At 35.4% G+C, this 57,671-nt stretch carries 49 protein-coding genes and 1 tRNA gene (2 of these 50 running past the window's edge); 17 read left to right on the plus strand and 33 right to left on the minus strand.

Annotated features, from left to right (window positions below; translation table 11 throughout):
* The 4 genes from BLS98_RS04950 to BLS98_RS04965 form a co-directional block, all read left to right on the plus strand.
* On the plus strand, positions 1-671 hold the 3' portion of the coding sequence (locus BLS98_RS04950) for an SDR family NAD(P)-dependent oxidoreductase (protein WP_089734117.1). It extends 73 nt beyond the left edge of the window; only the last 671 of its 744 coding nucleotides appear in the window; the start codon falls outside the window, past its left edge; its stop codon occupies positions 669-671.
* A 116-nt stretch (positions 672-787) separates the two neighbouring features.
* Positions 788-1,390: an NADPH-dependent F420 reductase gene (locus BLS98_RS04955; protein WP_089734119.1), complete on the plus strand. Its 603-nt coding sequence runs from the start codon at positions 788-790 to the stop codon at positions 1,388-1,390.
* Positions 1,391-1,509: 119 nt separating this feature from the next.
* Positions 1,510-2,991 (plus strand): amidohydrolase family protein, encoded by a 1,482-nt coding sequence (locus tag BLS98_RS04960; protein WP_089734121.1) that lies wholly within the window; start codon positions 1,510-1,512, stop codon positions 2,989-2,991.
* 74 nt (positions 2,992-3,065) lie between these two features.
* On the plus strand, positions 3,066-3,989 hold the full coding sequence (locus BLS98_RS04965; protein ID WP_089734122.1) for a helix-turn-helix domain-containing protein: 924 nt from the start codon (positions 3,066-3,068) through the stop codon (positions 3,987-3,989).
* A gap of 61 nt (positions 3,990-4,050) precedes the next feature.
* On the opposite strand, the gene BLS98_RS04970 is transcribed toward BLS98_RS04965, so the two are convergent.
* The 4 genes from BLS98_RS04970 to BLS98_RS04985 all read right to left on the minus strand — a co-directional run bounded on the left by BLS98_RS04970 (position 4,051) and on the right by BLS98_RS04985 (position 6,965).
* Positions 4,051-4,122: transfer RNA gene (locus BLS98_RS04970), tRNA-Arg, on the minus strand.
* Positions 4,123-4,477: 355 nt separating this feature from the next.
* A complete protein-coding gene (locus tag BLS98_RS04975) occupies positions 4,478-4,915 on the minus strand; it encodes a carboxymuconolactone decarboxylase family protein (RefSeq protein ID WP_089734124.1) in 438 nt (145 codons plus the stop codon).
* Positions 4,916-4,982: 67 nt separating this feature from the next.
* Positions 4,983-5,420, minus strand: a complete 438-nt coding sequence (locus BLS98_RS04980; RefSeq protein ID WP_089734126.1) for a GNAT family N-acetyltransferase — start codon at positions 5,418-5,420, stop codon at positions 4,983-4,985.
* Positions 5,421-5,501: 81 nt separating this feature from the next.
* A complete protein-coding gene (locus BLS98_RS04985) occupies positions 5,502-6,965 on the minus strand; it encodes an aminotransferase-like domain-containing protein (RefSeq protein ID WP_089734128.1) in 1,464 nt (487 codons plus the stop codon).
* A 76-nt stretch (positions 6,966-7,041) separates the two neighbouring features.
* Between BLS98_RS04985 and BLS98_RS04990 the strand changes: the two genes are divergently transcribed.
* The 4 genes from BLS98_RS04990 to BLS98_RS05005 all read left to right on the plus strand — a co-directional run bounded on the left by BLS98_RS04990 (position 7,042) and on the right by BLS98_RS05005 (position 13,512).
* Positions 7,042-7,704: an FMN-dependent NADH-azoreductase gene (locus BLS98_RS04990; RefSeq protein WP_089734130.1), complete on the plus strand. Its 663-nt coding sequence runs from the start codon at positions 7,042-7,044 to the stop codon at positions 7,702-7,704.
* A gap of 82 nt (positions 7,705-7,786) precedes the next feature.
* Positions 7,787-8,902 carry an efflux RND transporter periplasmic adaptor subunit gene (locus tag BLS98_RS04995; protein WP_089734131.1) on the plus strand — a complete coding sequence of 372 codons (1,116 nt, stop codon included), beginning with the start codon at positions 7,787-7,789 and terminating at the stop codon, positions 8,900-8,902.
* Between the two features lie 14 nt (positions 8,903-8,916).
* Positions 8,917-12,066, plus strand: a complete 3,150-nt coding sequence (locus tag BLS98_RS05000; RefSeq protein WP_089734134.1) for an efflux RND transporter permease subunit — start codon at positions 8,917-8,919, stop codon at positions 12,064-12,066.
* A gap of 57 nt (positions 12,067-12,123) precedes the next feature.
* On the plus strand, positions 12,124-13,512 hold the full coding sequence (locus BLS98_RS05005) for a TolC family protein (protein ID WP_089734136.1): 1,389 nt from the start codon (positions 12,124-12,126) through the stop codon (positions 13,510-13,512).
* Positions 13,513-13,827: 315 nt separating this feature from the next.
* On the opposite strand, the gene BLS98_RS05010 is transcribed toward BLS98_RS05005, so the two are convergent.
* The 4 genes from BLS98_RS05010 to uvrA form a co-directional block, all read right to left on the minus strand.
* The gene (locus BLS98_RS05010) at positions 13,828-14,601 is read right to left on the minus strand and encodes an alpha/beta hydrolase family protein (RefSeq protein ID WP_089734138.1); all 774 of its coding nucleotides are present in this window, start codon (positions 14,599-14,601) and stop codon (positions 13,828-13,830) included.
* A 125-nt stretch (positions 14,602-14,726) separates the two neighbouring features.
* Positions 14,727-15,614, minus strand: coding sequence for a hypothetical protein (locus tag BLS98_RS05015; protein ID WP_139166078.1), 888 nt, complete (start codon positions 15,612-15,614; stop codon positions 14,727-14,729).
* Positions 15,615-15,618: 4 nt separating this feature from the next.
* On the minus strand, positions 15,619-16,485 hold the full coding sequence (locus BLS98_RS05020) for a hypothetical protein (protein WP_089734141.1): 867 nt from the start codon (positions 16,483-16,485) through the stop codon (positions 15,619-15,621).
* 343 nt (positions 16,486-16,828) lie between these two features.
* A complete protein-coding gene (uvrA, locus tag BLS98_RS05025; protein WP_089734475.1) occupies positions 16,829-19,621 on the minus strand; it encodes an excinuclease ABC subunit UvrA in 2,793 nt (930 codons plus the stop codon).
* Between the two features lie 638 nt (positions 19,622-20,259).
* Between uvrA and BLS98_RS05030 the strand changes: the two genes are divergently transcribed.
* Positions 20,260-22,071, plus strand: coding sequence for a TonB-dependent receptor plug domain-containing protein (locus BLS98_RS05030; protein ID WP_089734478.1), 1,812 nt, complete (start codon positions 20,260-20,262; stop codon positions 22,069-22,071).
* 71 nt (positions 22,072-22,142) lie between these two features.
* Positions 22,143-22,859 (plus strand): DUF2490 domain-containing protein, encoded by a 717-nt coding sequence (locus tag BLS98_RS05035; protein WP_089734143.1) that lies wholly within the window; start codon positions 22,143-22,145, stop codon positions 22,857-22,859.
* On the opposite strand, the gene BLS98_RS05040 is transcribed toward BLS98_RS05035, so the two are convergent.
* The 13 genes from BLS98_RS05040 to BLS98_RS05100 form a co-directional block, all read right to left on the minus strand.
* Positions 22,856-24,907: a M48 family metalloprotease gene (locus tag BLS98_RS05040; protein ID WP_089734146.1), complete on the minus strand. Its 2,052-nt coding sequence runs from the start codon at positions 24,905-24,907 to the stop codon at positions 22,856-22,858. The genes BLS98_RS05035 and BLS98_RS05040 overlap by 4 nt on opposite strands.
* Before the next feature lie 10 nt (positions 24,908-24,917).
* Positions 24,918-25,364: a phosphohydrolase gene (locus BLS98_RS05045; protein WP_089734479.1), complete on the minus strand. Its 447-nt coding sequence runs from the start codon at positions 25,362-25,364 to the stop codon at positions 24,918-24,920.
* 80 nt (positions 25,365-25,444) lie between these two features.
* Positions 25,445-25,780: a YegP family protein gene (locus tag BLS98_RS05050; RefSeq protein WP_089734148.1), complete on the minus strand. Its 336-nt coding sequence runs from the start codon at positions 25,778-25,780 to the stop codon at positions 25,445-25,447.
* 151 nt (positions 25,781-25,931) lie between these two features.
* Entirely contained in the window at positions 25,932-27,707 is a 1,776-nt protein-coding gene (locus tag BLS98_RS05055; protein WP_089734150.1) for an acyl-CoA dehydrogenase family protein, read from the minus strand.
* 50 nt (positions 27,708-27,757) lie between these two features.
* Complete coding sequence (locus BLS98_RS05060; RefSeq protein WP_089734152.1) at positions 27,758-28,114, minus strand: four helix bundle protein; 357 nt, start codon at positions 28,112-28,114, stop codon at positions 27,758-27,760.
* Positions 28,115-28,149: 35 nt separating this feature from the next.
* A complete protein-coding gene (locus BLS98_RS05065) occupies positions 28,150-29,328 on the minus strand; it encodes an acetyl-CoA C-acyltransferase (protein WP_089734154.1) in 1,179 nt (392 codons plus the stop codon).
* A gap of 105 nt (positions 29,329-29,433) precedes the next feature.
* Positions 29,434-29,898, minus strand: a complete 465-nt coding sequence (tnpA, locus tag BLS98_RS05070) for an IS200/IS605 family transposase (protein WP_089734155.1) — start codon at positions 29,896-29,898, stop codon at positions 29,434-29,436.
* 102 nt (positions 29,899-30,000) lie between these two features.
* Positions 30,001-32,394 (minus strand): 3-hydroxyacyl-CoA dehydrogenase/enoyl-CoA hydratase family protein, encoded by a 2,394-nt coding sequence (locus tag BLS98_RS05075; protein ID WP_089734157.1) that lies wholly within the window; start codon positions 32,392-32,394, stop codon positions 30,001-30,003.
* A gap of 54 nt (positions 32,395-32,448) precedes the next feature.
* Positions 32,449-32,901 (minus strand): MarR family winged helix-turn-helix transcriptional regulator, encoded by a 453-nt coding sequence (locus BLS98_RS05080; protein WP_045502437.1) that lies wholly within the window; start codon positions 32,899-32,901, stop codon positions 32,449-32,451.
* A gap of 165 nt (positions 32,902-33,066) precedes the next feature.
* The gene (locus tag BLS98_RS05085; RefSeq protein WP_089734159.1) at positions 33,067-33,990 is read right to left on the minus strand and encodes an ABC transporter ATP-binding protein; all 924 of its coding nucleotides are present in this window, start codon (positions 33,988-33,990) and stop codon (positions 33,067-33,069) included.
* A 103-nt stretch (positions 33,991-34,093) separates the two neighbouring features.
* A complete protein-coding gene (locus BLS98_RS05090) occupies positions 34,094-34,471 on the minus strand; it encodes a GxxExxY protein (RefSeq protein WP_089734482.1) in 378 nt (125 codons plus the stop codon).
* 518 nt (positions 34,472-34,989) lie between these two features.
* Positions 34,990-35,961, minus strand: coding sequence for a FecCD family ABC transporter permease (locus tag BLS98_RS05095; protein WP_181575081.1), 972 nt, complete (start codon positions 35,959-35,961; stop codon positions 34,990-34,992).
* An 18-nt stretch (positions 35,962-35,979) separates the two neighbouring features.
* Positions 35,980-36,540 (minus strand): TlpA family protein disulfide reductase, encoded by a 561-nt coding sequence (locus BLS98_RS05100; protein WP_089734163.1) that lies wholly within the window; start codon positions 36,538-36,540, stop codon positions 35,980-35,982.
* 32 nt (positions 36,541-36,572) lie between these two features.
* Between BLS98_RS05100 and BLS98_RS05105 the strand changes: the two genes are divergently transcribed.
* On the plus strand, positions 36,573-37,697 hold the full coding sequence (locus BLS98_RS05105) for a ferredoxin--NADP reductase (protein ID WP_089734164.1): 1,125 nt from the start codon (positions 36,573-36,575) through the stop codon (positions 37,695-37,697).
* A gap of 56 nt (positions 37,698-37,753) precedes the next feature.
* Positions 37,754-38,311, plus strand: coding sequence for a SanA/YdcF family protein (locus BLS98_RS05110; RefSeq protein ID WP_394331774.1), 558 nt, complete (start codon positions 37,754-37,756; stop codon positions 38,309-38,311).
* On the opposite strand, the gene tamL is transcribed toward BLS98_RS05110, so the two are convergent.
* On the minus strand, positions 38,308-40,908 hold the full coding sequence (tamL, locus tag BLS98_RS05115; protein ID WP_089734168.1) for a translocation and assembly module lipoprotein TamL: 2,601 nt from the start codon (positions 40,906-40,908) through the stop codon (positions 38,308-38,310). The genes BLS98_RS05110 and tamL overlap by 4 nt on opposite strands.
* On the opposite strand from tamL, the gene BLS98_RS05120 reads away from it, so the two are divergent.
* Positions 40,894-41,619, plus strand: a complete 726-nt coding sequence (locus BLS98_RS05120; protein ID WP_089734170.1) for a TrmH family RNA methyltransferase — start codon at positions 40,894-40,896, stop codon at positions 41,617-41,619. The genes tamL and BLS98_RS05120 overlap by 15 nt on opposite strands.
* Positions 41,620-41,668: 49 nt before the next feature.
* Here the strand turns inward: BLS98_RS05120 and BLS98_RS05125 are convergent, their stop codons facing one another.
* The 5 genes from BLS98_RS05125 to porQ all read right to left on the minus strand — a co-directional run bounded on the left by BLS98_RS05125 (position 41,669) and on the right by porQ (position 44,745).
* On the minus strand, positions 41,669-42,166 hold the full coding sequence (locus BLS98_RS05125) for a phosphoribosyl-ATP pyrophosphatase (RefSeq protein WP_089734173.1): 498 nt from the start codon (positions 42,164-42,166) through the stop codon (positions 41,669-41,671).
* Positions 42,159-42,479, minus strand: a complete 321-nt coding sequence (locus BLS98_RS05130) for a phage holin family protein (protein ID WP_045496351.1) — start codon at positions 42,477-42,479, stop codon at positions 42,159-42,161. Before BLS98_RS05130 ends, BLS98_RS05125 begins: the two co-directional genes overlap by 8 nt.
* 80 nt (positions 42,480-42,559) lie before the next feature.
* A complete protein-coding gene (locus tag BLS98_RS05135; protein WP_089734174.1) occupies positions 42,560-42,910 on the minus strand; it encodes a YtxH domain-containing protein in 351 nt (116 codons plus the stop codon).
* A 95-nt stretch (positions 42,911-43,005) separates the two neighbouring features.
* Positions 43,006-43,680: a (d)CMP kinase gene (gene cmk / locus BLS98_RS05140; protein WP_089734176.1), complete on the minus strand. Its 675-nt coding sequence runs from the start codon at positions 43,678-43,680 to the stop codon at positions 43,006-43,008.
* A gap of 72 nt (positions 43,681-43,752) precedes the next feature.
* Entirely contained in the window at positions 43,753-44,745 is a 993-nt protein-coding gene (gene porQ, locus BLS98_RS05145; protein WP_089734178.1) for a type IX secretion system protein PorQ, read from the minus strand.
* 168 nt (positions 44,746-44,913) lie between these two features.
* Here porQ and pyrH point away from each other — a divergent pair, with 168 nt between their 5' ends.
* Positions 44,914-45,621 carry a UMP kinase gene (gene pyrH / locus BLS98_RS05150; RefSeq protein WP_089734180.1) on the plus strand — a complete coding sequence of 236 codons (708 nt, stop codon included), beginning with the start codon at positions 44,914-44,916 and terminating at the stop codon, positions 45,619-45,621.
* Between the two features lie 159 nt (positions 45,622-45,780).
* Here the strand turns inward: pyrH and BLS98_RS05155 are convergent, their stop codons facing one another.
* Both BLS98_RS05155 and BLS98_RS05160 read right to left on the minus strand, forming a co-directional pair.
* Complete coding sequence (locus BLS98_RS05155) at positions 45,781-46,620, minus strand: ETX/MTX2 family pore-forming toxin (protein WP_089734181.1); 840 nt, start codon at positions 46,618-46,620, stop codon at positions 45,781-45,783.
* A gap of 77 nt (positions 46,621-46,697) precedes the next feature.
* Positions 46,698-48,041: a lipase family protein gene (locus BLS98_RS05160; protein ID WP_089734183.1), complete on the minus strand. Its 1,344-nt coding sequence runs from the start codon at positions 48,039-48,041 to the stop codon at positions 46,698-46,700.
* Positions 48,042-48,741: 700 nt separating this feature from the next.
* On the opposite strand from BLS98_RS05160, the gene frr reads away from it, so the two are divergent.
* Together frr and BLS98_RS05170 are read left to right on the plus strand one after the other, a co-directional pair.
* Positions 48,742-49,296: a ribosome recycling factor gene (gene frr / locus BLS98_RS05165; protein WP_089734185.1), complete on the plus strand. Its 555-nt coding sequence runs from the start codon at positions 48,742-48,744 to the stop codon at positions 49,294-49,296.
* A gap of 176 nt (positions 49,297-49,472) precedes the next feature.
* Positions 49,473-50,534, plus strand: a complete 1,062-nt coding sequence (locus BLS98_RS05170) for a 3-oxoacyl-ACP synthase III family protein (protein ID WP_089734187.1) — start codon at positions 49,473-49,475, stop codon at positions 50,532-50,534.
* A gap of 75 nt (positions 50,535-50,609) precedes the next feature.
* Here BLS98_RS05170 and BLS98_RS05175 read toward each other — a convergent pair whose 3' ends face one another.
* The 4 genes from BLS98_RS05175 to BLS98_RS05190 all read right to left on the minus strand — a co-directional run bounded on the left by BLS98_RS05175 (position 50,610) and on the right by BLS98_RS05190 (position 56,594).
* On the minus strand, positions 50,610-51,407 hold the full coding sequence (locus BLS98_RS05175; protein ID WP_089734189.1) for a hypothetical protein: 798 nt from the start codon (positions 51,405-51,407) through the stop codon (positions 50,610-50,612).
* Positions 51,408-51,701: 294 nt separating this feature from the next.
* Positions 51,702-53,159 carry an LptF/LptG family permease gene (locus BLS98_RS05180; RefSeq protein WP_089734191.1) on the minus strand — a complete coding sequence of 486 codons (1,458 nt, stop codon included), beginning with the start codon at positions 53,157-53,159 and terminating at the stop codon, positions 51,702-51,704.
* Between the two features lie 108 nt (positions 53,160-53,267).
* The gene (locus tag BLS98_RS05185; protein WP_089734193.1) at positions 53,268-53,915 is read right to left on the minus strand and encodes an outer membrane lipoprotein periplasmic chaperone LolA1; all 648 of its coding nucleotides are present in this window, start codon (positions 53,913-53,915) and stop codon (positions 53,268-53,270) included.
* Positions 53,916-53,981: 66 nt separating this feature from the next.
* Positions 53,982-56,594, minus strand: a complete 2,613-nt coding sequence (locus tag BLS98_RS05190; protein ID WP_089734195.1) for an FtsK/SpoIIIE family DNA translocase — start codon at positions 56,592-56,594, stop codon at positions 53,982-53,984.
* Positions 56,595-57,189: 595 nt separating this feature from the next.
* Between BLS98_RS05190 and BLS98_RS05195 the strand changes: the two genes are divergently transcribed.
* Positions 57,190-57,671: the beginning of a hypothetical protein gene (locus tag BLS98_RS05195; protein ID WP_089734197.1), read on the plus strand. The gene runs 2,479 nt beyond the window's last position; 482 of the gene's 2,961 nt are visible here — the first part of the coding sequence; its start codon is at positions 57,190-57,192; its stop codon lies off the right edge, out of view.

The following is a 57,671-nucleotide window of genomic DNA, read 5'->3' on the forward strand; positions in this document are numbered from 1 at the left end:
GGCTTGCGCTTGAAGGAGCTTATGTTATCCTGCATGATCTTGAAATCCATTTACTTGAAGAAACGGCCAATGAAATTCGTGCTGCTGGAGGTATTGTTCAACAGTTGATCCAGTCGGATCTGTCTGATCATGACGCTGGTGATACCATTACACAGAGGCTGAACGTTGAGAAAATTGATATTTTAGTTAATAATGCCGGTATTGCTCCGGTGAGATCATTTCAGGAAGTTGACCAAAGTATGTTTAATGCTATGGTTGATATCAATATGAGGGCTGTTTTTTTTATCTCACAAAAATTACTTCCTTATATGAATGATGGAGGCCGAATTATCAATATTTCATCATCGTTGAAAAAGACCTATGCGCCAGGATTTATTACGTATGTTTCTATTAAAGGTTTTATTGAAGCTTTTACCAAATATCTGGCTGGGGAAATTGGCGGGCGTGGAATTACGGTGAATGCCATTTCTCCAGGAGCCATCAATACCGGATTAAATCCATGGTTTGAAACAGAAGAAGGAATAAAAGTACTACTGAATGATCAGGCTTTAAAGAAGTTGGGGCAGCCTTCATACATTAGTGATGCCGTAGCATTTTTGGCAAGTGAACAGGCCAGTTGGATTTCAGGAGCAATCATCGATGTGGATGGAGGTTTTAAGCTGGCACCCTGATGAAGTCTGATTGACATTGATACAGAATACCCATTGGGTGTTGTGCTAAAGAAGTAATTTTATATACAACACACAGTGGGTTTATTAATTATAATAACAATCATCAAAAAAAGAATATGAAAAAAACAGCTGTAATTGGGTTGGGTAATATGGGTAAAATCATTGCCCTAAACCTGATTAAGAATAACCAGGTAGTTATTGTCGCTTCAAGAGCGATTGATGACGCTATATCGTTCTCTCTTAAGCCTGAAGCTAATAATCTTGCGGTTGCCAGAGAGATTCGTGATGCCATTCATGAAGCAGAGATCATTATTCCTGCTATTTGGTTTACAGGATACAAAGACTTTTTTGCAGAATATGGATCATTGCTAAAAAATAAAATAATAATAGATATTTCCAACCCCGTTATTCCGGATGGAAGAGGAGGTTTGAAAAGAGTTCTTGAAGAAGGGAAGTCAGCAGGGGAAATAAATGCTTCAATTCTTCCCAAAGGAGCAAAGCTAGCTAAAGCATTGGGTTCTTTGACTGCTGAAAGCTTTCAGACCAAGGCCAATCAGAATCCTGAAGCCATTCTGTTTTATGCTTCGGATGATCTTGAAATTAAAAATGATATTGAAGAGGTCATTAGGAGTAGTGGCTTTAGACCAGTTTATATAGGTGGAATAAATAAAACCATACAGATGGAAGTTGGTGGAGATTGTCATGAAATTCATCCTTGATCATACAAATGTATGGTTTACCGAAAAAAGGACTAGTATTCCCGACTTTATAGTCCTATAGATTAAGATGCCGGACACTAATTTTGTTTTAGAAAATCAACACTATAATTCAGTCTTATATGGAAAGGAGAAATTTCTTTAAAATAGCAGGGATGGCTACTATTGCCGGTCTTATAGATACTCAATTGGGTTGGGCTCAGAAAGCAGTAGAGCATGGGCAAAAATATATTCATGATAAAGAGGGTGATAAATTATTGATCAAAGGTGCCCAGATTATTACTATGGATCCCGGAAATACAATTCTTCTGGGTGATATTCTCATTCAAAACGGGAAAATAAAAAAAATAGCAAAGCATATCCAGGAAGAGAATTGTAGGATTATTGAGGCAGATGGGAAATTTGTTCTTCCCGGATTTATTAATACACACAATCATATGTGGGAGGGGATTACAAGAGGTTTTTCTGCAGCGATGACAATGCCTGAGTATATGGATTGGCTGATAAAGAAGATTGGTCCGGCCTTAACTCCTGAAGATGTTTATCTTGGGACTTTGATCGCTGCATTGGAGCAAATTAATGCAGGAGTAACAACGGCTCTGGATTGGGCCCATGCTACTAATTCCCCAGAATTTGCAGATGCAGGAGTAGATGCTTTGCAGGAGTCTGGTATAAGAGCAGTTTATGCCTATGGCTTATTAGGACCGTCTTTTCGTTATCCTTATTCAGACGGAGCGGGAGGGAAAAAATACCTGGAAGACCTCTATCGGATGAAAAAAGAAAGGCTTACTTCAGGAGATGCTTTGGTGACCCTTGGTATAGCAACAACAGTACCGGAAAATAAAGACGTCAATAAGTTGAAAACAGAAGCCAGAGTAGCGGAAGAATTAGATGCTTTGCTGACAATGCATATTGGACCATTACCATCCAGAGATAGTGGAGCCATGAGAATTTCGGATCTACATGCCATGGGAATCATGAATAGACGGTTCAATTTCGTACATGGGAATGATATTACTGAAAAAGAATTTCTTTATATAAAAGAGGCTGGGGCCTCTTTGTCCGTAACTCCTGAAGTAGAATGGCAAATGGGACATGGGGTACCTCCTTTGTTACAATCTTCACAGGCAGATATTATCTTAGCACTGGGGACTGATGTATCTGCAAGTGTAAGCAATGACATGTTTGCTCAGATGAGATCTGCTTATTCTACGACTCTTGGGATGGCTCATCAAAAAGCTGCCGGAGAAAATAAAGTCTATGCCCACAAGCTTCCTGTTGCTTTAAAAGATATTCTTGCATGGGGAACTGTTGGAGGTGCAAGAGCATTAGGCCTCGATCATATCACAGGGAGCCTGGAAGTTGGAAAACAGGCAGATCTGATCCTGATAGAAAATAAAGCGATGAATATGATTCCAGCTATAGATCCGATTGCTGCTATTGTTTTACAGGCACACCCCGGTAATGTGGATACGGTAATTATAGGAGGGCGGATACTGAAAGAGAAAGGCAAACTTCTGCATCATCAGATTAGCTCAGATATGATGTTGAGCAAGATTCAGTCCGCTTCTGAAAGATTATACACAAAAAGTATGAAGTCATAATAAATCTTTACTTTTATTGACTCAAATATATTCATGGTAAAGTTGAGTGTAAAAGTATTAATTACAATGTGTTTATGACAAAACCAATTATCCCACTTCTTACTATGCAAGAGGTACACAGGTTATTTGATGCAAATATATTGTCAAAACCGGAGTTGAACTTCGGAAAAATTTTTGCCGATCATGCCCCTTTTTTGCTATTGGAGGTTGTTGGAAATAATAAAGAATCAATTGTTTTCCGGGCTGAATATAATGCTTTGGTATTGTGTGTTTCAGGAACTTGTGACAAAGAAGTTGGGATGCACTCTTTTAAAATGAAGCCTAAAAGTATTCATTGGGTGAAAGCGGGCCAGCTTCAGAGCTTTAATAATCAGACAGAAGATGTACATTGTTTTATTCTTTGCTTTTATACCCATATTTGGAAAGATTTTCCTGTGGTTGTTTCTACAATGGAGCAACTGTTGAATCTGGAGTATGATCAGGTTCCCAATTTTAATCTGGATGATCATACTTTTGATCAGATTTTTGAACTATACCAAAAGATTGATAGGGAACAAAGGCAGAAAGCCTCTTTTTATACTGCCATGTCAGGTTTGTTTATTCTTGAAATTTTATATCTTATTAAAAGATCATCCTTGCAGGCTTTTACCAAGGATAAAGAAAAGAAAACTTCTGCACAGCAAGATAAATGGTTGGCTTTTAAGAGATTGGTAGAAGAGCATTTTCAGACTCATAAATCAGTTAAAGAATATGCCAATCAATTGAACATTAGTCCTAAGTATTTAAATGAAATCGTCAATAGAGAAACCGGAAGCTCACCCATGAAACACATTCAGCAGCGTATACTTGCAGAAGCCAGATACCTGTTAGCTTATACAGATTTGTCTGTTAAGGAAATTGCATATTTACTGCAGTTTGAATCATCTGCTTACTTTGGGAAATTTTTTAGAGCCAGAACAGGAAGTTCACCTTCTGTCTTTAGGCAAGAAAGAAAATGAGTATACCTCTAGTAAAATGATCTATGGGTTCGTTGTGATTTTACATGAATAGATGAATCTGTAGCCACACCAAGAATCGAACTTGGATCTAAAGTTTAGGAAACTTTTGTTCTATCCATTGAACTATGTGGCCATTAGAAAAATAAAATTACAAATTATTCTCTTAAAAATTTAAAAATCAGAATGTTGATGCTTTAGGTTTGTTTGACCACAGATTGCAGAGATTTTCACAGATGTTTGTGTGGTGTTTTATACCCGAAACTTTTGTTGATTAACCTGAGTTTGGAATTTTAATAAAGTAAGGAAGTCTGAAGCTGGAAGAGGGGAATTATTGAAGTCCGAAAGAACAGCTATACCTGGGCTTTATTAATTTTCAGAAACAACCTCCCTCTTTCAGTTCCTTATTTTTCTTGACCTGAAAATAGGTTAAATAGCAAATACATGCATACACAAATGTTGTTTATCCTGATTTCTTTGAACGTCTAGAGCTAATCTAAAGGTTTATGAGTGCTGATTGCCACTCTATTCCAGGCATTAATGGTAATAATTGCCATAATAATCAAACCTATATATTCTTCGGGAAACAACTGAACTGCTATCTGATAAGTATCCTCAGATAATCCGTTTTTGCTGATCAGCGTAATTTCTTCTGTCATGGCTAAAATAGTACGCTCTTCTTCTGAAAATAACTTGGTCTCTCTCCAGGCGTTTAACAGGAAAATTCGCTGTGCAGTTTCTCCCTGATTAACCGCATCGCGAGTATGTAAATTGAGACAATAAGCACATCCGTTTATCTGGGAAGCCCGGATTTTTATAAGTTCAAGATGAGTTTTGTCTAATCCTGAATTTTGAATAGTAGTATCTAAAGCAATAATTCTTTTGTAAGCAGCGGAAGATACACTGGATAAATCAATACGTTTTTTCATTTTCCAAATTTTTAGTTTATATCATTTATTACGTCTTATAACAGACAACTTTATTGTCCCAAAAAAATTATTTTAAATGAGCGTGTAAATGGACCGCTGAAAATTCAAATCCATTATTAAAGTATAATTTTTGGGCAGTATGATTGTCAAAACCTGTATCTAAAACTACGGCATCCATATTTTTGTATTCCGCTACAGCTCTCACATGTGATAATAATTTGCCGCCAAGCCCTCTGCCTCTATAGTGTTGTAAAGTACACAGATCGTCAATATAGATGATATTTCCACTGTGTAGAGTGGTCATGATGCGATATCCAACAAAGGCAACAATTTTTTCTTCATGAAAAACTCCCATTAAGGTATATTTCTCAGTTGAAACCATTTCAGCTATCGTACCTGACCATTTACTCCTGTCTAAATGGGGTCTGAGTACCAGAGCGACCTCGAAGCACTGTTGAATCTCTACATCTGATGTAATGGTTTTAATCTCATAAGTATCGTCCATATTTTATTTTTTTTGTAAAATTAAAACACATTGAACAGAACTAAACACACCAGATTAGTAATTATATACAGCCCAGTTCACTTACCCTATAACTTTTTTTAAGATAGAGACAGCTTCTGACATCTCTTTTTCATCTAATGATGCAAACCCCATTCTAATGCCATTTGTAGAAAATAACTCATTTTTATAAAACAAACCGTTGTCCATATAAAGTCCATTTTTTAAAGCTCTATCAGATAATTTTATGAGATCAATATCAGGATCAAAAACAGACCATACCGCCAATCCTCCCTCCGGAACTTTAAATTCTATTTCATTGGAAAAATTCACCTTTAATAATTCGCAAAAGATGTCTCTGCGTTGTTTGTAAATCTTCAGTGCTTTTCTGTAATATCGATTCATTTCTCCCTGATTAAATAATAAAGCAAAGGCTTCTTCCAGAGTAGTATCTCCCTGTCTGTCTATAAGCTCCCTTAAGGCTGTAGCTGAATGAATAAAACTGGATGGTCCTGTCATAAATCCTATTCTTAAAGCAGGTGCAAAGGTCTTGGTAACCGATCCTAAATAAATTACGTTTTCATTATGATCTATACTGGCCAAAGGTAGAAAAGGTTTGTTCGCATAATGAAAATCAAAGTCATAATCATCTTCAATAATGGCAAATTTATACTCCTTAGCAAGCTTCAGAAATTTCAACCTGCGTTCCATGCTCAAAGTAACGGTAGTTGGGCTATGATGGTGGGGGATTAAATATACCGCTTTTATCTTCTTTTTCTTAAGTACCTGTTCAAGATAATCCGCATCCATTCCGTACTCATCGATCGGAATTCTTAATAACTTAGCTCCAGTTTGTCTAAAAATCTCATCAGCAGTAGAGTAGTTGGATACTCCTACCGCAATATGATCTCCCTGTTCAAGAAGTAGCTGGGCAGATAAATAAATTCCCATCTGGCTGCCTTTGGTAATCAGCATATCATTAATATCAACATTTAATCCTCTGGTCGTAGAAAGATATTTACACAATGACTCTCTTAAATGTTCCGAACCTTTTGCATTACCGTATTTTAAGAAATTACGGCCATAGAATTTTCTTGATATGCTTCTGTATTCACGCATCAATTCATCTATAGGAGCAAGCCGGACATCAGGAAAGCCGTCATCTATAGCTAGCTGGGGTTTTTGAAAATTTTTGCTGAGAATTGCATGACTGAACTTATTGGTCCAAATAAAAGCCTCCTGCTTTATTCCTACATTTTTTGCATCATTGCTATTCTTTTGGGTAAGAATTGGAAGACTGGATAAGACATATACTCCTTTTCGTTCTATAGATTCTGTCCAACCTTGACTGGTTAATTCTTCATACGCTAATTTGACTGTATTCCGATCAATTCCGATTAATAGGGCAAGATTACGGGTGCTGGGTAACATTTCAGAGGGTGGTAAAGTACCATCAGTAATTAATGAAATAAAATAATTACACACCTGAATATACAAAGGTATAGAAGACGTTCTGTCAATTTCAATCAAGGATTTATAAGGTAACATCTGGGCTGTATGTTTTATATTAATTGGTATACAAATGTAAGCCAATATCCCGCTATTTTTGTCAAAAAAATTAAATATGGATGTACAAAACAAGAAACTGAAAAACTTGTTGGTTATTAATTCAAGTGCAAGATTTACAGGTTCTCAAAGCAGAAAGTTGGCAGAAGCCTTTATCAATCACTGGAAAGAAAAATATTTAAATTCCAATATTCATCTTCGGGAACTGGGGAACCAAATCATACCTCATATAACAGAGGAATGGATTGTTGCAGCATTTAAACCTTTGGAAAATAGAACTCAGAAAGATGTAAAATCTTTAGAACTCAGTGATGAATATATCAAAGAGCTAAAAGATGCAGATACCATAGTTATTGCTTCACCCATGTATAATTGGTCAATACCAAGCAGCTTAAAAGCTTATATCGATCAGGTAGTGCGTGTTAACGAAACCTGGAAACACAATCCTGATAATATTCAAAATCCATATATCGGGCTATTAGAAAATAAAGAGGTTGTTTTGTTACTTACAAGAGGGTCTCAAGGGTATGAACAAGGGAACTATAATGAACATAAAGATTTTCAAACTAATTATTTAAAATGGGTTTTCAATGTAATGGGAATTTCTGAGATTCATGTCATAAATCTTGATGGAGAGGCAGATGGTAAAGAAAATTACAGCTTAGCTATACATTCAGCACATCAAAGGACTATTGACGTAATAGACACAAAACTCTCTTAGTTTTTTCAAGACTTAATCTATCATATCAAAGAATACTGATTTTTTGATAGGTTTTATGTGCTAATGTAATAATGAATAAAAAATGAATATAATAAAGAAGTTGTTACCCTTGTCTTCATTGATTTTTTTGGTTGCCTGTCAAAAAAAAGAGGCGGAGACGGTAAAAGAAGCCGCAGCATTCTATCCAACTCTTTCTATTGTAAAAGAGGAGGCCGTAGTATACAGTGATTATCCAGTAGTGCTTCAGGGGAAAAAAGATGTTGAATTAAGACCTAAGATTGATGGCTTTATAGAAGCAATATTAGTTGAAGAAGGGCAAAAGGTTAAAAAAGGACAGGTATTGTTTCGCATTTATGCTCCTCAGTTTAAAGAAGAAAATGTTGCTGCTGTAGCAAATTTAAGTCGTGCTGAAGCAGAATTAAATGATGCCGGAATGAAGGTGAAAAAAGTGAAGCCTCTGGTAGAAGAGAATATCATTAGCAATTATGAATTAGAATCAGCTCAATATAACTTAAAGACTAAGAAAGCCTTGTTCGCGGAGGCAAAAGCAAATCTGAGCAATGCAGAAGCAAATCTGAGATATACACAGATTGTAGCTCCATTCGATGGAGTGATAGGACTTATTCCTTTTAAAGAAGGAGCATTAGTAAATAGTAGTTCAATAAAACCCTTGACTGTTATATCAGATACTTCATCTATCCACACGTATCTGTCGATGAATGAGAAGCAGTTTTTTGATTTTACTCAACAGGGAATTCATGGGAGTGTTCAGGAACAAATAGACTTATTACCACAAGTAAGCTTGATTTTGGCAAATGAAACTGAATATTCTGAAAAAGGAAAAATTACGACCGTTAGCGGGCAATTTGACCCATTAACCGGGAGTATTAATTTTAGAGCAGTCTTTGGCAATAAAGCGGGATTGCTGCGAAGTGGTAACAGTGCTAGTATAAGAGTATATGAAAAAGTGAATAATACCATTCTGGTTCCACAAAAATCAACGTTTGATCTTCAGGGAAAGAGATTTGTTTATGTTGTTGGAAATAATGCAGTAGTAAAGAGCAGGGAAATCCAAATTATGGAAAAAGAACCTTCCGGTCAACAGTATATTGTGATGTCAGGTTTAAATGCCGGTGATAAAATAGTGAGCGCAGATATTGGAGGCTTGAAAGATGGAGTGAAAATTAAATTAAAATAAGGAGAGCGTAGATTATGTTGAAGAAATTTATTGAAAATCCAATATTATCAGCTGTAATATCCATTATTATAGTTATTCTGGGATTATTAGGATTGTCTACTCTGCCAATGACACAATACCCGGACATTGCTCCGCCTACAGTAAAAGTGACAGCTAACTACCAGGGAGCCAACGCAGCGGCAGTTATGAAAAGTGTGATCACGCCATTAGAAGAACAGATTAATGGAGTAGAGCAAATGGCATTTATGAATTCAAAAGCAAGTAATGATGGTTCTGCCGAAATTACAGTTACTTTTAATCAGGGAGCTGATCCTGCTATGGCTGCCGTGAATGTACAAAACCGTGTTAATCAGGCGATGAGCCAACTCCCGGAAGAAGTAGTAAAACAAGGAGTTACTACCACAAAAAAATTGGCAACTGAAGTGTTTAGCTTTATGCTTTATAGTGAAGTTCCGGAGTATGATGAGATGTTCTTAGAAAACTATACCCGCATTAATCTTACCCCTCAGTTAAAAAGGATCAGTGGTGTAGGAGATGTGGCTGTTGTTGGGAATAGTGAATACAGTATGCGTGTTTGGCTAAAACCGAATGTAATGGCGGCCTATAGTTTAGTTCCTACAGATATTATTAATGCTTTAAAAGAGCAGAATGTAGAAGCTGCACCAGGAAAAGTAGGCGAGAACAGCAAGCAAAGCTTTCAATTCACTTTGAAATATACAGGGCGTTTAGAAACCCCAAAAGAATTTGGAAATATTGTTATCCGTGCATTAGGCAATGGAAAAACACTCTACCTAAAAGATATAGCCGAAATAGATTTGGGAGCTTTTTCTTACGAAACCACACAGACTGCATTTGGCCACCTGGGTACTTATATAGCCGTTAACCAAACTGCAGGATCCAACGCTTATGATATCATTAAAGAATGTGAAAAAAAAATAAAAGAAGCTGAGAAAAATTTTCCACCGGGTGTTAAATCAGTTATTTATACCAATTCAAATGATTTTTTATTAGCTTCTATCAATAAGTTGGTCTATACACTTATTGAAGCTTTTATCTTAGTATTTATTGTAGTCTTATTATTTTTACAGGACTGGCGTTCAACTTTAATACCTGCCATTACTGTACCTGTCGCCATTATCGGGACATTCTTTTTCCTGAATCTGTTTGGTTTTACTATAAACTTGTTAACCTTATTTGCTTTAGTACTGTCTATTGGTATTGTTGTGGATGACGCAATCATTGTAGTAGAAGCTGTACATGCTAAGTTATATGGAGGAGCCGAAACCGTTAAGAAAGCCACTATAAGTGCAATGAATGAACTGTCTACCGCTATTATTTCCATCACTTTGGTAATGGCAGCAGTATTTGTGCCCGTTACATTTATTGAAGGTTCTGTAGGAGTGTTTTATAAAGAATTTGGTATTACACTTGCTGTAGCGATTTTAATCTCAGCTGTTAACGCTTTAACACTAAGCCCGGCACTTTGTGCACTTCTATTAAAACCGGAATCAGATATTGATCATGAGAAGAAAGGCTTTACTGACCGTATGAAAGTAGCCTTTAATAGTAGTTTTGACCGTATGACCAATCGTTATGTGGACATTTTAAAATTTCTAAATAAACGGCTATGGATAGCTTTAGGAGCTGTTGTTGTCTTTGCAGGGATATTTATTTACTTAAGCAAAACAACACCCACAGGATTTGTTCCCAATGAAGATAGCGGGTTTATTTATGGAAATGTGATCATGCCTCCCTCTACCTCTCTACAGGAAACAGTTCGAATAGCCAATCAAATTGATAGTGTAACCGCAACAATTCCAAAACTTGGAATGAGGGCGCGCTGGGTTGGAAGTGATTTCTTTAGCGGAAAAGGGAGTTCTTATGCTGCTCAGTATGTAAAGTTAAAACATTGGGATGAGCGTAAAGGTGAAGGAGAAGACTCACAGAGTATTGTGCAGGAACTCTTTAAAAAGACAGCTCATATCAAAGGAGCGAATATTGTGTTTTTTGCAGCTCCAACTTTGCAGGGGTTTGGTAATAATTCAGGTTTTGAATTGCAAATGCAAGATAAGACAGGCGGAGATTATAAGGAATTTGAAGGAGTGATGGGAAAATTCATAAAGGAATTAAACCAACGTCCTGAAATTATGTTTGCAACAACATCATTTAATACAAACTTTCCTCAATATGAAGTTTCAGTGAACGTAGTTAAAGCGAAAGAATCCGGAGTAAGTGTAACAGAGATCCTTACAGCTTTACAAGGATATTTAGGAGGGATCTATGCCACTAATTTTAACCGATTTGGAAAACAGTATAAAGTGGTCATTCAGGCGGCTCCTAATTTTAGAGAGAATAAAGAAGCAATCGATGGGTTGTATGTAAAAAACAGTGAAGGTATCATGACTCCTGTTACTGCTTTTATTAATCTAAAGAAAGTATACGGTCCTGAATTTTTAACCCGATTTAATTTATATAATTCAGCGATGGTTAATGGAGCGCCTAATGCAGGATATAGCTCAGGAGATGCCATTAAGGCAATTGAGGATGTGGCAGCAACGCTTCCAAAAGGGTATGGGTTTGAATATTCAGGACTTTCAAGAGAAGAAAGTACAAGTGGTAACCAGACAGCCATTATCTTTATTCTGTCAATAGTATTTGTGTATTTCTTATTAAGTGCTCAGTTTAAGAGTTTTATCCTTCCATTAGCAGTATTGTTTTCATTGCCCATTGGCTTAGCCGGTGCATTTATCTTTGCAAAACTGTTTGGGATAGACAATAATATCTTTTTGCAGATTAGTTTAATTATGCTGATTGGCCTTTTAGCGAAGAATGCTATTCTGATTATTGAATTTGCCCTTCAGCGAAGAATGCAGGGACAATCTATAAAAGAAGCCGCTATAGAAGCCGCCCGTATCCGGCTAAGACCTATTTTTATGACATCGTTTGCTTTTATCTTTGGATTATTGCCCTTGATGTTAGCTTCTGGGGCTGGTGCATTGAGTAATAAATCTATTGGAACAGCTGCAGTAGGTGGTATGCTGATAGGCACATTGATCGGTGTATTAGCTATTCCCGCTTTGTTTGTTATGTTTCAATCCATACATGAAAGAATCACAGGAAAACCTGAACTGGCCTCAGATGAGGTGATCAATCCAATAAATTAATTAAACATCCCAAAGAAATGACACTATTGTTTCTTTGGGGTATCGTATTACGAAAGAATGAAAATATATATTAAATTATTAATCACTCTATGTATTGCAGGAGTATTGTCCTCTTGCAGTCCGGGTAAAGTCTATCAGTTTAAAAAAGAAGTGGATAGCTCTTTGTATAGAGAAATGACGCCTATAGATACATTGAGTATTGCTCAAATGGGCTGGCAGGAGTTTTTTACAGATACACATTTAAAAGAGCTAATTCAATCTGGTTTACAAAATAACTTAGATCTGAAAATAGGGATACAGCGTATTAATATTACGCAGTCTATGCTAAAACAGTCCAAAGCAGCATTTTTACCAGGTTTGAATGGTGGTTTTGGCAGTAAACAATCAAGGATGTCATATTCACAAGGTCTTGGAAATATGAATAATACAGCCTTATATGATGGGTATGCCAATGCTTCTTGGGAAATAGATGTATGGGGTAAGCTGGCAAGCAGTAAACGGGCTTTTCTGTATAGAATATTGCAGTCTGAATCTATGCAGCGTGCTGTACAGACACAGATAGTAGCACAAATAGCAGACAGTTATTACCAACTTTTAACCTTGGACAAGCAGCAGGCTATTTTAGAAAAGACTATTGAAAATAGAGCTCTGGATGTGAAAACCATGAACAAACTGAAAGCGTCAAATATAGTAACCGGAGCTGCTGTGGTACAGAGTGAAGCAAACTATTATAATGCTCAGGCTGATTTGCCCCGCATCAAAAGGCAGATAAGAGAAATAGAGAATGCTGTAAATGTATTGCTGGGACAAGCAGCACAACCTATAACAAGAGGGAGTCTGGACGATCAGGAAGTAAACAACAACTTGAGCGTAGGTTTGCCATCACAGTTATTAGCGAATAGACCTGATGTACACGCAGCGGAGCTTGAAGTGGCTTCTTATTTTGAGGAGATTAATGTTGCTAAGCGGGCTTTCTATCCCTCTTTGACAATCACTGCATCAGGTGGCTTCTCCAGTTTTGAGCTAAAAGACTGGTTTACTTCTACAGGTTTTTTTGCCAATGTTGCTGCAGGCCTCATTCAGCCTATTTTCAATAAGCGATTAAATAAAACCCGTTTAGAAATAGCCCAAGCGAATTATCAGGAAAAAGTATATTCTTTTCAAAAAATATTAATGAATGCAGGACAAGAGGTGTCGGATGCTTTGTATGGCTATGAATCTGCGGCTGAACAGGAAAAAAAACGGATCTTGCAGATAGATAAGCTTAATTTAGCCGTTGATTACACCAAAAAGCTGTTGATCTATCATTCGTCAACAAATTATACTGATGTATTGACTTCTGAACAGGCTTACCTCAATGCTCAAATAGAACTGACTAATGATAAGTTACTGAAATGGCAGTCAGTTATTAAGTTGTATCGTTCATTGGGGGGTGGTGTCAGATAATAATAAAAGAATTCGCTCTTTAGGAGCGAATTCAGTAGATAAGACATCTCATTTTTTTAATTAGACAACAATAAAAAAGCACAGCCGACAATGCTGTGCTTAAATTTTTATTTCAAATTTAATTGCAATTTCAAGAGTAGTAAGAAAAGCAAATAAAGTTTCCACTTCGATGTTTATTACATAGTAAATGTAGTGATATTTTTAATACAGAATATGAATTTAATGTTAAAATTCACAAGTTATCCACAATTTGTTGTGGATAAGTTTAGGTTGTTCCAAAATTTATCCCTTCAAAAGAGAAAGAAATCCTTAGTATTAGCCTTCTTTCAGATATTGTAAGACAAAATCATTCAACGTTTTTTTCTCCTCTTCACTACCTTTATTATCCATATGGCCATGATTAATGGATGTTGGCTGAATGATCATGTGATATTTTTTCTGTTCATCTTCGGTAGGTAACACGCCTTCATCAGCAGGATAATCATTGGAACGCAATGAATAAATTTTAGGAATACTCGTCCTTGGAAGAAACATTCTGCGGTTATCCATGGTAATCATTTTATACACAAGGTTAGGATGTTGGTTGCCAAATAAAGCGACCATATCACCACCATTGGAATGCCCTATTAAGGTAAGGTGTTTATAATCCAGATCCGGATTCGTTTTTTTAAGCTCGTTCAAAACATATAATATATTGTCGGAACCATTTTGCCAGAAAGGCCTTCTTACAAGCTGCAGGTTTCCTTCTACAGGCAGGGGAGCATCTGTAGTCTGTTCATGCTGAATGCTTACCGTAAAATATCCTTTTGAAGCCAGCTTTTCTGTTAAATACGAATACACAAAATAATCTCCGCCTTTATTAAAGCCATATCCATGATTAAAAATAATTACCTGTTGATTCGGAATTTTCTTATTAGTTTTTGGCAGATAATAGGCAACAGGGATTTTACGATTTCTACTTTGATCAAAGATCGTTAAAGTATCTCGTTTGACTTCATAATCCTTATCTGGATGGATGTTTTTCTTTACCGAACAATTAATGAGAAATAAAAGTGCTGAAAGCGGGATAAATACTTTTTTATATTGCATATCTGATTATATATCTTTCTGTCCTTTTATTGGAAGAAAAGAAGTTTTTTATTTTCCCTAATATAAAAATTTTGTCTATTACAACCATTGACAATTTTGCTGATAAGAATATTAACTTTATTTTATTAGGAAGTAGGCAAATAAATAATAGAAATGGTATTGGTAAGAACTCTGTTATAATTATTAGCTTCCGTATTTAGATTGTATTGATTGCCTGCTGTTCCTGGTGTAATATATTTTACAATCGGTACCGTTTTTTCTCCGGATTGCAGATAGATGATGCTTTTGAAATTTAAATAGGTAATAAAATTTCCTCCTTGTGCAGAATCTAAATTTTCGTTTGCATTTTGAAAGATGATGTCTGTTAGCCCGTTAGCGGAAAATGATCCGGTATAAGGTTTAGATAATCCTAAACGAATTGGATTTTTAATATTGCTTCCCGGGTTATAGTTATTGCCCCAGGGTTTGAGAAGAATATTCATATTGATCAAATAATACCCTGTAAAAGGAGCGGTAAACTCACCTGTTGAAGTATTAAAAGTATTTAATTTATCGGTCACTTTATGATCAAATATAAATCTTCTGATATTATTACCTAGGTCACTGCTGACAAAGCTTAGTTCATTTCCTGAAGGATTCATATTGACCAAAGCAATCAATCTGTTCAGGAGAATATTATTTATTTTTTGGTTCAATTCTTCACCATTCACAAAAGCGTTCCATCTTCCATTGCTGAAAGAATACAGTTTGTTTTTTACAACATCATCATTGGTATTGAGCGGTGTACCGTTGTTTGCATCCGCCAGATTGAATACCAATAGTCCATTTGCCGGATTTTTGATGGTAGTAATATCTGTTACACCTGATAATGAAACTCTCGGGATTAAAAGTCCTTTATTCGTGGAGTTGATATGAAGTGCTGCACTGACGTCCGGTGAAGCGTTGGTATTTATTCCAACCTGGGAATAATGAGATACGCTCAGACACATTGTAAGTAAAAAATATATTCTCATAGCGTTAATTGACGATTGGAAGATATATGATCGTAATAGTATTCACCTGAGCCCTGCTGTATCCTAAGCCCTCTGTTGCCATTGAATAAGTATTATTGCCTGCTGTAGTGCCCGGGGTAATATACCTGGTCAGAAAACAGACTTTTTCATCTTTATTCATATAGATAACCCCTGAAACTTTAAGGGTAAGGGGCTGCTGATCATCTGTTACAGCATTTAAAGGTTGATTGAGAAAGGCAAATGTTGCATTACCGCTATAAGTAAATGTCGTATAGGGTTTGCTTACTCCTAATCGGATGATATTGGTTGTATTTTGCGCCTGATAGCTCTTCAGTAGTACAGATGCATCTATTTGGTAATATCCATTTTTAGGTGCTTTAAATTCTGAATTGACAGGGTCATAGGTGTTGTTCTTATCAAAAACTTTATTATTAAAGTATATTCTTCTGATATTAGCTCCAAGATCATTTCCTACATAAGCTACATCATTACCGGTGGATGAAACATTGGCTACAACTTGCAGCTGGGGAACTCCGAGCCCTTCAATAGCCGTATTTAATATGGTATCCGTTATCAGCAGCTCCCACGAATTGGTCGTTGCAGAAAAAGCATAAAAATTATCTGCTATTACATTATTACTATCTGTTCCGGCAGAACTTGTCAAATTATAAACCAGTAAACCATTGGCGGGATTGGGAATGGTAGAAAGATCTGTTTTATTTTTCAGACTTACCCTTGGAATAAGAAGTCCTTTATTAGAATGCTTAATGTCGAGTACAGCACTTGGGTCAGGAACCGTTGTATTAATCCCTACTTGGGCAAAAGTTACGATGCTTACTAATGAAAATATAGAAATAATTACTTTTTTCATAGTGTTTTACAAATTAAATAAAGTGTTTATAGAAACAAATATATTGGATTCTTTTATTCTTTATCTTTAGGGGGGGGTGTTTATAATTGAATGAAAATCAATTATTTATTGATATTTGTTGATGTAATTTATATATAGCCATAATTTTAAATAAAATAAAAGGTTACGAGTAGTAAATTGAGCTGAGATTAATTATTTAATAATTTTTTTTAAAATTATCAGAAGCTGTCATTCAATTTTCCAGCGCTCTCAAAGCAAAGGAATAAGAAGAGGGATGGGAAAGAAAGAATAAAGAAAGATATAGTAAAAAAAACAGAGAGCCGTTGAGCTCTCTGTTCTGTATTTATTTTTCAAGTTTTTCCTTGATGTATTTGGCTGTGTAAGACTTTTTATTTTTTATCAGATCCTCTGGTGTTCCGGCAAAAACTACTTCACCACCATGTTTTCCTGCTTCAGGACCAATATCAATGATGTAATCAGCACATTTGATAATATCCGGCTGGTGCTCAATAACAATCACTGAATGTCCAAGGTCAATCAATGCCTGTAATGATTTCAACAGCTTTTGAATATCATGGAAATGAAGACCTGTAGAAGGCTCATCAAAGATAAATAGTGTTTTGTCTGTAGTAACACCTTTCACAAGGAATGATGCCAGCTTCACACGCTGTGCCTCACCACCGGAAAGGGTAGAAGAGCTTTGTCCCAGTTGTAAATAGCCCAATCCAACTTCTTGTAAAGGTCTCAGTTTGGTCACAATTTTCTCTTCATTATTATCTTTAAAGAATTCCAGAGCTTCATCCACAGTCATGTGAAGAATATCAGAAATGCTTTTTTCATCGAATTTTACATCAAGGATTTCGCTTTTGAAACGGGTACCTTTACAAACCTCACATTCCAGTTCAATATCAGCCATAAACTGCATAGAAACATTGATGACACCTTCACCTTTACATTCATCACATCTTCCACCATCTACGTTAAAAGAGAAGTGCTTAGGTTTGTAGCCCATCATTTTAGCTATTTTCTGCTTGGCAAAAAGATCACGGATGTCGTCATAAGCTTTCAGATAGGTTACCGGGTTTGAACGTGAAGATTTTCCAATAGGATTCTGATCAATCAGTTCAATATTTTTGATGAGCTTTTTCGGGAATTCTACAGAATCATAATCTCCTTTTTTACCACCCATTCCTAATTGAATCTGAATGTCATTGGTAAGAATTTCCTTCATTAAAGTAGATTTTCCACTTCCTGAAACACCTGAAATAACAGTCAGACTTTCTAAAGGAACGTCTACATCAATATTTTTAAGATTATTCTGACGAGCTCCTTTAATATGAATCCACTCTTTTGCTTTTCTGCGTTTCTTCGGAACTTCTATTTCCATTCTTCCGGTAAGGTATTCTGAAGTAAGGGTATTGGCTTTTTTCAAATCCTTATACTCTCCGGCAAACACCAGTTCACCGCCAAGATAACCTGCTTCCGGACCAATATCAATAATATAATCGGCAGCATGCATTACATCTTCATCGTGTTCTACTACAATCACTGTATTTCCTAAGTCACGAAGATTTTTCAATACTCCGATGAGGTTTTCAGTGTCCTTGGAATGCAGTCCGATAGAAGGTTCATCCAATATATAAATGGAACCAACCAAAGAACTTCCTAAACTTGTTGCCAGGTTAATTCTTTGACTTTCTCCTCCGGAAAGGGTGTTGGATGTTCTGTTTAATGTTAAATATCCCAATCCAACTTTTAATAAGAACTCAAGACGAGTGGTGATCTCGTACAATAACCTCTTGGCAACTTCTTTATCGTGGTCGGATAGTTTTAGGCTGTTAATTACGGGTACCAGTTCATCCAATGGAAGTTCAATCATCGATTGAATATTGTGCCCATCTACTTTTACCCAGCTTGTTTCTTCACGAAGTCTTAATCCTTCACAGGTTGGGCAAAGGGTTTTTCCTCTGTAGCGGGACAGCATCACACGGTACTGGATTTTATAAAGGTTTTCTTCAAGCATTTTGAAGAAATTGTTGATGCATGGGAAGGTGCTTTTACCATCACCTTTCCAAAGGAAGTTTTTCTGTTCCTTGGTTAATTGATGATAAGGCTTATGAATAGGGAAGTCTCCAGCTTTTTTAATAAAGTCTTTTTTCCATTCACTCATGGTTTCTCCTTTCCAGCAGGCAACAGCATCTTCGTAGATGGATAATGTTTTATTAGGAATTACAAGATCTTCATCTATTCCGATTACTTTCCCATACCCTTCACAAGCTGGGCAGGCTCCGTACGGGTTATTGAAACTGAAGAAATGAACATTCGGTTCAAGGAATTCCATTCCATCCAATTCAAATTTATTGGAGAATTCTTTTACCTTTTCGGTATCTGTATTTTTTAAAGAACAGTAGCCACGGCCTTCATAAAATGCCATTTGAATAGAATCTGCCAATCGTTGTAAAAAGCTTTCATCTTCTTCATAAGAAAAACGGTCAATCACAAGATTGATCTTCATTCCTTTTTCCGGAGCAAATCCGAAACTTTCCAGATCTTCAATTCCTGCTAAATTTCCGTTGATCTCAAGTCTTGTGAAACCAGCAAGTTTTAAAATATTCAGGGTTTCCTTAAAATTATCAACATCATATTCCAAAGGAGTCGTTAATAAAAAGGAAGTATCTTTTTTAGAAGCCTTGATAAAATCAATCACATCCGAAACAGAGTCTTTTTTCACTTCTTCCCCTGAAACAGGAGAAAATGTTTTTCCGATCCTTGCAAACAAAAGCTTCATATAATCATAAATCTCCGTAGACGTTCCTACTGTAGAACGTGGATTGGATGAAATTACTTTCTGCTGGATGGCGATGGATGGAGCAAGTCCTTTAATATCATCAATCTTAGGTTTTTCTAATTTCCCTAAGAACTGACGGGCGTAAGAACTCAAACTTTCTACATATCTTCTTTGTCCTTCAGCATAAATGGTGTCAAAAGCCAAAGATGATTTTCCACTTCCTGATACTCCGGTAATAACAATCAGTTTATTTTTCGGGATCAGGACATCTATATGTTTCAGATTATTAAGATGGGCATTCTTAACAAAAATCTGTTTTTTTATGTCTATTTCTGTAGTATCAGCCATATTTTGTTTATTCATAAAAGTAACTGCAGAGTATTAAAAACTATCAGTTTACTGGTGTTTTTCGGAATATTCCGGGAGGTCATTAATTGAACCTTCAAATGATTTTCGGATTCAACTGAGAGAAACAGCATGGTTGCAAAATGCTGCTCGAACTACAGATGAAAAAGAATGATTTCGCTGTAAAATTAAGACCCACAAAATTACGAATTTTTTAGCAAAAATTATACGATTCTCTTATGACTAAAATGATATATAAAAAATAAAAATTAGTGTGTTGACCCCTTAATTTGGGACTCGGAAAAAGAGTATTTCAGATATATTTTGTGGAATTATATTGTTTTTATCATTCGTTTTTATTGAATTTCAAACAGTTTTTGATCTTTTAACATGTTTTTTTATCCGGGTATTGTTTTATGTTTTAAAATTATTTAAAATTGTATTCATAAATATGTAATATAGAAATGAGAAAATTATTCAGAGATCTAGTTACACATTTAATGAGAAAAAGATAGAAACTCCCTCAAAAAAACATAGACGCGGCATTCATGCTGCGTCTTTTTTTATGACAAGTATCATTTGCCTGTCTTCATGAACTCTCTTACTTTTGAACCTTGTTAAAAGAAACTACGGAAACTATTATGATCAAAAAGATAGGAAGTGTTTTTTTTCTGGGATCTTTACTTTTGGTAAATGCACAGGAAAAAACTACAGATATTGAAAACATTGAATTTCAGGGGAAATTTATCTCCACACCTTATAAAAGCGCCAACCAGAATATTACTGTAATTACCAAAGAAGATATTGCCAATGCTCCATCTAAAAGCATTGATGAAATCCTTCAGCAGGTTCCGGGTATGGACATCAGAAGGAGAGGATCTAATGGAGTTCAGAGTGATATCAGTTTCCGTGGAAGCTCCTTTGAACAGGTTTTGTTATTACTGAACGGAGTAAGAATGAATGATTCTCAAACGGGGCATAATTCTATGAACCTTCCGGTAGACCTGGAAGATGTGGAAAAGATTGAAATTATAAAAGGTCCTGCTGCCAGACGTTTTGGACAGAATGCTTACGCTGGAGTAATTAATGTGATTACTAAACCTGGAATAGGGAAAAAAGTTAAAATAAGTGCAGAAGGTGGCGACTATAGTTCTTATGGGCTAGGGTTTAATGCTCAGATGGGAAATGAAAAATTTGCCAATACGCTTCAGGCTAATGCTTCAGGATCGCAGGGATACATGTACAATACGGATTACGAAATCCGAAATGTATTCTACCAGGGTAAATTGAATATTAAGAATGGAGACTTGAGGCTTCAGGCCGGTTTTTCAGAAAAGAAATTCGGAGCTAATGGTTTTTATGCCTCTAAAACGGCTATAGATCAGTATGAGGAAATGCAGGCTTCCATTGTAAGTGTGGCGCATCAGCAGACCTTCGGGAAATTAAAGATTAATTCTAATGTGTATTGGAGAAGAGGGCAGGATATGTACCTTTTCAACAGACAAAAGCCTTCTATTTACAGAAATATGCATATTGGGAATAATGTAGGTGGAGAGATAAATTCCAGTTACCAATGGGGACTGGGAACAACCGGAGTAGGAGTGGAACTGAGAAAGGAATTTCTGGTGAGCAGCAATTTGGGAAATCCTAACCGTTTTGTTTCTCAGGTTTTCTTTGAACACCATTTCTCATTACTGGATAAAAAACTGAATATCACCCCGGGAATTTCATGGGCTAACTATTCTAAAGAAGGGAACTTTTTCTATCCGGGATTGGATGTAGGGTATAATTTTAATCCCAACAACAAAGTATATGGAAATATTGCTAAAGTACACCGTATACCAACCTTTACGGATCTTTATTATGTAAGTCCGCAGGAAAGTGGTAACCCAAATCTGCTGCCTGAAAATGGGATATCGTCTGAGGTGGGATATCAATATCAGAATCAAAGGATTTTAGCTAAAGTTAGTGGTTTTTTAAGAGATTCAAAGAATTCTATTGATTGGATAAAAAAAGATATTAATGATAAAACGTGGGCAGCTGAAAATGTAGGAAATATCAAAATCAAAGGGATAGAAACCGAGATCAATTATAAAATGACCAACTGGCTGAAAATGATGGCAGGATATACTTATATTGATGGTAAGTTTCAGAAATCCAATGAGTTTGTTTCCAAGTATATTATGGATAATCTGAGGCATCAGTTCATTGGTAAAGTGGAAGCAAAATTTCTTGGTGCCTTTACTAATGAAATTGTGTACAGATACAATGAAAGGATGAATTTAGGAAGCTATCAATTGTTAGATAACAAATTAAGTTTTAACAAAAAAGATTATTCTGTATATGTTTTAGTGAATAATATTACCAATACAAAATACACGGAAGCATTTGGAGTTGAAATGCCACAAAGATGGTTCCATATTGGTTTTTCTTACACAATTAATATGAAGTAAGTGTTAATTCAATATTAATTAAAGTTAATATTAACAAATTGTTAAAAAAATTACATTTGCAAAAATTTTTTATGAAACGTTTTCTAGGTTTAAGTCTCCTTCTTAGTCTATCTTTCTTCAAAGCTCAGGAACATATTTCCAGCTTCAATGCAGTGACTCTAACCTATAAGTTTCATCCTAAATTTTTCCTCTACGGAGAAGGTCAGTTGCGAGGTAACGAAGATTATACCTACCCGGATTATTATGAAATAAAAGGGGGAATAGGATATAACCTTACTAAGAATCACAAACCATTTGTGGGACTTGGTAGATATGTGAACTATAAGGATAAAAAATTAAGCAGAGAAGAATTCAGGGTTTGGCTTCAGGATGTCATTGATGTTAAAAAAGGCATCGTGAAGTTTGAAAATCGTTTTCGTGTGGAGAAAAGCTGGTTTTATGAGCCACAAACCGACAATACTTCCCAAAGAATGCGTTACCGTTACCGTTTGAACATAAGTGTTCCTTTAAATGCCAAAGAAGTCAAAAAAGGGACTGTTTTTGCCAACGCTTATGATGAACTCTTCCTGGTAACTCCAATGAAGCCTACTTTTGCCAGAAACAGAGTTTATGGCGGTTTCGGCTATCAGATCGATGATTATTTCGGGATTGTGACTGGATATCTTTGGCAGCGTGAATTTGAAGCAAAAGGAAATAAAAACTTACATTTCATTTACCTGGCTTTAAACATCAACATTGATGGTACGAACCATGAGGTGAAAACATATGATTTCCCTGGTGCGGATTAAGAAGCTTTGCTGATTTCCGACTGTAAGTTTAATAGTTCCTGTTTCGTATTAAGGTAATAAGTATTTAAAATACCCTGGTACTTTTCAATCAATAATGATACAGAATCCACTTCATTCTGAAGGTACCTGTCATTGTTGAAGTAAATATATTCAGAATTTACAAACTGTTGAAGAAGATTATTTTCTTCAGCAGTGAGTAATTCTTTATAAGCTGAACTCTCAAGAAGGCTTCTGATCTTTTGTTTAAACGGTTTTTCTGCCTTCAAAAGCTTTGCCCTGTACTTACGGATTTCTTCAAAAGGTAAAGTAACCGCCATAAACTGTAAGTATCCGATAAATTCATTAAGACTCTCCTGAAATTCATCAAACTCTTTATCTATTACAGTCATTTTTGTGTACTTATGTATCAAGCTCATTTTGTACTGATCGTTACCTCTACGATAATAATACTGGAAAATAGATTTGTCATTTTCACCAAGTTCAGCCGTCACATCTTTAAGCTCATTTTCAAGTTGAGGAATAATAGTTCCTGCATCTTTTGCTTTGTGTAAAGTCCCATTATACCTGAATGTTTTTATTTCTTTTGGCTGCGAAACCAAATATTTTAAAGTTTGAAGATCTTGTTCTATACCGGCTTTTTCATACACCAGAGAAACTTTTTTATCACTGAATAAATCCGATTCATGATGAAGTCCGTCATCAGGAATCATCGTTTCAACATTTTCTAAAATAGGAGTATGCCTTTCATAATAACCATTAAAGCCGGAAACCAGGTTCTGATATCTATTGTTTTCCAGGTAGAGTGTTGTAAAGGTATTACCGTCAATAACTTCCCCAACATTTTTAATACTTAACAGGGTGAGGTATTTTGCCGTTAAAGTTTCACATATGCTTTCATATCCTTTTATGATTTCCCCGGCAGGTCTGTGGTCGTGGGTTGTATTCCGGGTTTCATTCTTTTTGATTCTTTCAACCCTTTTGTCAATATCAGGGTGTGAGGACCATTGGTCTTCAATCTCAATTCTGGATTTATTATAGCGGGTTAAATCTTCAATATCTATTTTTGGAAGTCCGTTTACATAAGGATGATTATTTCTTTCGCTGAAGATCTTCATTAGAGAAATCTGATTTTCATAAAGATTTTTGGGCAGATATTTCTGATTGCTTTCTATGTAGAAATTGGTTGCATAATTAAAGGCTGCATCACTTAATTCCAATCTTAATAAGGATGAAATCTGCTCGTCCGGATTCGTTACAAAAGTTGAAATAGCATCTGCGTGATATTCCATCTCTCTTTGCAGGGAAGCATGGTTTTTAAAAAGAAAATTGGATATGCTTTTAAGAATATATTGAAATGCATTAATAAAACTTACAGAGATTAGCCCAAAGATTTTGAAAAATATATTACCTCCTGAAAACTCCATGATGAAATTTTCATAGTCTTTATTATTGTAAACGGTTTCAAAAATAATTTTTTCGGCCTGATTTACATAACCACCTACTTTCATACTCCTTTGAGAAAAATGGCCAAACTCGTGAGCCAGAACTGTTTTTAATTCCCCGGCACTTGTTGTATTAATCAATCCAATACCAATCGTAAGGTTTTTCTTTACGGGTAGAAACATACTCCAGAAAATAGAATTATAGCTAACACTGGCGTTTACATCCGGCGAAAGAAAAACTTTTTTTGGAGCCTGAACTTTTGTTTCCTTTACAATCTCGTCAATCATATCAAAAAGTTCAGGCTGATGGGAGCGTGAAACTTCTATCAAATGACGTGTGCTGTATTCGTTTTTCCTGAAAATAAACCGGATAAGAAAAATGAAGACAAAAATGCCTATGCTAAATAAACCTGCCGCACCAAAAATCGTAAAATAATTGACTTTAATTGTCAATAGCTTTATAGCTCCATATCCTAAGAGGAAAATCATTAGGAGAGAGGCCAGGATGAGTAGTAAGTAAATGACAAAAAAAGCTGATACTGATACAATAGCAGAAATCAGCTTAGATTGATAAGCAGTTGAAATTTTGGGCAGGTTATTAGTCATTTTGTTTTTATTAGTATTTCTCTATCAGATAGCGATAGGCTTTAAGATATTTATTGAATCTTTTAATATCCTTAGGGGTAAGCTCTCGGTTTACTCTTCTAAGGTCCATATTATCGCGAAGATCATTAAGCTTTACGGCAACAGCCAGAGGTGATCTTTCTGTTCTTTTAACAAACTCATCATAATCTTCTTCGGGATCAAATTTAGTAAGGCAGCTTATTGCGAAAATAATGTATTCCGGGAAGCCTTCGGTTCTTAAATAATCCAGGCTGAATTCTAACGGATGATCTTCAACAACATCATGCAAAACACCTACAATTTTCTCATCCATCGTTTTACCATATTCCATTACGCGCATTACGTGGGCAATGTAAGGAGCGTGGTATTTGTCAGTTTGTCCTTTATGTGCTTTATCAGCAATCTTTATAGCTCTATGTAGTAATTCTTCTTTTGTCATTTTTATATAAAAACAGAATACAAAAATAAAAAATGCCTTAAAAAAATAAGACATTTTTATGGAGATTATTTAAGATCGTTCTACAAATTTATTTCATCCTCTACAGAGGCGTTGGGAGCATTGTTTTTTACAGATTCTATTCCGTTTTCCATCCCGTTATCTGTTTCATACATCTGGCTGGTTCCAATAATCTGTCCGTTTCCGGCTTTAAGATTGAAATAACATCTGCTATCTCTGGCGGTATTTCTTTCAAATTTGGCATCTTCCTGTGAATTGGTTTTTACAGAGTTGATTCCGCTTTCACAGGACGGTTTGGTACTGTATCCCTGGCTTGTTAATATAATCTGACCGTTCCCGGCTTTAAGATTGAATTGAAATTCACCGTTGGCTCTTTTAGAAATAATAAATTTTCCCATACGTTTGTATTTTGAGTTAAAATGGTTTTAGCTCTAATAAAATTAGGAAAAAATATTGAAACCTGAAATTCTTTAAGATTTCAATAATAGGAATTCAATAAAAAAAACGCCCCAAATGGGACGTTTTGAAATCAAATTTATGTTATAAAGACTAATAAGTTCCTTTTTCAATATAATGAGCAGCCACTTTTTCAGTTAATGCCACTACATTTGGATTGTTAGTATACTTAGTGAATCTTCTTAATCCTGAAAGCATCATTCTCTGCTCATCTCCTTCAGCGAAAGAAATAATTCCTTCTTTAGCTGCAACAGTAATTTTCTCAACAGCTTTGTAAAGATTTAACTGAGCCATAGCTGCTTCTACAGAATCAGGAGAGAAGTGTTTTTCTGCTCTTAATACAGCAGATTCTGCCATATAGATCTGGTTAAGGATTTCAGAAGCATTCAATAATAAATGCTGTTGCTTTTCAATATCCATCATATATTTTTGAAGAGCTGCTCCGGAAACCATAAGGAATACTTTCTTAAGGTTAGCGATAATTGCTTTCTCTTCACTCATGAATTCTGAATAATCAGGCACTTCGAATGAAGGAATACCCATCAATTCTTTACTGATTGCCATTGCAGGAGATAAAAGGTCTAATTCACCTTTCATTGCTCTCTTAATTAGCATTCCTACAGCTAATAATCTGTTGATTTCGTTAGTACCTTCATAGATTCTTGAAATTCTTGAATCTCTCCATGCAGCTTCCATTGGAGTATCTTCAGAGAATCCCATACCTCCGTATACCTGGATTCCTTCATCAGCAGTGTGCTGTGCAAGATCAGAAACAAATACTTTAAGGATAGAACATTCTACAGCGAATTCTTCAACACCTTTAAGCTCTGCAGCCTGGTGATCCATTCCGCCTGCTACCAATTCGTCAATTTTATCCTGAACGTTTTTCGCTGCTCTGTAAGAACCAGCCTCACTTACGAAAACACCTGTTGCCATTTCAGCAAGCTTCTTTCTGATTGCTCCGAAAGTAGCGATAGAAACATTAAACTGTTTTCTTTCGTTAGAATACTGGATAGAATGGTTTAAGATTCTTCTTTGAGCATCTAAACAAGCCGCCGCTAATTTGATACGACCTACGTTCAATGCATTTAAAGCGATTTTGAAACCATTGTTTCTTTCTCCTAAAAGATTCTCAACAGGAACTTTCATATCATTGAAGAAAACCTGACGGGTAGAGGAAGCACGAATACCTAATTTGTGCTCTTCTTCACCGAAAGTTAAGCTTTCAGGGTTCTCCAGTTCAGAACGGTTGATTACAAAACCAGTGATGTTTTTATCATCATCAATTTTAGCAAATAATGTGAACGTATCTGCAAATCCTGCATTAGAGATCCACATTTTCTGACCATTGATGATATAATGTTTTCCGTCTTCGGAAAGTTTAGCTCTTGTTTTTCCAGAGTTAGCATCTGAACCTGCATCCGGCTCAGTTAAGCAATAAGCACCGAATTTTGTTCCTGTTGCTAAGTCCGGAAGATATTTTTTCTTTTGTTCTTCAGTTCCGTAAAGAACGATAGGAAGAGTTCCAATTCCTGTGTGTGCTCCATAAGCTGTTGCTAATGAACCTGTAGTTCCCGAAAGGTAATCACAAGCTAACATCGTAGTTACAAAGCCCATTCCAAGACCTCCGTACTCTTCAGGAACTGCGATTCCCAGCATTCCCATATCTCCAAGCTTACGCATTGTTTCTTCAGTGAATGCATAATCTTTCTTTTCGAAACGCTCTCTTTGAGGGACAACCTCTCTATCTATGAATTCCTTCGCAGAATCACGAAGCATTTTTTGTTCTTCATTCAGTTCTTCAACACTGAAAATTTCGTTTGCAGGAATTTGTTTAATTAAGAATTCCCCGCCTTTTAATGTAGCCATATATTATTTTATTTTTTTAGATTAAAGAACAAAGAGAAAAGAAAAAAGACTTACAATGTTAAATTCTTTTGAAAGCCAGAAATCATTCTCTGTAGTTCTGTGATTTTATTTTCTATTTTTTCGGTTTTAGAAATTTCAAGATAATTTCTGTTGCTCGAAATAATAATTTGAGTTTGCAATTCATAAAGAGAGCCAAGACTTATTTCTAAGAAACGATTAAAGTCCTTATTTGAACTTCTACTTGAACCTTCTGCAATATTTGAAGCTACAGATACTGTACATCTTCTAATTTGAGATTTAAGTCCAAATTCTTCGTTTTTTGGAAAGCTATCTGTAACAATATAAATTTCATCAGCTAATTCAATGGAAAGTTTCCAAATGTTAAGATGTTTGAAATTATGTTTCATTATAGTCTTTGTTCTTTATTCTTTACTCTTTCAGTCTATAACAATTCAAAAATAGAAGCTGCTCCCTGTCCTGTTCCCACACACATAGAAACCATTCCATATTTGTTTCCACGTCTTCTCATTTCGTCAAGAAGCTGAACCGTTAATTTAGTTCCTGTACATCCTAGTGGGTGACCAAGTGCAATTGCTCCTCCGTTTACGTTTAAGATATCAGGATTTAGGCCTAACTCTTTTTTGATAGCAACTGATTGTGATGCGAATGCTTCATTTAACTCGATCAAATCGATGTCTTTTAATTCAAGACCTGCTTGTTTCAATGCTTTTGGAATAGCATAAACTGGTCCCATTCCCATGATTCTTGGTTCAAGACCCGCTGCTGCATACGCTGCTAATCTTGCTTCCGGCTCAAGACCTAATTCTTTTACCATTTCTTCACTCATTACTACTACGAAAGCTGCACCGTCACTCATCTGAGAAGAGTTTCCAGCTGTTACACTTCCTCCGTTAGCGAAAACAGGTCTAAGTTTAGCCAAACCAGCAAGAGAAGTATCTGCTCTTGGACCTTCATCTACAGAGAAATCGAATTTCTTAGTCTGAAGCTTCTGATTTTCATCTAAAAAGTTATATTCTACAGGGATTGGAACAATCTGATTAGCAAATTTTCCCTCCTGATTTGCTTTTAAAGCTTTCATGTGAGATTCAAAAGCAAACTGATCTTGTTCTTCTCTTGTAATATTGTATTGTTTTGCTACTTCTTCAGCAGTGTAACCCATTCCCCAATAGTAATCAGGGTTTGTTTTTGCAATCTCCGTTTCAGGAACCGGCTTATACCCACCCATCGGAATATAAGACATAGATTCTGTACCTCCAGCGATGATACAATCAGCCATTCCAGCCTGAATTTTTGCAGAAGCAATTGCAATCGCTTCACTTCCTGATGCACAATATCTGTTGACCGTTACTCCAGGAACTTTATCTGTGTTTAGACCCATTAAGGAAATCAAACGAGCTACGTTTAATCCTTGCTCTGCCTCAGGCATTGCATTTCCTACGATAAGGTCATCAATTCTGTTTTTATCTAATTGCGGTAGCTCAGCCATTAATTTCTCAATAACGGTAGCTGCCATTACGTCAGGACGTGTAAAGCGTAGAGACCCTTTTGGTGCTTTTCCTACTGCTGATCTGAATCCTTTTACGATGTATGCTGTTTTCATTTTTTTGTTTAATTAAATTGTTTTTGAAAGATTTTTGCCTCATAGAGATAAACTGTTCATAGATCTATTGTTTTACAATGTGTGGAGCTCCGTAGGAGCGACCTGTTAGTCTTCAATCCATTCAAATAAATATTTTGAATCATATTCAATTTCAAATTTTGACATAAAATCCAGATATTCCTCTCTAAAAGTTTTCTTTTGATGATGTTCTTCCTGGTTTAAAATGTATTTTACAACCGCATCAACACTACTTTTAGAATAGGAAAAAGCTCCGTATCCTTCCTGCCAATTGAACTTTCCATTGATCCATCCTTTTTCATTGATGAATTTTGAAGACCCTGCTTTAATATCTCTTACTAAATCTGAAACTGACAGTGTCGGATTCATGCTTACAAGGATATGAACGTGGTCAGGCATTGCAAAAACTGCGAATAATTTTTGATTTCTGTTAGAAACAATACCTGTAATCAATTTATGTAATTCTTCTCTGTTTTCTTTTGAAATCAGATTTTGTCTTCCTTTTACTGCGAAAACAATTTGAATATAAATTTGTGTATAGGTATTGGCCATAAAGCTAACATGATCGTCTATTATCAGGTCGCCTCTACGAGGCTTTCTGGTTTTCGAAAATTATTCATAGCTATTAACAGTTCGCTCCTACGGAGCTCTCCGTTAGTTTCTCAATGGTTTCCCATTTTGTAACATATACTGAATTCTCTCTAACGTTTTTCTTTCACCACAAAGCTGAAGGAACGTTTCTCTTTCAAGATTCAATAGATATTGCTCAGTAACAACTGTTGGTTCAGATAAGTTTCCACCTACCATTACATTGGCTAGTTTGTCTGCAATTTTCTTGTCATGCTCGGAGATATATTTTCCTGTTAGCATTTGGTCTGTTCCTACGTAGAACATTCCTAAAGCGTCTTTACCAAGAACTTTTACTTTTTGCTCAATAGGTTGAGTATATCCTTGTTCTGCTAATAGTTTTGCTACTTTTTTAGCTTCTGCAATCTGTCTGTTTTTGCTTACAGAAACAATATCTTTCCCTTTTTCAAGGATTCCCATATCGTAAGCTTCATACGCTGATGTTGCCACTTTACCCATAGCGATATTCATGAAGGCATCACGAAGTCTGTTGTTCTTTACATCATCACTGTGGAATTCTCTGGAAGTTCTTAAAGTCAATTCTTTAGTACCACCACCACCAGGAATTACACCCACTCCGGTTTCTACCAGTCCAATGTAAGTTTCTGCTGCTGCAACCACTCTGTCTGCGTGCATGGTCATTTCGCATCCTCCACCTAAAGTCATTCCGTGAGGAGCAACTACAACAGGAATAGAAGAGTAGCGAACTCTCATCATTGATTTCTGGAAGTAAGCAATAGCCATATTCAAATCATCCCAATCCTGCTCAATAGCCATCATAAGGATCATCGCAAGGTTGGCTCCTACAGAGAAGTTTGCCCCTTGGTTTCCTACTACTAATCCGTCGTATTCTTTTTCTGCTAAATCAATAGCTCTGTTTAATCCATCTAAAACTTCGCCTCCAAGAGAATTCATTTTGGAGCGGATCTCGAAGTTGATGATACCATCACCTAAATCAAGAATAGCAGCTCCGGAATTGCTCCAAAGTGTTTTGTTTTTTCTGATGTTATCAAGGATAATGAAAGCATCTTGTCCAGGGATTTTGTTGTATTCTCCTGAATTTTTATCAACATAAATGCTTTGCCCCTCATCATTAACTTTGTAGAATGTTTCTACATTTTTAACCCAGTCAGAAACTTCATAACCGGCATCTTTAGCTAACTCAATACCTTTCTGAACACCTACGGCATCCCAGATTTCAAATGGACCATTTTCCCATCCGAAACCAGCTCTCATAGCATCGTCAATTTTGTAAACTTCGTCAGAAATTTCAGGAACTTTATGAGAAACATAAGCGAATAATGCTCCTAATGATTTTCTGTATAGTTCACCAGCTTTATCTTTACCACCGATTAATACTTTGAATCTGTCGATTGGCTTATCGATAGCTTTTGTTAATTCTAAAGTAGGGAATGAAGATTTTCCTTGAAGTTCATATTCCAAAGTATCAAGATTCAATCCGTGAATTTCAGATTTACCTTCAGCGTTTTTCACTTTTTTATAGAATCCCTGCTCGGTTTTTGAACCTAGCCATTTATTATCCATCATTTTCTGGATATAGGCAGGAAGAGCAAATACATCGTTAAAGTCATTGGCTTCAGCACCGCTTTGACGAACACCGTTCGCTACCATTACTAATGTATCAAGACCTACAACGTCAGCTGTTCTGAAAGTAGCCGATTTTGGACGCCCGATTACAGGACCTGTTAATTTATCAACGTCAGAAACCGTAAGTCCTAATTTCTGTACATTGTGAAGAAGATCCATCATAGAGAATACCCCGATTCTGTTGGCGATGAAAGCAGGTGTATCTTTTGCTAAAACGGTAGTTTTACCTAAGAATTTAGCTCCATAATTCATGTAGAAATCAATGATTTCCGGATCTGTATCGTTTGTTGGAATAATCTCAAGAAGAGGAAGGTATCTCACCGGATTGAAGAAGTGAGTTCCTGCAAAGTATTTTTTGAAATCTTCGCTTCTTCCTTCTGTTAAAAAGTGGATTGGAATCCCAGAAGTATTGGAAGAAATTAATGTTCCAGGTTTTCTGAACTGTTCTATTTTTTCGTATACAGACTTTTTAATATCAAGTCTTTCAACTACTACTTCAATAATCCAGTCAGTATTTTTAATTTTTGGTAAATCATCATCGAAGTTTCCAACTTTAATTCTGTCTGCAAACTTTGGTGAATAAAGAAGTGCAGGACTTGCTTTTTTAAGTTTTTCGAAGTTTTCAGTAGCAATTCTGTTTCTTACTACCTTATCTTCTTTGGTCAAACCTTTCTTCTGTTCAGCTTCAGTAAGTTCAAAGGGAACAATATCTAAAAGTGACACTTCCACACCAATGTTGGCGAAGTGAGCTGCGATACCGCTACCCATAATTCCTGAACCAAGAACCGTTACATGTTTGATTCTTCTTTTCATATCTAATTTTTTATTATTTATAAGGTTATACGAACCATACGGTTTTACTATAATTTACTTTCTGTTGTTTAAGAGTTCATTGGCTATTTTCATGATCTCAGTCATTACATCTTTAAAAGTATCCATCTTTTCCGGGCTAATTTTCTCCATTACTTTTTTATTAAAGTTGACAACAACTTCCTTAGACATATTTCTGGAGTTTAAACCTTTATCTGTAAGTTTAATAATCACCTCTCTTTTATCAGTGGTGGTTTTCTCCTTATAGATATATCCGTTATCTTCCAGAAGTTTGATAATTCTCGTTAGGGAAGTGGGTTCTATGGCCATTTTAGGTCCAAGATTCGTACTCCGCGTACCTTCTTTGGGATCAATTTTAAGAAGGGTGAGGGCTTGTACTGCGGTGGAATCATGTTCCTGAGCCAATTCTGTGTACATTTTAGAAACAGCCAACCAGGTCTGTTTTAAAATTAAATCTACGTTTTCTATTTTTTCCTTATTATTATCCATCATTTTTGCGCTAATGGTTTTACCCAAATTTAGTAAATATTATGCATGCATAATATTTATTAACGTTAAATTTTGTTAATAAGCTGATAGTAAATAAGTTAAATTGTATGATTTGCATAATACTATGCATGCATAGTATGTGAAATAATCAAAGAAAAACGCTGATTAATAAATGTTTCCAATGTAATTTATGATTTCTTCGAAAGATTCGCATTGTTGTTTCCGGGATTCGTTAGTAATTACCCAAAAACTGTTCTGATATTCAAAATTAAGGGAAGAAAGGTCTTTTGAGAAGTTTTTTTGAAGCAAAGAATAGAGCATTTCCTTCTGAACCTGCGGAGCAGAGATGTGTGGCGGAATAAAACTCTCGTGTATTTGAAATAATGAAGGATTGGTAAGTTCGTCATGCTGAAGCAACACATCTTCTACAATTCCTGCATGAAGTTGCGAGTCTTTTACATACCATATTTTATCTGCAAATTCTTTGGCCAAACGCCAGTCGTGTGAAGAGAAAAGGATGAGTTTGTTTTGCTCTTTAGCTAGTTTTCTAAGAGTTTTAAGAATAATGATCTTGTTTTTTTCATCCAAATGGGTTGTAGGCTCATCCAGAATAATAACAGGGGAGTTCTGGGTGATAGCACGGCCAATAAATGCTTTTTGAAGGTTTCCATCTGAAAGATTCTTAAGGAGTGTGTATTTGTATTGCCCTAAATTTAACTCCTCAATAATATGTGCTACCTCTTCACGATCCTCTTTCTTCAATTCAAAATAAAAAGGGTAGTAGATGTATTTTCCTAAAGAGATAAGATCTTCTACAGTATAATGCTGCGGAATAAGAGATTTTGAAAAAACAATAGCAATATTCTCTGCAATTTCTTTAACAGAAAGCTTTTTTACATTTTTACCATTCAATACTATCTCTCCACCCAATAAAGGGATTTGATGAAGGATAGATTTGATTAAAGTTGTTTTTCCAACCCCATTATTTCCAATCAATAAACACACATCACCAAGCTTCAAACCCGCATTAGCATTTGATATTAATGTTTTATTGTATCCGATATTGGCTTGTTTGATCTCTAGGTGCATATTTGATGTTGGATAAAAAGCAAAGTTGCTAATTGTTTTTGCAAAAATACTGTTTTAAGGCACAATGAATTTGACTTTGTCAGATTTTTATATTGTTTTTAATTTATAAATGATTGACAACTCTTGTGACTCCATTTTTAAAAACATCTGATTGAAAATTAAGTAACATTCCTAGTTTGCAATGAGTCATTTTCAAATACGTTAAAAGTTGAGCCTTATGAATTGGGCTGATAAAGTCTACTGTTTTTATTTCTAAGATGACTTTGTTTTCTATTATTATATCGAGTCTGAAGGCATTTTCAATTTTCAAATCCTCATAAATAATAGGAAGAAGCTTTTGTTTCTCCACCACGAATCCTGATTTTGTTAGTTCGTAGAACATACATTCTTCATATACGTGTTCAAATAGGCCTGATCCAAGCTTTTTATGAATTTTTAAACCTGCGTCAAAAACAATTTTTGATAATTCATTTTCTATCATTTGTTGTGTTTTTATACTTAATAAATATAAGGATTGTTGGATAAACGCAAAGGCGCAAAGATTTATCATAATATAGCGCATATTTTAAGGTGCAAGAAAATCAAAGGTTTTCAGGAAGTGTGAGTGTAGAGTTTTCAATTTTCAATTTTATCGGAGATAAAATCTTTGCGCCCTAAAGCATGATGTAGGTAAAGCAACTTGCGTCTTTGCGGTTATCAACAAAAACTACATTTTATTTTAAGAGTATAAATAAGTTCACATGGATTTCAAATAGAGGACTTATTTTCTATCATTTGTTGTGTTTTATACTTAATAAATATAAGGATTGTTGAATAAACGCAAAGGCGCGAAGATTTATCATAATATAGCGCATATTTTAAGGCGCAAGAAAATCAAAGATTTTCAGCAAGCGTGAGTGTAGAGTTTTCAATTTTCAATTTTATCGGAGATAAAATCTTTGCGCCCTAAAGCATGATGTAGGTAAAATAACTTGCGTCTTTGCGTTTACCCAACAAAATCTACACTTTATTCTGCTTCAAAAGCATCAGCAATATTACAGGAATTCCAAATACAGAACTTATCACATTCAAAGGGATTTGAGTTTTTTCTGCAATCACAGAGAAGAATAACATCACAAGCATTCCCAGAAACATATTTAAAATCCATTGCTGCCATAGTTTTGAAGGATTGTAGATCAATCGGCAAAAGTGAGGAACAATAATTCCAATAAACAGAATGGGACCTAAAAAAGCAGTAATCGATGCAGAAAGTAGGGAAGAAGCTACTATTATTAAAAGCTTTAAATGTTTTAGATTAACTCCCAAACTCTGAGCGTATGATGTTCCCAGAGAATTTCCAATTAATGGTTTTATGGATTTAAAACAGAAAAAAAGCCCTATCAATACCAAGGTGAATAAAATATAAATCTGATTTCTTGTGACCATATTATTGGCTCCAAAAGACCATAGAATATAGTTTTTTAGACTTTGATTTTCTGCATAAAACTGTAACAGAGAAACAATAGCTCCGGCAAAAGCAGATATCAGAAATCCAAAAATAATCAGGTAAGATTTATCCTGAAATCTATTAGACATGGATAACAGAACCAACATTAACAATAAACTTCCTCCAATAGCTGATAGGCTAAGAAAACTGTTTTGCAGAAATTCCGGAAGTAAAATAGTATGGGAAAAGAAAATATAAAATGCTACCGATAAACTGGCAACAGAAGTAATCCCCAGAATATCTGGTCCGGCTAATGGATTTTGGAAGTATTCCTGCATCAGAAATCCGGAAGTTGGAATTGAAATTCCGGCTAACAGCATAACAAGTACTCTGTTAATACGGATTTCAGCAATTTGACTCTGTGTAGAATCCTGGAGGAAATCCTGAAGGCTTAAACTCAAAAATCCTGTGTTCAGATTAATAATTGCGCCTCCAATGATTGCAATTGTTAACAATAAACACAGGATTTTAAATCTTTTTGACATGATTCAGAAAGATATATTTTATTTTAGAAAAGCATCAATTTTAGAATTCAATGCTTCTTCAGTCATCATCCCAAGATACTCATCCGTTTGGCTTCCCTTTCTCATGAAAGTAAAAGGAATGGAACCACCATCCCATTGTTTGAAGTTCTTTGAAAAGAAATTCGGATCCAGTTTTTGCCCATCCAATAAAATAACATTGGCTCCAAGATTATGTTCTTTCACAAAATCTTTTACAGTAGTATCCCAATCTGCTCTGTCATCAAGATTTACGAAGGTGAACTTTACAGGTTTATCTTTTAATTCCTGCATTTTATTTTTAAAACTTGGAATTTCTCTGATGCATGGGCCACACCATGTTGCAAAAAAGTTGGTAACGTATAAAGTGTCATTATTCTTAGCTAAATGCTGACCTACATTTTCAGGAGAAAGTTCTTTTGGGATATAAGCAGCCTGATCTGTTGTGCTTTGGGGTACAGCTGTTGAATCTGTAGCAACAGTGCTTTCTTCAGTTTTTGAAGCTTCTTTTTTACAACTGTAAAGAGCTGCTAGGATCAACGTGGATAAAATTATCTTCTTCATAAATTATTTTTTATCTATTTTTGAATTGAAGTATGGAACAACAAATCTATAAAGGGAAACTGATACAGTTTCATCCGTTAAAAATAGCGAAAAAGGTAGAGCTGACCAAAAATACTTTTTCTCTGGAGTTTGATATACCGGAGAATTTGAAAGAAAACTTTAAGTTTGATGCCGGGCAGTTCGTAAGTGTAAAATTTCATTCGCATGGAGAAGAAGTTATTAATGATTATTCGATGACTTCTGCTCCTTATGAAGGGAAAATATGTTTGGGAATAAAGGTTAATTCTCCTGATGGAGCTACTTCTCAACTATTTCAAAACTACAGTGAGGGTGATGAACTCATGATAAGTGAACCTGCCGGTAGATTTACGATCGTATCTAAACCGAGTGAGTTCAGAACAATTGTTGCTTTTGCTGCCGGTATTGGAATTACACCTATATTAAGTCATTTTAAAAATATTCTTCATAACGAACCCAGAACAAGACTTTTCCTTTTTTTTGGAAATAAAAGCTCGGAAGATCTTATTTACAGAGACCAGTTGGATAATCTTGCCAGGACTTGTGGAGACAGGCTTCAGATTTTTTATTTCTTTTCGCAGGAAAAGACTGCCGATCAGTTTTTCTTTGGGCGGCTGGATGAAAAGAAGTTAAATTTAATTATTAACCAGATCCTTCACTTGGATGATACAGATGAAGAATCTACGATTTGGGATGCTGTAGATGAAGTATTGATCTGTGGAAAAGGAGAGATGATTAAAACACTGGCCAATGCTTGTTATCATCACGGGATTCCAAAACGAAATATTCATTTTGAACTTTTTGAAGAATATAATGATGATATTTATCCTGTAGAAAAAGAATTCCCATTAATTGAGAATATAGAGGTGGAATTTACGATGTTAGGAAAAAAATATACGACTCAACTTCCTGATAATAAGGATAGAATACTACAGCAGCTTTTGATACAAAAATTTCCGGTTCCTTATTCATGTAAATCCGGAATCTGCGGAAGCTGTGAATGCTCTTTAGAAGAAGGAGAAGTGGAACTATTGGAGAATGAGTATCTTACCGAAAAAGAGGAGGTGCAGGGACATATATTAGCTTGCATGTCAATAGTGAAAAGTAAAAAAATAAAGCTTAACTTTGATCTTAGTTGAGAATTATTAGGAACATATTTAACTTAGGATTTGTATCATTAGAATTGGGAATTTTAATGATATGTTTCTGTAATGTGTGGGTTTTCGGACTTACTAACGGACGTACCTATACCAAAATTTCAAAAATTCCGCCAAGGGAAGTTGCCTTGGTACTCGGAACTTCTCCAAAGATGAGATCAGGCCTTTCCAATCCTTATTTTACCAAGAGGATGGATGCGGCAGCTCTTCTTTATCATCATGGAAAAATCAAAAAAATTATTGTAAGCGGGGAGAAAAGTAAAGGGTACAATGAACCTGCTGCAATGAAAAACTATTTAATCTATCAGGAAGGTGTTCCTGAAGATATTATTGTTGAAGATCCAAAAGGTTTTAATACCTACAAAAGTATTCTTCGTTGTAAAGATGTTTATAAGAAGAAAAATGTCATTATTGTTTCTCAGGGATACCATAACCTCCGTGCTTTATTTTTTGCAAGAAATAATGATATGAATGCGCTGGGATTTGATGCGCAGGATGTAACGAAGCCTGAAAGTTTCTACAGAAATCAGGCGAGGGAAGTCCTCGCCCGTGTTATTGCTGTAGTATATTTTATTTTAGGAGTTTCTCCGGATTAGAAAGGATATCCGAAGGCAAAATTGATCGTTGGCTTGAAAGGCTGTAACGTTTTGAATCTCCATCGGTCACCTTCTGGCTTATTCGGGTCAAAGATTTTATAAGCGAAGTCCAGTCTTAAAGTAATATAGGCTACATTTATTCTCAAACCGAACCCACTACCAACACCCATTTGTCCTAAGAATTTATTGAATCTGAATTCGTCTTTATGGGCATCATTATGATTACGAAGACTCCATGTATTCCCTATATCTGTAAACAAAGCACCTTCATACATATTATTAAATGGAATTCTGTACTCAATATTGGTGGTCAGTTTTACATCATTGGTCATGTAGGCACGTACTCTTTCGTCTACCTGAGAATCCGCCGGGCCTAACCCTCCGAAGGCTACCCAAGCTCTGATATCATTAGATCCACCATTAAAATAAGACTTAATAATAGGCATTTCATTAGAATTTCCATACGGAATACCTACTCCGATAAACTGACGAAGAACTAGGGTCTGATTACCATTAAACTTGAAATATTTTCTAGTATCAATATCAAATTTTACGAATTGAGCATAAGGAATTCCAAAGATTGTTTTTTGTGGTCCTAAAACGACTCCTCCGTCATTACTTTTCTTATTGAACAGACTGAGAATATTACCAGCCAGCTCAACTTTTCCATTAAAATAGAAGGCATTTGGATAATCTTTCTTCCCAATTTCATTATACACAAAATTATAGATCATTGAAGAAATAAAGACATCCTGTGTCTGTCTTTCTTTATTAATTAAACTTCCTTTGAATGTTGTAAAAAGATCTTGTCTTTGCTGATCAAGACCATTCAGATAATCTTGATTATTAAGAATCTTTTCAGTAATTTCATCTGCTGTAAGTTTTCCGGATTTATAATCTGGCTCAAGGCCGGGATAATGGCTAAAATAGTTTGCAAACATTTCATCTCTTACAACCCTATCATTAACAAAATAATCGTAATAAGCGTTTTTATTTTTTGTTAAACTGATTTGAGTATTAAATAAAGTCAGTTTATGATATACCAGATCATTTACTGTTGCCTGGTAATTTAATCCGGTGTTAAAGTTAACCCTTCCCAGACCAATGTTGTTCTGGATAGAGGCTCCTAACAGAATAGATGAAGTAGGAGTGTACCTTTTAGGAATAAATTTATAATAATTAAAAGGCAGCAGCAATCTCGGGAAGTTCAGGGATGCCTGAGCCGATATTTCATATGCTAAAACTCTTTTATCTGTATTTTCAGTACTTGCGATGGATCCAAATGTACCAGAAAGACTGGTAGAAAGGTTTTCTGCCCCTCTGAAAAGATTTCGGGTGGTAAGATCTACAGAAGGAGAGATTCCAAGATTCAGAATCTGAGAATAATTAAGGTCTGTTCCTACTTTAAGCTCATATTTAGGAAGCGGTTTTAGGATATATAAAACATCAACAATACTGTCATTAGGAGCAGTAAAACCACCTTGTCTTAAAGAGTCTCTTGCTTTTACAATACTGAAATTGTTCATCGTAAGAAGGTTCCTCTTGGTAACGTCTAGCTTCTGCTGATCGTAAGGTTGTTTACTGTCTACAATAATAGTTCTCCATAATGATGATGTTTTGTATTTGTCATTCATTTTATGGAACCTGATCCTCCTTAAGCTGTCTTTAATTGTATTTTTAGGATAATCATTAACATCATCTACAATAGCAACATCAATGTTTCCAAATGTGGCTTTTTTATAAGGTCGGTCCAGAGAATCCTTATGAATTTCCAAAGTAACAGGAACTTGTTTCTTACTTTTTAAGGAGTCAGCAACAAAATATACTTCCTCATTGGTGTTGTTGAATTTATAATACCCATATTCTCGCATTAAGTCTGTAATTCTCGTTACTTCCTTTTCAAGAATAGTTTGGTCAAGGATCTTACCAGATCTTATCAATGTTTTATTCAGATGAGCATTGTAAACCTGTTTGATGCCCTGATCCGGAATATTAAAAAAGTAATCTTTAATATAGGTAGGATCATTATGTTTGATGAAATAGTTTACTGTTGCTTTCTTAGAAGCAGAATCTAAATCATGTCTGTATTTCACTTCTGCATCCCAAAAACCTCTGTAAGTCAATCTTTTTTTGATAGACTCTGCACTTTTTTCACTTCTGGTTTGGTCTAAAATAATTGGTGGAGAACCCCATGTATGCAATAAACGGTCAAAGAAAAGGTTTTTCCCAACACTGTTTTTCATATTATACTTAATAAATAAGGAATCTCTCAGTTTCTGATCTCTCATTTCACCGGGATAGGTCATATATTCATTAAGGATTGTATCGTATTTTGGAGTGGCCATATTATAAAACATAAGGCCCAATGGCATAAAAAGAACTTGCTTCTTATTAGGCTTTTGCTGAACGTAATCCTTCAGCTCTTCATCAAAAAATTCTTTCTTATCCTCGAATTCAAAATTATTCTTAGTAAGCAGATAATCACCATCTGGAACTTTTTTTGTGGTACTACAAGCATAAAGTAGACCAACAAATGTTGCAAATGAAATAATTTTATAATATTTTTGAGGAGAATTCTTATAATGCTTACAGCTCATACAATAAAAGTTTTACAATCTTTAGATAAAAAGAAGTTCAGACAAAAATACAATTTGTTTTTGGTTGAAGGTAATAAAATCATTTGTGAACTTTTCAATTCTAACTTTAAAGTTAAAGAAATATTATCAACCGATCCACAAAAATTGGACCGTACTGATATCCCTATTACTCATATCTCTGAAAATGAGTTGAAAAAAATCAGCTTTCTTAAAACCCCGAAAGATTCTGTTGCCGTGTGTTATCTGGCAGAGGAAGAATCATGGGCAGATAAGAAAATACAGCTTGTTTTAGATGGTATACAGGATCCTGGGAATTTGGGGACAATTATACGGTTGGCAGATTGGTTTGGAATAGAACAGATTATCTGTAGTGAAGATACGGTGGATGTTTATAATCCAAAGGTCATTCAGGCAACAATGGGATCGTTTACGAGAGTCAATTTGGTATATACAGATCTTGTTGAATATCTTTCAAAAACAGAAAATATAAATATCGGAACAGATATGGATGGAGAAAACATCTATACATTTGAAAAGCCTGAAAAAATCAATCTGATTCTTGGAAATGAAGGAAACGGAATGAGGCCTGAAACGGAGAAATTACTGCAAAAATGCATCACTATTCCAAGATTTGGAAAATCCCAGTCTACAGAAAGCCTGAATGTATCAATGGCAGCCGGAATTATTTTAGGACAATTATTTTCAAAATAAAAAAATTATGGCTTAGAGAATATAAATTATTCTCTAAGCCATAATTTCCTTAAATAAGCTGTTCCATACTGGAGACGCTTTTATTTTTCTGGTATACTTCCAATTTTTTTCTGACATATTTCAGAGCAATAGGAGCAAGGTAAATTAATGCAGCTCCTACCAGTTTATTCTTCCAATTAGAACTTTTCATATTCTTTTTGGCATAGTTACCAACAATAGCGGTAACACCCAGCTTAATAATACTATCCGCAATATTTCCCTTGAAGGCCGTACTGGCAAGTCCTACTGCTGTATTTTTACTAATCAGCAGGTCTTTAACCTCTGAAGTTAGCTGCTTGGCAATGACATCCTTTCTCAGAACCACTTTTTCATCACCATCTTCATCTATTTTTTCCTGAAGATATTGATCACTTAGGCCATTGGTGAACGCACTAAGACTTTCTTTCGTATTCTTAAAGGTAAGAAGATTTTCCAGATCATTAATTTCACCTTGTAGCAGTTTTTTCTTTCTTCTTAGTTCTTCTATGCTTTCGTATTTTCTACTCATGGCTTGAATGATTTAAAAATTTAATAACCTGATCTGCAACAGTATTTACAATCTTATTTTTGAACGCAATGACAAAGGCCATTACTACAGCATAAAATGCAGCAACAATTAAGAAACCGTAGGAATAATTATCCAAAGCTTTACCAATAAGAAAAGCAATTCCAAAGTTGAAAAGGATAATAAAAAAAGCAAAAGCAACAAGCAGTACTACAAAGTAGGTAATGAGCCCGGCAGAAAGAGAAGATTTTTCTGTAGCTTCTATTTTCAGAAGGTCTATTCTCTTCGAGGCATATTCTTTAATAGTTTCTATCATTGTTTTTTTTTAAAGTTACAAAAAAAGGAACTTTCGCACAAAAGTTCCTTTCTGTAATTTACTTAAAAAAGATAAATTACTTATGATTTAAGATCATTAAGCTCTGCTTCTACATCCTTTACTACATCTGCTGTTTTAGAAACAATCTGATCTTTGTATTTGTCATACCCGTCTTTCATAGTATGTGCCACATTGTTAGCTGTTTCTTTAAAGGTAGAAGAAATATTACCATATTGGTCTTTTACTTTTTCAGAAACCTCTCCGTACTTGTCTTTTGCCTGATCTTTCAGATCATTGGCTTTATTTCTGATTTTTTTTCTTGTTTCTTTTCCTTCTTCCGGTGCATATAACATTCCTAAGATTACACCTGCTGCAGCACCCGCAAGAAGTCCCGCTAATATACCTGCTGTATTTTTTCCGTTTTTAGACATTTTAAGTTTTTTAATAGTTAATAATAGATTAGTTTTTACACTAGTAAAACTTACAATTTGTATACCAAAGGAGGCTGTATGCCTATTAAAAATTGTTAAATCTTTTCGATGTAAGAAAGAATCAGTTCTATGGTTTCTTCTTTAGTAAGTTCAGAATTATCGATTACTGTAGCGTCATCAGCCTGCTTTAATGGGGCTATTTCGCGCTCACTGTCTATTTTATCTCTTTCAATGAGGTTTTGCTTTACCTGCTCTTTATCCGCTTCTATTCCTAGTCCTTTTAATTCTAGAAATCTTCTGTTGGTTCTTTCATCAATACTGGCAGTAAGGAAGAACTTATAGTCCGCATTTGGCAGAACTACTGTCCCTATGTCACGTCCATCCATAATGACACCTCCTTTTTCTGCTATGGAACGTTGAGACTGTAATAAATAATCTCTCACTTCTTTTTGCTTGGCTACAAGGCTTACATTATCAGAAACTTCATTGCTACGGATTTCCTTAGAAATATCTTCATTATTAAGATAAAGGACAAGTGTTCCATCATTATTTTTAAATTCAAGATGAATTTTATCTAATGACGAAAATAAGGTGTTCAGATCAATCCTGCTTTCTTCATTCAGGCAGTGTTGCAAAGCAAACCAGGTAACTCCTCTGTAAAGCGCTCCTGTATCCATATGAATAAGTCCTAGCTTATCAGCAATGATTTTGGAGATAGAACTTTTTCCGGTAGACGAGTACCCATCGATAGCTATTACAGGTTTTTTCATACTGCAAATTTCAAGATTTTTTTTAGAAAATCAAGAACTAATAAGAAATTTTAAGAGGTATTTAAGATTTTTTTATTCTCCTCTGTGGCCGGAAAGGTCCATAGAAATCCCTATCTGATTGACGTTCGAAGAGTTGTGGTATCTTATGTGAGCATAATCTATACGGAATCTTGAAACTTTAATTCCGAATCCTCCGGAAAGTCCCGAAAAGTTTCTCTGATCTGCTACAGCAAGTTCATTTCCTCTTTTTACATTATATCCCAATCTGATATTAAAGTTTTTTTCAGGGAATAATTCTGCCCCTAAAGAGAAGTGATCTGCAATTTTTCTACCTGCCTTCACTTCCTGACCGTCTTTATTATATTCTGATGAAATATTAAACTGCTGGAGATCGTGTGCCGTAATGGTTATGGCAAGAGGGAAGTTTTTCAATATTCTTGTATATCCTATATCCACTCTGAATGGAAGGTTTTCGCGGGTTCCGTTGAATGACTTCAGCTGGAAACCGAAATTTCTCAATACAAGGGAAAGAACTTCTTTGTTCTTTTTATTATGATACGTAATTCCGGCAGTCCCTGAGATGGCGGAAGAAGTATAGTTGTCTATTTTTGAGGTAACGAAATTTAATCCTCCACCAATCGTCCAGTCTTCTTCAAACTGGTAAGCATATCCAGCTCCGATAGCAACATCTGAAGCCTTATATTCTCCATCCTGAAAACCACTTTCATCGGTTCTCGGGATACTTCCATAGCTCATATACCTCGCATTGATAGTGGCCATGTGACCATTTTCAAAATCTTTAGCATACGCAATGGTTCCGTATTTGGAGTCGGCAAGATAAGCAGTAGCGTTTACAGAAAGCTGTTTATCTGAATCTTTATTTAACAGGGACGGGTTTGCAATAGCAAAGGAAACATCATAATCTCTTATCGAAATTGCATCTCCACCCAAGGCGGCCTGTCTTGCAGATACAGGTACATTTAAGAACGGATACACATTTGTTCCTGTTTGCGCATAAGAAACAATTCCTGATAGAAATAATGAAAAAATGATAATTTTCTTCAACTCAATTTATAATTAATGCAAAAATAATCCTTTTTCGTACTTTTCAAAATATTTCTTACATTATTTCTAATTAAATATTTTTCTTTTATCAATATTTTTAATGATTATATTTGCAAAATCAAATTTTGGGGAAACCCACACTCATAAAAAGCTTATTAAAAATAAAAGATGAAATATAAAAGAATCCTTCTAAAACTTAGTGGTGAGGCCTTAATGGGGAACAGACAGTACGGTATTGACAACGAAAGACTGCAGGAATATGCTGCGGAGATCAAAAAAGTAGTTGAAAGAGGCTGTGAAGTAGCGATCGTCATTGGAGGAGGAAATATTTTCCGTGGTGTTGCAGGGGCTGCTAAAGGAATGGACAGAGTACAGGGAGACTACATGGGAATGTTAGCCACTGTAATCAATGGTATGGCTTTACAAGGTGCATTGGAGGATGCAGGAATCAAGACAAGACTTCAGTCTGCAATTGAAATGGATAAAGTAGCTGAACCTTTCATCAAAAGAAGAGCGGTAAGACACCTTGAAAAAGGTAGAGTAGTGATCTTTGGTGCAGGAACAGGTAACCCTTATTTTACAACTGATACTGCTGCAACCTTGAGAGCAATCGAAATTGGAGCAGATGTTATTCTTAAAGGAACAAGAGTAGACGGAATTTATGACAGCGATCCTGAGAAGAATGCTGATGCGGTAAAATACAACTCATTATCTTTCGACGAAGTATTTGAGAAAAACCTTAAGGTAATGGATATGACTGCATTTACTTTGAGCCACGAGAATAAATTACCTATCATTGTATTCGATATGAATAAAGATGGAAATTTAGTGAAAATTGTGGATGGAGAAAATGTAGGAACTCTGGTTGATTTATAATCAGATATCAGGCAGAACATAGATTAGAAAGTATCAGGTAGGGGGTGAAATATATCTCGCTATTTCTTATCTTTTGCCGGAAATCAGTTTTCTATAAAAAAATAAACCACTTGTCACGGCTGTTAAAGCTATGGCAAGTGGTTTTTATTTGTCATTTATTTATTCTTTACCTGTCATAGCAACTATGGTATTGACATTAGGATTATCAATAAAATCGGAATTTTTTGCCGATGTATCATTGCTGTGTAATGGATATTGAACGGTGTTAACAACAACATTTACACCCTGATTTCCTGTAAACACTCCGCTTGCAGTAGTAGATACTCCGCCGCCTATAATATCATATCCTGAAGTATCTATGATATTATTTGCTATACAATCTGAAAAAACCTGAGTAATTGGAATAAACCACAGCCAGTGACCATTTACTTTATCATTGTTCCAGATCGCTACATACCCGTTTAACATGACAGATACTGTGAAATTGATATTATAACTCTGAGTACCAATTACAATATCTGCTTTTATGGAACTTTGTGGTGGTATGGTTAACATCGTATTTACAGACCAAGACTGGGTATTAGTAACAGTACTTTTTTGTGTTGATGAAAGTGATAGATTAACAGTTACTTTTTGGGTGCTGGATGCTACAGCAGGAACACCCTCAGTTGCTGATATCTCAACGCCGATAGCAAGAGCTTCCGTAATGGACCATTCAAATGATTGGGTGGATGTTTCTGTTTCTATAAGGCTTTGCTGATTGGAAACCTGTGTATTATTGTTATAAATGGTTTCGAAAGCCACATTTGAGCCATTGGTTGGGATTGAATCACCATCATAAACGATGCTTTGAGTGGTGGTGCTTACCTGATACTGATGGTAGTCATCGAGAAAACTTTGGCTTGAATAATCTGTACTTGCGGTAAATCTGCAAGTGGTGCCATGTTGCTGTGAGTACCATTTACCCCAGGCGTCTGTGATTTGTTGTAATGAGTTCATTTTGTATTGGTATTAATTGTATGCTTACTCTATTAGGATTTTCAGCTTCCTCCCTATTATTTTAAAATTTCTGAGCATTATATATCCGCTTCAGTTTCTATTGATTGTTTTTCTGTAAAATGAATATGAGATTTAATCCATTGACTAATCTGACCGATTATTTTTAAAATCAGCTCATCCTCTGTTACTAATTGTATTCCCGGCACATAGTAATTAGTCTTTGGTATAGGCAGCGGCTGCGATAGGATGATTCCGGATATTGCAGGAGTGCTCTTGCTGGCAAGACGGCCATAATACAGATAAGTATGTTGCAGGAATAACTGAGAAATATAATCATGTATAGACTGAGGTGGGAAAGCAATTTTACCTGAAGATCCATAGTGTTGAAGTGTGCCAGGCAATGATTGATTTCTGATCATGGTATAAGGTGCATCGGGTTTCAGGGAATCAATAATTGCAAAGTCTTGGAGTGCATTCAAGATACCGGATGTATAAGGATCAGGCGATTTACCATAAAGGTCTGCTATCAGCTCCATATTAACTTCCTGCCAGGCGTGTGGCACAACATCCAGGTCATTCCAATGCATGGTATTCCAGCTCTGATAATCTCCCGGTTGAGAAACCCAGCCTGATGGCAATGGAGGAAATGTATTGTTAAATCGATTGGCAAAGTTGACCTCACCAGGAGTAGGTCCCGCAGTAGGATACACGAGGGTAATACCGAAAGCTTTCAGTTGTTGCTGTTCTTGCAGATAAAGAGCTAAAGTAGGAGATAAGGCTCCAGCAAGACTATGACCACAAAATATAATTGCTGTTTCAGCATCAGGTTGTAAACCTGCAAGGAACTGCTGAAGAGTAGTGCCGGGAGAGGCTGCTGCTTCAGGACTGATAAGTCCCAGAAGTATACCTATACCTGTGGCAGTTCCTTTTGAAATATATGGATCTTTTTTATTATACTCTGATGTTATGATTTCTGAAGGATTATATGTTGTCCAGTTAACGACCTCTGATACAGCAAAATCTTCTGTCTCCCAGTCATAAAGAGACGCTGGGTTGGTAGCTGCAATGGCTACTACATAGACAGGTAATATTGGGCCTCCCGGAAATGCAACGGCATCACATTGGGCTACATATAATGCGTTGTCTGCAACCCCCGTCGGTTGGCCATATGAATCCTTTTCTTCAACCAATGCAGGCCCCCAGACAAGATTCCAGTTTCCTAGTGTCGGCAGAACGGAAGGGTCAGCAATGGAAGGATTTTGCTGATCTGCTACTGGCGGAACGTTATTGAAGTAAAAGGATAAGTCATACTGAAGCTGCTCTTGCAGCTGACTGCAACTGCCTTTGTAGCCTCCGGCACGGTTGGCAAGACATGCAAGGCCGAAGACTTGTTGATAGGCATCTAAAGATGGATTTGTCATGATTTGGTAATTTAAAATGAGTTTAAAAATGAGATATGGTTGTTTATTTCTGTAGAGTACACTTTGTAGAATACTCCATTTCATAATTGCATACAATCACAATCTGTAGGTAAATGGTTTTCTATACCTGTATTATTCATTTCCAGATTCTGCAATCTGTGATGTTTCTGAATAAAAAAAATTGGTTCAGAAGAATATGGTAAAGTAACAGAGAATAAATGATGGATATAAGCGTGGAAACATCCAAAATATTCTATAGGTATTTGTACCTGTATTTTGCTCACTTAGAATATTAGTGATGATTCACAGATTTTCTGGTACTAAAATTAATTGAAGTAACATCAAACCGTATTTGGTGAGTTGATCAATTTGTACTTTAATTGTTTAGGTGCCAATTCTTTTCTTTTGAATGGAAAAGATAAGTTTTGAGCTGAAGGATCTACTTTATTTCTATCCATCATCACAGGAAACTATGGATAAAATAGACGAAACAAGTAACGATTGAAGCTAAAAAAGACCTATTTCCCCAAAAATAGAGAATATAAGCTTAGTGAAATATCGAAAACAATCATTATTTTTGCACCACTGAATAGTAAAAAATAGTAAAAAACAGCTTGAAAATAGGATGTTTATAAAGTTTAACTATTTGATTTACAGCAGGTATTAATAAATGTGTAATTTATCAAACTATACTATAATAATGGAAGAATTAGATCTAATATTAGAATCTGTAAGACAGGACATGGACGCAGCGGTAAAACACCTTGACCATGCATTTCAAAGAATCAGAGCAGGACGTGCTTCTACATCAATGGTTCAGGATGTAATGGTTGAATATTATGGAGCAATGACTCCCATTAACCAGGTTGCCAATGTTTCTGTTCCAGATGCAATGACTATCTCTATTCAACCTTGGGACAGAACAGCAATCAATGCTATTGAAAAAGCAATTATCAATTCTAATTTAGGTTTTGCACCTTCTAACAATGGGGAGAATATCATCCTTAATGTACCTCCTTTAACAGAGGAAAGAAGAAAAGATTTGGCAAAACAGGCTAAAAGTGAAACTGAGCAAACAAAAATCGTTGTAAGAAACGCAAGACAGGAAGGTTTGAAAGAACTTAAAAAACTGGATGGAGTTTCTGAAGATATTGTAAAAGGTGTGGAAGATGAAATCCAGACGTATACAGACAAGTATGTGAAGCTTTGTGATGAGCATCTTAAGACAAAAGAAGCTGAAATTATGAAAGTATAATTTTCAGTTTTTGAAAATATAAAAAGAGGATTCCAGTGTTGGAGTTCTCTTTTTTGCATAATATTATTCATAAATTAATTAGAATTATCTGTTTGTTATAATATATTGCTAAGTATTATCGTTATATTTATCGGATTATTCCTGAAAGTACTATAGAACAGGATAACAGCATAAAGATGATGACCAGAATTATTGGAGTGGGAAACTATATCCCATCTGAAACAATTACCAATTTATTTTTTGACAAGCATATTTTTCTTAATGAGGAAGGTGTTTTATTAAAAGACAATAATGCCTCTATCACAGAGAAACTAAAAAAAATTACAGGCATTGAAGAAAGAAGATATGCCAAAAGTACACAAGTCACTTCAGATTTGGGACTTAAAGCGGCTCAGGCTGCCATAGAAAATGCAGGAATAGATCCTGAAACATTAGACTATATTATATTCGCCCATAATTTTGGAGATGTTAGGTTTGGAACTATTCAATCTGATATGGTCCCGAGTCTTGCGGCCAGAGTGAAACATTTATTAGGAATACGAAATAATTTCTGTGTTGCATACGATGTTTTATTCGGATGTCCGGGATGGATTGAAGGGATAATACAGGCGAATGCATTTATCAAGGCAGGGATTGCCAAGCGTTGTTTGGTGATTGGAGCTGAAACGCTTTCCCGTGTTGCGGATATTCATGACAGAGATAGTATGATTTATGCAGATGGTGCGGGTGCTGCTGTTCTTGAAATGAATTCAGATGACGACTCTGGAATTAAATCTCATTTATCTGCTTCCTATACTTTTACGGAAAAAGACTATTTATATTTTGGAAAATCTTATAACAATGAACATTGTCCGGATACCAAATATATTAAAATGGATGGAAGGAAAATCTATGAATTTGCCCTTGTGCATGTTCCTGATGCCATGAAAAAATGTCTGGATAGTAGTGGATATTCAATCCATCAATTAAATAAAATCATTATCCATCAGGCTAATGAAAAAATGGATGAAGCCATTGTTAATAGATTTTATCAGCTGTATAATACTCCAACTCCGGAGCATATTATGCCTATGGTTATTCATAAACTGGGGAACAGCAGTGTTGCAACTATTCCTTCTTTACTTGCTATGATTTTAAAGGGTGAGCTGGAAGATCATGAGATCAAAAAGAATGATATTGTTCTATTTGCTTCAGTAGGAGCTGGAATGAATATTAATGCTTTTGTTTATCAATTTTAATCATTCATTAAACAGATCTTTAACGAAAAAAAAGAGACTTCAGATGCTGGAGTCTCTTTTATAATATTCAGTAATTTATTTACAGTTTTCGTTGTAATCCATAATGACTTCTTCTACAATTTCCGGAACGTTTGACATTACATCGTCAATCTGGCTTTTAATCAATCTGCCAAGACCGGATCTTTTCTTTTCATCATTCTTCAGGGAAGCATAAGCGCCGCTGGTCATTTTACCTTTAGCATAGCTGCAGTCTCCAATAATTATTTTGGCTTTGGCAAAAGTAAGTTCTTCAATTTTACCGCTTTTTTTGCTGTAGATATAAGATGGATGTTCCCTCATTCTCTTAGTTTCTGCCTCTGCAGCAGCAATCTGGCTGTTTCCAGCTGAAAAAGTAGTAGGGTAGCCATATAATTTATATACTTTGATCTTTCCATCTGTTACAATTTCAGCGAACTGTGTACTTTTTGTAAGGTTGTTAAAAGCTTTGATATTGCCACTTAAGCCACCTGTTGCAGTACTGAATCCTTCTTTGGTATTGGTGTACTTAATGTTTTCGAAATGTCTTTCATTATTGTTATCATCAACGGCTACATATTCTTTGATGTCATCCGTATCCAGTGTTTTGAACTTCTGTTTCTTTTTAGATTTGTCAATGTCAGAAACGGCAACAAATTTTACTTTCTTCTGATTATCCCATGGAGAAAGGGCATCTCCGTTCAGCCTTACGATTCCTTCGGTTTTTTTACCACTTTTATCGATGATATAGCCATATCTTTCATCTCCTCTTAATGCATAATCCGTATTGTTGTCTTCCTGTGCGTAAGCATTGAAAGAAGCCACTGCAAACAGGCTTAAAGCCAGTACTTTTTTCATGTAGTTATAGTTTTATTTTTTGCAAATATAATCTTTTATTGTTTCTGGGAAAATAGGTATTGAAAGGTTGGAAGTAGGAAATCGGGAGAGGGAAGTTTATGATCGTTTACTAAATGGACGGAGTTTGTTTTTAAGAGAAAGAAACAGCATCTATTTTCAGGATGAATACCCTAATCATAATTTTTCAGGATTACTTTAAATTCTATTTATCCTTATTGATGAAGTGACTAATATTAACTTCCAGCTTTCACAAACAAAAGGCCCCGGATTTTCCGGGCCTTTTGTTTGTGAAAGTTATTGATATCTCTTATGCTCTTTATTTTTTGAGAATCTTTTCGTAATAGGTTTGAACAGAACTTTGTATTTTTCTGCATCAAATAACTGTGAATCTGTAAGCGCTTTATAAGTCATCCACACTCCGAATGGGAATAGAATGAAATTAGGAAGCCATGCTGCTAAATAAGGATTTATTTTACCACTCCAGGACATGTTTTCCACCCCAACATTAATCACATAGAAAATGATGAAGATAACAATTGCTATAATTACAGGAAGTCCCATTCCTCCTTTTCTGATGATAGATCCTAAACTTGCGCCAATCAGAAAGAAAATAAGACAGGTTACCGAATAAGAGATGTATCTCTGCTGATAAATAACAACCTTACTGAAATATTTTACATTGGTACTGAACTCATTCTTTTTAACCTCCAGTGTCGATTTCAGATTTTCAAGTCTGTTGTAGGAACTGTAAATCATTTCAAGCTTTTTATCACTTTTTACAGTATCCATTTTTATCTGTGCTTTTGGTGCTACTTTAGGTTTGTTAGACTGATCCATATAAGCAACTACACTGTTGGTTTGGTTTAAAACATCTGATCCTATACTTTTAAAGAACAATGCATTTTCCTTTTTACTGACAGCAATGGTTGTATTAAGTTCATTATAGGTCTGGAAACGATAATCATCCGTAATCTGTTCTTTTTCGATGGCCTTGTTGATGAGTTCACTAATATCAAAGTGATTCACCAAAGTATCGAACTTAATAGCCTGATCCGGTTGTTTTTTTCTTACATCTTCTCCTCTTCCTGCAAAATTATCTTCAAATACATATCCATTATAAAGGATTAGTTTTAGAAAGTTCTTGTTGGTTGCCGTTACAAATTTTCCTTTTTCAGCCACAACAGACTGCTGGTTTTCATAAGTATTGGCTTTTTTATGAACAAAAACCCCTTCTATATTTTCTCCGTTCTCTCCGTAGATTTTGTCAAATTTCACCATGTATCCTGGGATTTGGTCTATGAATTGTCCGGGAGTAAAGTTGATTGCAGGTTTTGTTTGAGCAATATTAAAAAGCATATTCTTTGCCTTCCTTTGAAAATCCGGAATAATATTATTGGAGAAGAAAAACAGCATGATGGCAAGAATCGTAGTAATTCCTAACAGAGGAGCCATTACTCGGGTAAGGGGAATTCCTGCTGCTTTCATAGCTGCCAGCTCATAACGTTCTCCAAATTCTCCAAATGACATGATACTCGCCAAAAGAATCGTGAGCGGAAGAACCATACTGATAACATTCACCCCAAGGTAAAAAAGAAGTTTCAGGATTTGCCAGTAGCTTAATCCTTTTCCCATAAACTGCCCTAATTGAACCCAGATAATGTTTACAATGAAAATGAAAAACAATACGCTGAATATAAAGAAAAACGGTCCAAAGAAGGTTTTTATAATATATTTGTCTAGTATTTTTAACATGCGCCAAAATTAATCAAAAAGCCGCAAACTTGCGGCTTTTATATTTTGTTATTTTTTTTCTGAAGTGAATTTATCCAAAGGTGAATTTACCTTTTTGATTTTCAACTTTTAAAGTTCTGTAATTACGTAGTTTTTGAACTTATTTTTGTCGAAAACAAACATATTAGGATCCAGATCCTGATTCTCTTTGTACTCTTTAATCGCAATTACTGCAACATCTTTGTTATTTCCGTGCTGTTCCAGTTTTACCATTTGCTTTTTTGCAGAGTCTACAAAAATGTATACGAATTGAATTCCGTTTGCTTTTACCGGAGTAAGCTTAATGAAATCTGTATTTACACCGTTTACTGTTTTCTTACCATTATAAGTTACGTTATATTCGTTTCTGTAAGTAGTAAGATAGTTGATAGGGGAGAACATGGCACTGTTTCCATTAGGTTTTGCTATGGTTACCTCCATATCATCTGCATTAATGTTGTAGATTTTATTCCCATCGAAGATCTGTTCTGTATCCATAATCTTCAATTTGTATTTATCGCCGGCTGTATAATAGATACCAGGCTCTGTTTTGTTAACCTGTCCGTTCAGTCCGCTTCCAAAAGAAAATTTGAAGTAAGAATTCTTTTTAGAATTATAGTTGGCTGTAACATCATCCAATATCTTTTTAGCTTTTGCATCTATTTTCTGAGCATTCGCCATACCTACTGCACCTACAACAAAACTTCCCAATATAACTTTTGAAATAATATTTTTCATTTTTTCTATTTAATAATCTTTAAATAATTTTAAACTTTCAAGGGTAAGGATTTTCTTATTTTCCCTTTAACTACGCAGATCTTCCAAAAACTGTTCCAAAGAATGAAGGTCACTGATGATAACTTCTCTTGCCTTAGCTCCATTGAAGCCTCCTACAATACCACTTGCTTCCAGCTGATCCATAATTCTTCCGGCTCTGTTATATCCTAGTTTCAATTGTCTCTGAAGCATTGAAGTAGATCCCTGCTGTGTGGAAACTATAATTCTTGCAGCATCTTCAAATAATGCATCTTTTTCATTAGGATCAAAAGCACCTACGGAAGAACTGTTTGCATCTTCTGAAACATATTCAGGAAGAAGGAATGCAGATGAATATCCTTTTTGTTCTCCAATGAATTCTGCAAGTCTTTCTACTTCCGGCGTATCTACAAAAGCACACTGAAGTCTTAAGATCTCATTACCGTTGAAATAAAGCATATCTCCTTTACCAATCAGCTGGTCTGCTCCCGGAGAATCAAGGATCGTTCTTGAATCCACACTTGAAATTACTCTAAAGGCAGCTCTTGCCGGGAAGTTGGCTTTAATCATACCAGTAATTACGTTTACGGATGGTCTCTGAGTTGCAACAATTAGGTGGATCCCTACGGCTCTCGCAAGCTGTGCTAATCTGGCAATAGGTAATTCAACTTCTTTTCCTGCAGTCATAATTAAGTCTGCAAACTCGTCTACTACCAATACAATATAAGGAAGGTAACGATGTCCATTTTCAGGATTTAATTTTCTTTCTGTAAATTTCTTGTTGTATTCTTTAAGGTTTTTACAGAAAGCATTCTTAAGAAGGTCATATCTTGTATCCATTTCAATACACAGAGAGTTCAGAGTATTGATTACTTTGTTGGTATCTGTGATGATGGCTTCTTCAGCATCTGGTAATTTTGCTAAATAATGTCTTTCAATTTTTGAATATAGAGAAAGCTCCACTTTTTTAGGGTCAACCATTACGAATTTCAGTTCGCTTGGGTGCTTCTTGTAGAGTAGGGAAGTAAGGATTGCATTAATCCCGACAGACTTACCTTGTCCTGTTGCTCCCGCCATCAGTAAGTGAGGCATTTTTGAAAGATCGGCCATAAAGATCTCGTTGGAAATTGTTTTTCCGAAAACCACCGGAAGATCCATATCCGTATTCTGGAATTTATGAGACGCAATCACAGAACGCATAGAAACCATAGTAGGATTTTTTCTTGGTACTTCAATACCAATGGTTCCTTTTCCTGGCATAGGAGCAATAATTCTAATCCCCAATGCAGAAAGGTTCAATGCGATATCGTCTTGTAGCTTTTTAATGGCAGCAACACGAATTCCTGCTTCTGGTACAATTTCGTATAAAGTAACGGTTGGACCAATGGTTGCTTTAATCTCTGCAATTCCTACGTTGAAATTCTTCAGAAGTCCAACGATTTTATTTTTATTCTCTTCTAATTCTTCTTTGTTGATAGAAATTTCCTCATTACCATAATCTTTTAATAACTCAACAGGAGGCATTTGGAAATTAGCCAGGTCTAATTTATGATCATACAAACCATGTTTTTGAATAAGCTCCTGAGATTTTTTATCAGAATCATCCAAAACATCAATTACTGGTGCTACTTCTACGTTAAACTTAATGTTTTCCTGTGCAGGCACTGGTGCTGCAGGAACTACAGGAGCCGGAGTTGGAACAGGAATAGAAATAGCAGGGTTCATATCAAAAGCATCTTCCGGGCTTGAAACCGGAATTGTTGGTTTTGTAGAAAGATTTAAGCTTACTGGTTGGGCAGCCTGTTGTGGCTCATGATCAAATGAAGTATGGTTAGGAGTAGTGATGGTCTCAATAGTACTTGTTGCCGGAGCTTCAGTGAATCCTTTTGGAGTATTTACTGGTTCCGGTTCTTTAACCTTATTGATGGAGCCATTAGAAGCAGAATTAGTAATGTCACTTACTGAAACATTTGGAGCTACTTCTTTTTCGGTTTCTGTTTCATCAATTTCTTCTTTTAATTCTTCATCAGATTCAAAGTCCTCATCAGAATCAGGCATCATTGATTTTACTTTTCCAATAGTATTTTCATTGATCTTACTTAGTTTCGCCTTGATTGAACTTGGACGAAGATTAAATTCAAGAATGAAATATAAAAGGATACTTGCTGCCAATACAGTCCATAATCCTACAGATCCGATAATGGCATTCAAATAATCCATAATCTGATATCCGTAAACACCTCCAAGAACACCTTGTCCTTTGGTAAGCGCTCCCATAAAAATAGGAAGCCAGCAAATGAAAAACAGAGAATGACCAATTGTTTTCCATGGTTTGAAGGTCTTCTTTTTGAGGATAAGAGTTCCAACGACCAGAAATAAAAATGCTATAATAAATGAGGCTATACCGATGCTTTCAAATATGAAAATATTTCCAAACCAATCTCCGGCCTTTCCAAAGATGTTTGAAGATTTTATACTTTTGTCAAGCATGGTTCCTGCTTGGCTTTGGTCTGACTTCCAGTTCATTAAATAGGATATGAACGATAGGGCGAGAACAGCAGAGAACAGTATAAAGGTAAGCCCGAAAAAAATACGTGGCTTAGATAAAATTCTGCTTGCTTCAGGCGATTCAGTCGGTTTTTTTTGTGTCTTTTTATCCATAAATATCAATGGGACAAATTTAATGTTTTTTCAATACTAAAAAGAATCTTTTTTCTTCAAAAAACATTTTATAGTGCCCGCTTTTTACTACAATTATTTAAAGCTGATTAAATATCTTTTGTGTTACAAATATTGGGTGAAATAAAAATAGGGTTATTTTTTTTGTTTATCCAAATACAGAGCTGTTAAATTCTATTAATTACTCGGTGCTTATTCTCCATATCGTCCTTAAAGGATAAAAAGAATCTATTTGCAGCATATAATATTTGAAAAAAATAATGATTTGAAAAATGTTGATAATATAAAATATAATAATACTTTTTTGTTATTGTATATGCTTTATCTCGCTTATGTTGTGAAAATTTTAATTAAATTGATCGAATTACTGTAATATTTTTTTAAAATTGTTATAACTTTATAAAAAAAAAATATTATACATTTGTGGCAAATATCCAAAAAGGTTAAGATTTAATAATGGCTTGTTTTTAAATTTTACTTTTCAATTGTTTTTCCATATTCCATCTATTTCCATTTTATTATCAAGTCTTTCAAAGATCTGATAATTTGAAAAAATATGAACATTAATAGATACATAATGAAAAAGCAGTTATTCTTTGTATTCTTGCTAGGCAGCTGTGTGCTTTGGGCACAATCTCCTGGCGGTATTTCCGGCAATCTCCAGATTTGGGTGAAAGCGGATGCAGGTACGGGTACAACAACAGATAATGTACAAGTCTCTCTATGGGAGAATCAAAAAATAGGCGGTGTAAATGGAATTGCCAATCAGGGAATACCTGGTTATTATGCTGATCCGGGTATCAGTGCAAGGCCGGTTTACCGTACAGCGACTTCTATTCCCAGTTTTAACTTTAATCCTGCGATTGAAATCGTTAGTACTGACGGATATAGATCCGGATACAAATTTCCGTTAGGATTTCCAGATAACACAAGTAATGCACTTACTTCATATACGCATCTTTCAAGAACAAGGTCAGCAACATACAGGTCTGTATTTGTTATGAACGGAACGGTGAGAAATTCTAACTCAACTACAGTAGCGGGAGTATGGCAATCACC

This window comes from Chryseobacterium jejuense (assembly GCF_900100075.1).
Classification (GTDB): Bacteria; Bacteroidota; Bacteroidia; order Flavobacteriales; family Weeksellaceae; genus Chryseobacterium; species Chryseobacterium jejuense.

Bases quoted from the DNA above. Each gene is read 5' to 3' on its own strand.
- BLS98_RS04955 (WP_089734119.1), top strand. From the start codon at position 788: ATGAAAAAAACAGCTGTAATTGGGTTGGGTAATATGGGTAAAATCATT.
- BLS98_RS04960 (WP_089734121.1), top strand. From the start codon at position 1,510: ATGGAAAGGAGAAATTTCTTTAAAATAGCAGGGATGGCTACTATTGCC.
- BLS98_RS04965 (WP_089734122.1), top strand. From the start codon at position 3,066: ATGACAAAACCAATTATCCCACTTCTTACTATGCAAGAGGTACACAGG.
- BLS98_RS04975 (WP_089734124.1), bottom strand. From the start codon at position 4,915: ATGAAAAAACGTATTGATTTATCCAGTGTATCTTCCGCTGCTTACAAA.
- BLS98_RS04980 (WP_089734126.1), bottom strand. From the start codon at position 5,420: ATGGACGATACTTATGAGATTAAAACCATTACATCAGATGTAGAGATT.
- BLS98_RS04985 (WP_089734128.1), bottom strand. From the start codon at position 6,965: ATGTTACCTTATAAATCCTTGATTGAAATTGACAGAACGTCTTCTATA.
- BLS98_RS04990 (WP_089734130.1), top strand. From the start codon at position 7,042: ATGGATGTACAAAACAAGAAACTGAAAAACTTGTTGGTTATTAATTCA.
- BLS98_RS04995 (WP_089734131.1), top strand. From the start codon at position 7,787: ATGAATATAATAAAGAAGTTGTTACCCTTGTCTTCATTGATTTTTTTG.
- BLS98_RS05000 (WP_089734134.1), top strand. From the start codon at position 8,917: ATGTTGAAGAAATTTATTGAAAATCCAATATTATCAGCTGTAATATCC.
- BLS98_RS05005 (WP_089734136.1), top strand. From the start codon at position 12,124: ATGAAAATATATATTAAATTATTAATCACTCTATGTATTGCAGGAGTA.
- BLS98_RS05010 (WP_089734138.1), bottom strand. From the start codon at position 14,601: ATGCAATATAAAAAAGTATTTATCCCGCTTTCAGCACTTTTATTTCTC.
- BLS98_RS05015 (WP_139166078.1), bottom strand. From the start codon at position 15,614: ATGAGAATATATTTTTTACTTACAATGTGTCTGAGCGTATCTCATTAT.
- BLS98_RS05020 (WP_089734141.1), bottom strand. From the start codon at position 16,485: ATGAAAAAAGTAATTATTTCTATATTTTCATTAGTAAGCATCGTAACT.
- uvrA (WP_089734475.1), bottom strand. From the start codon at position 19,621: ATGGCTGATACTACAGAAATAGACATAAAAAAACAGATTTTTGTTAAG.
- BLS98_RS05030 (WP_089734478.1), top strand. From the start codon at position 20,260: ATGATCAAAAAGATAGGAAGTGTTTTTTTTCTGGGATCTTTACTTTTG.
- BLS98_RS05035 (WP_089734143.1), top strand. From the start codon at position 22,143: ATGAAACGTTTTCTAGGTTTAAGTCTCCTTCTTAGTCTATCTTTCTTC.
- BLS98_RS05040 (WP_089734146.1), bottom strand. From the start codon at position 24,907: ATGACTAATAACCTGCCCAAAATTTCAACTGCTTATCAATCTAAGCTG.
- BLS98_RS05045 (WP_089734479.1), bottom strand. From the start codon at position 25,364: ATGACAAAAGAAGAATTACTACATAGAGCTATAAAGATTGCTGATAAA.
- BLS98_RS05050 (WP_089734148.1), bottom strand. From the start codon at position 25,780: ATGGGAAAATTTATTATTTCTAAAAGAGCCAACGGTGAATTTCAATTC.
- BLS98_RS05055 (WP_089734150.1), bottom strand. From the start codon at position 27,707: ATGGCTACATTAAAAGGCGGGGAATTCTTAATTAAACAAATTCCTGCA.
- BLS98_RS05060 (WP_089734152.1), bottom strand. From the start codon at position 28,114: ATGAAACATAATTTCAAACATCTTAACATTTGGAAACTTTCCATTGAA.
- BLS98_RS05065 (WP_089734154.1), bottom strand. From the start codon at position 29,328: ATGAAAACAGCATACATCGTAAAAGGATTCAGATCAGCAGTAGGAAAA.
- tnpA (WP_089734155.1), bottom strand. From the start codon at position 29,898: ATGGCCAATACCTATACACAAATTTATATTCAAATTGTTTTCGCAGTA.
- BLS98_RS05075 (WP_089734157.1), bottom strand. From the start codon at position 32,394: ATGAAAAGAAGAATCAAACATGTAACGGTTCTTGGTTCAGGAATTATG.
- BLS98_RS05080 (WP_045502437.1), bottom strand. From the start codon at position 32,901: ATGGATAATAATAAGGAAAAAATAGAAAACGTAGATTTAATTTTAAAA.
- BLS98_RS05085 (WP_089734159.1), bottom strand. From the start codon at position 33,990: ATGCACCTAGAGATCAAACAAGCCAATATCGGATACAATAAAACATTA.
- BLS98_RS05090 (WP_089734482.1), bottom strand. From the start codon at position 34,471: ATGATAGAAAATGAATTATCAAAAATTGTTTTTGACGCAGGTTTAAAA.
- BLS98_RS05095 (WP_181575081.1), bottom strand. From the start codon at position 35,961: ATGTCAAAAAGATTTAAAATCCTGTGTTTATTGTTAACAATTGCAATC.
- BLS98_RS05100 (WP_089734163.1), bottom strand. From the start codon at position 36,540: ATGAAGAAGATAATTTTATCCACGTTGATCCTAGCAGCTCTTTACAGT.
- BLS98_RS05105 (WP_089734164.1), top strand. From the start codon at position 36,573: ATGGAACAACAAATCTATAAAGGGAAACTGATACAGTTTCATCCGTTA.
- BLS98_RS05110 (WP_394331774.1), top strand. From the start codon at position 37,754: ATGATATGTTTCTGTAATGTGTGGGTTTTCGGACTTACTAACGGACGT.
- BLS98_RS05120 (WP_089734170.1), top strand. From the start codon at position 40,894: ATGCTTACAGCTCATACAATAAAAGTTTTACAATCTTTAGATAAAAAG.
- tamL (WP_089734168.1), bottom strand. From the start codon at position 40,908: ATGAGCTGTAAGCATTATAAGAATTCTCCTCAAAAATATTATAAAATT.
- BLS98_RS05125 (WP_089734173.1), bottom strand. From the start codon at position 42,166: ATGAGTAGAAAATACGAAAGCATAGAAGAACTAAGAAGAAAGAAAAAA.
- BLS98_RS05130 (WP_045496351.1), bottom strand. From the start codon at position 42,479: ATGATAGAAACTATTAAAGAATATGCCTCGAAGAGAATAGACCTTCTG.
- BLS98_RS05135 (WP_089734174.1), bottom strand. From the start codon at position 42,910: ATGTCTAAAAACGGAAAAAATACAGCAGGTATATTAGCGGGACTTCTT.
- cmk (WP_089734176.1), bottom strand. From the start codon at position 43,680: ATGAAAAAACCTGTAATAGCTATCGATGGGTACTCGTCTACCGGAAAA.
- pyrH (WP_089734180.1), top strand. From the start codon at position 44,914: ATGAAATATAAAAGAATCCTTCTAAAACTTAGTGGTGAGGCCTTAATG.
- BLS98_RS05155 (WP_089734181.1), bottom strand. From the start codon at position 46,620: ATGAACTCATTACAACAAATCACAGACGCCTGGGGTAAATGGTACTCA.
- BLS98_RS05160 (WP_089734183.1), bottom strand. From the start codon at position 48,041: ATGACAAATCCATCTTTAGATGCCTATCAACAAGTCTTCGGCCTTGCA.
- frr (WP_089734185.1), top strand. From the start codon at position 48,742: ATGGAAGAATTAGATCTAATATTAGAATCTGTAAGACAGGACATGGAC.
- BLS98_RS05170 (WP_089734187.1), top strand. From the start codon at position 49,473: ATGATGACCAGAATTATTGGAGTGGGAAACTATATCCCATCTGAAACA.
- BLS98_RS05175 (WP_089734189.1), bottom strand. From the start codon at position 51,407: ATGAAAAAAGTACTGGCTTTAAGCCTGTTTGCAGTGGCTTCTTTCAAT.
- BLS98_RS05180 (WP_089734191.1), bottom strand. From the start codon at position 53,159: ATGTTAAAAATACTAGACAAATATATTATAAAAACCTTCTTTGGACCG.
- BLS98_RS05185 (WP_089734193.1), bottom strand. From the start codon at position 53,915: ATGAAAAATATTATTTCAAAAGTTATATTGGGAAGTTTTGTTGTAGGT.
- BLS98_RS05190 (WP_089734195.1), bottom strand. From the start codon at position 56,594: ATGGATAAAAAGACACAAAAAAAACCGACTGAATCGCCTGAAGCAAGC.